The organism is Bradyrhizobium sp. 2TAF36, assembly GCF_052114925.1.
Classification (GTDB): domain Bacteria; phylum Pseudomonadota; class Alphaproteobacteria; order Rhizobiales; family Xanthobacteraceae; genus Bradyrhizobium; species Bradyrhizobium barranii.
Map to the genome: position 1 here is coordinate 1 of NZ_JBFRFR010000065.1, position 51996 is coordinate 51996.

Below are 51996 nucleotides of genomic sequence, written 5' to 3' on the forward strand. Positions count from 1 at the left end.
CCATCACCGCGACCAAGGATGCGGTGAAGATCTCGAACCTGGTCTCGGGCAAGAGCGGCACCTTCACCGTCGACAACGAGGGCACGATCTCGTCGACGGGGACCGGCAGCAATGCCGGCCAGGCGCTCGATCTCGACGACATCAATTCGAGCGGCGCCAATACCGTCATCAACAACGCGGCAACCGGAATGATCTCGGCGGCCGATGCCGACGCGATCCGGCCCGGCGCCAACGCCACCATCAACAATTACGGCCAGATCGTCAGCCATAATGCCTCGGCGGCCTCGGACGGCAACGACGCGATCGACTTCCAGTCGGTCAACACCGGCGGCGTGGTCAACAACTACGCCGGCGGAATCATCGACGGCGCCCGCCACGCCATCAYCGGCGACCAGCCGATCACCGTCAACAATGACGGCACGATCACCGGCCGCAGCGGCTCCGGCATCAACATGGACAGCGCGGCTAACACGACGACAACAGTGACCAACCGCGGCACCATCACCGGCACGGCGGTCGGCGGTGCTGACGCCGACGGCGTCGATGTCGACGGTCTGGTCTCGATCGACAATTTCGGGACGATCGCAGCGGTCGGCCTGACCAGCGGCGCCAACGGCCTCAACGAGGCGCTCGCGATCGGCGGCGGCTTCGTCCACAACGAGGTGGGCGGCCTCATCATCAGCGATCAGCGCGCGATCACCGTGGACGACAGCAATGACGGTAGCGCCTTCGGCGTCATGACCATCATCAATGACGGCACGATCCGCGGCAACAACGGCGAGGCGATCTCGATCGTCGGCACCTTCGGCGACACCGTTACCAACACGGGCGGCATTTTCGGCAGCATCGCCACCGACGGTGGCAACGATACGCTCACCAACAGCGGCTCCATCATCGGCGACGTCTCGATGGGCGCAGGCGACGACAGCATCAATCTCGCCACTGCTTCGATCGTCACCGGCACGATCGACGGCGGCGACGGCGTCGACACGCTGGTGCTGTCGGGAAGTGGCTCCGGTTCGCTCCTTGGCACCGTCGTCAATGTCGAGAAGCTCGACGTCCAGAGCGGCGTCTGGCGGATCAAGGATGCGTCCGGCTATTCCGACATCCAGGTCGAGAGCGGCGCGGCGGTCGTGCTGGAGGGCTCGGCCAATGGAATGGTGGTTGCCGCGGGCGCCGCGCAGCTGGTGTTCGGTCTGGCCTCGAACTCCGTGATCTCGGGCAATCAGTACATCCAGATTGGCGGCTCGGCCGACGGCACGACGATCGAAGCCGGCGGCGACCAGGATATCCTTGGCGGTGGTATCGCGACCAACACCACCGTGGACGGCGGTACCCAGAACGTCTTCGGCGTTGCGATCCAGACCACGGTCGCGAATGGCGGCTTCCAGCACGTTCACAACAATGCTTTCAACACCATCGTCAATGCCGGGGGTGAGCAGAACGTCTACATCGACGGCAGTGCGACCGGATCCACCATCAATGCCGGCGGCATCCAGATCGATTGGGGCTTCACGATCATCACGACGATCAGCGGCGGCGGTCAGTACGTGTTCGGCTCGGCGAGCCTCACGACGATCAATTCGGGCCTGCAGGCCGTCGAGAGCGGCGGCACGGCCTCGGACACGACGATCCATGGCGGCGGGCAGGACGTCTATTTGGGTGGAACCGCGATCAACACCACCATGGATGGCGGCGTCCAGTCGGTCTATGGCGGCACGGTGGTCCAGACCACGATCAGCAATGGTGCCCTCCAGTATCTCCACGGCAACGCGTCGATCACGACGGTCAACGCCGGCAGCCAGCAGAGCGTCTACGCCGACGGCACGGCGACCGGTACCACGATCAATGCCGGCGGAGTCCAGGTCGATTGGGGCGCCGCCAACGCCACCATCGTCAACGGCGGCGTGCAATATGTGTATGGCAGCGCGACCGGCACGACGGTCCTGTCCGGCACGCAGTACGTCCAGGCCGGCGGCAGCGCTGACGACACCACGATCGGCTCGGGCGCGCTTGCCTTTGTCCATGCGGGCGGCACGATCGACGATGTGATCTTCGCCGGTCCCAATGCCTCGCTGGTCCTGGCCCAGGCGTCGGCCTTCACGGGAACGATCTCCGGCTGGCAGGACCATGACAGTCTCGATCTCGGCGACATCCAGTTCAGCGACGGTCTGACCTCGATGGCCTATGCGCAGAATGGCGACAACACCGGCGGCACGCTGACGGTCTCCGACGGCACCCACGTCGCGACGCTGCACTTGCTCGGTCAGTACAGCGCGGCCGATTTCGCGCTGTCCTCGGACGGGCACGGCGGCACCCTGATCACCGATCCGGCGGTCGCGCAGCAGGCCCAGCTCGCGCCGGCGCTGCACGGCTGAGGTTGCGAGAGGCGGCAGCGGCGATGGCAGGGTTTCCCTGCCATCGTCCAGCGTGAGCCAGTCCGGCAGATTTCCCCTCCGGATACCGCATTTTTGCAAACCGCCCCCTGCTAAGGGGCAATGGCGCCTGTGCCCGCTTCCCTATAATCCTGCCTTCAAGTCTTGAATCTAGGGCTTGGGGGCGACGGTTCGTCGCCCCACCAAAAAACGTGCGGGAGGAAGCATGCGGAAACTCATTTGGGCTGCGGCATCGGTTGCGGTCTTGACCGGGGCGTTGGCCCTGACCGGGCCGGCATCGGCCCAATCGCCGATCATCATCAAGTTCAGTCACGTCGTCGCCACCGACACGCCGAAGGGCAAGGCGTCGGAGAAGTTCAAGGAGCTTGCCGAGAAGTACACCGGCGGCAAGGTCAAGATCGAAGTCTACCCGAACTCGACGCTCTACAAGGACAAGGAAGAGCTCGAGGCGCTCCAGCTCGGCAGTGTGCAGATGCTGGCGCCGTCCAACTCGAAGTTCGGCCCGCTCGGCATCCGCGAATTCGAGGTGTTCGATCTGCCTTACATCCTTCCGGACCTGAAGACGCTGCGGAAGGTGACGGAAGGCCCGCTCGGCCTCCGGCTGCTCAAGCTGCTGGACTCCAAGGGCATCACCGGCCTTGCCTATTGGGACAACGGCTTCAAGCAGATGAGCGCGAACAAGAAGCTGGTCACGCCCGCCGACTACCAGGGCGTCAAGTTCCGCATCCAGTCCTCGCGCGTGCTGCAGGCCCAGTTCAAGTCGCTCGGCTCGCTGCCGCAGGTGATGGCGTTCTCGGAAGTCTACCAGGCACTGCAGACCGGCGTGGTCGACGGTCAGGAGAACACCTGGTCGAACATCTATACGCAGAAGATGCACGAGGTGCAGAAGTACATCACCGAGACCAATCACGGCTACATCGGCTACGTCGTGATCGTGAACAAGAAGTTCTGGGACGATCTGCCGGCCGACATCCGCGACCAGCTGTCGAAGGCGATGAAGGAGGCGACCGACTTCAACAACGCGCAGTCGCAGAAGGAGAACGACGACGCGCTGGCCGAGATCAAGAAGAGCGGCAAGAGCGAGATCATCAAGCTCACGCCGCAGCAGGACGAGGCGATGCGCAAGGCGATGGAGCCGGTCTACAAGGACGCCGCAGGCCGCGTCGGCCAGCCGCTGATCGACGAGTTCCTCAAGGAATCGAAGAGCACGACGAACTGATCCGGATCGACCATCAATGAAGGGGCTTCCGTGCAGCCTGCGCGGAGGCCCTTTTTGTTGCAAAACATTTCAGTTTGCATCTGAATGGACATTCAGGGGAGTTACATCTTCGTAAGAACGCTCTCTCTGTCCAAGTTGTAAGTTGCGCGTCAGCCGTCCGGCGCTCATCCTCACCGGCATCCTTCCAGAGGAGGTCCGTATGAGGAAGTTCACCATCGCCGCCATCGCCGTGCTCAGCATCGCCGGCTCGGGCGCGGTCTATGCCCAATTTCATCGCCCGTGGATGGAGCACTTCCGCCACGTCCGCATGAACCCGGAGGACCGTGCCGCCTTCGTCGACGCGCGGATCGCCGCCGTCCATGCCGGGCTGAAGCTCAACGCCGACCAGGAGAAGCTGTGGCCGCCGGTCGAGGCTGCCGTGCGCGACTTCGCCAAGCTGCGCATCGACCGCGCCAACGCGCGGATGAATGCCGGCCCGGGTGATGCCGGCAAGAACGCCGACAAGCCCGAGGATCCGGTCGCCCGCCTGCGCCAGCGCGCCGAGGACATGGGCGCGACCTCCGCTGCCCTGAAGAAGATCGCCGATGCCGCCGATCCGCTCTACAAGATGCTCGACGAGGGCCAGAAGCGGCGCCTTGCCGTGCTGACCCGCCACCGTGGCCCGTTCGGCGGCGGCGGGGACGGCCGGTCCCGACACTTCATGGAACGGGGCATGGACCGCATGATGGAGCGCGGCATGGACCGCTTCCACGGCGACCGTTTCGACCGTGACGGCGGCCCGGACCGGGATCGCGAGGGCCGGCTCTGAGCCACCCCGTATTTCCCGAGGAATTAGCCCCGGGATTGGCCTTGGCGAAGCCGCTGGAATCCAGCGGCTTTTCGCATTTTCGGGCCTGTGGAAGAACCTTGGAAAACATGCGCCACATCGCTTGCCATACCCGGATCGCTTTGCTAAACGACCGGCCTCGCAAGGCATTGACCGCCTTTCGGGCGCATAGCTCAGTTGGTAGAGCAGCTGACTCTTAATCAGCGGGTCCCAGGTTCGAGCCCTGGTGCGCCCACCACCCAGTCACAGGTATCGAACCTTTGACTTGGCCCTCCTAATTTTTGCGCTGAATTGCGCGCTATTGGTGACTTGGTCGCGTCTCTGCATGCGGTCTCAGCTGCTGAATCCCAGACTTTCGGCGGTTCGTCTCTGCCTTTAAAAATCTCGTTCCCGGAATCGAACCCTGACTCGGCCCTTTCCGGGTTTTGCGCTGAATTGCGGGTCCTATTAGCGAACTGGTCGCGCCTCAGCTGGCGAATGTCCCGACTTTCGTCCGTCCGTTCGTTTCCTGTCTCGCCGTCTCCGAACCATTCGGGAGGAGTGCCAGCTGTCTGATGGACTTTTGGTGCGGATCGACTAAGCAGCGCCCGAATGCAACGCAAGCCCTCTCAATTCGGATCGAGACCGAGGGTTTGGAATTGAACGTCCCAATCTGGGTCGGGATCTCGCAAGCGCTCTATGTTGACACCTCGAGGAAGACGACCTTCGATAGCCGCCCTGACGAGCGAGGGCGCCAGAAATGCCAGCGACAGTGTTAAATTGATCTGACGCGTCGTGCACCGTTCGCGCTTCGCGAGCTCTTCGCTGCTTTTAACTGCACTTGCGGTGATCTCCTCGAGCCATCTTCGCCCGCGAGCGATGGCGGCGACTAGACGAACGCGCCGCTCGGCGCGCTCCGGGCGGATTTGTTTTCTCTCCGCCCTAGCAGGCAATAGGATCTTTCGGCTTCGTTTGGAAGCCGGCTTTTGCCAGGGGACAGATAGCGTTATCATATTAGATGATCGATCGGTTGGCTTGAGAGATAGTACCAGCTGAGTTCGGTGAACCTGAATGCGGGCGACGAGATTTTCGAGCCTGTCCCGATCAAACCCAGACAGGTGAATTCGATTGCTGCTTACTAGGTCCTCATCCGCAATGTGCTCGCGTAAAGCTTGTACGACAGTGCTTTCGATTTCTTGCGCTGGGACACGCGAGACCGAACCAACGTCGGCGGTTCGAGCTTCGCCGTGCAGGCTAGGGCGAGATACATAATATCGGTAGCGCACGCCAGCCTTGGTGGCGTGAGTAGCTGTCATAACGTGTCCCGCATCGTCATAAAGGAGGTCTCTCAACAGGTGGTTTGACTTGCGCCGCGATAACGTCGTGTGGCCTTGCTGGGCGGACAGCTTTCGTTGAACGGCTTCAAAGAGCTCCCTGTCCAAAATCGCCGGCTGCTCTCCCGGTAGGATCTCGCCTCGATAATTGACCTCGCCAATAAAAAAACGATTGCGGAGCAGGTGGGACAGTGTACCGCGTCCGAATGGAATGCCTCCGCGGCTTCGTCCCGTGCGAAGGGCCCGAGCCTTCGTGCAGATTTGTCTGTCTTTAAGGTCCCGAACTAGTTCGTTAATGCTGGCAACCTCAAGATATCTCCGGAAGATCAATCTGACGCGTTCAGCCTCTTCTTCGACAGGCTTGAGTTTGCCATCACTAAGCGCATAGCCGAGAGGCAAGGGACCTCCTACCCAGAGACCCTTGCGTTTTGAAGCGGCAATCTTGTCTCGGATGCGCTCCACGACGAGCTCGCGTATGAGGCGTCGTCCTCGACGACGAGCATCGCACTGGCGACTCCTTCAACTGACGGGTGGAGCGCTTCTGCCGACAGCAGGCGCTTTGACCGGCGCGGCAGGCCCGCTCTCGCAAGCGGGCTTGCCGGTAACCGTCAGAACCCAGAATAGTAGTCGTTCACCGCTCTTGCGCGTCCCGGGTCGTTCCAGTCCCAGGCATTGTCATTGCCGTACTTCGGCGCGCCCTGAAGCCTGTCGGCGGTAAGATTGGTCCGGTAGCCGCCAAGACCTGTGTCGTACTTCAGCGATTGCCAGGGCAGGGGGTAGTGATCGTCCCCGATGCCGAGGAAGCCACCGAAGCCGAGAACCGCGTACGACACTTGGCCGCTGACCTTGTCGATCATGACGCGCTCAATCGAACCGATCTTCTGGGCGTCGGACCCATAGACCGCTGTGCCTTCGACCTTGTCGCTACCGATCAGCGTACCTGTTTCACGCCTTTCCGTTTCCATCGTCGTCTCCTCCTAGAAACATTGACGCACGACAACTGTGATCGAGAGGCGATCGTTCCTACGTTTTAAAGGTTCGGCGGGAGAGCTATGGAAAAGCGAGCGACGCGGCAAAAACTGATCTCGTACTTCGCGCGTCGCGATGAATTCACCACCCCCGACAACCGGCGCAGCGGAAGGTCACAGGATTTCCAGCCTGTCACCCTGTGCGGAAAAATGAGGTTAAGGTAGTGGCCGGGGATCCGCGACGCGGCTTTTGTGCCATCGATTGGAATGAGCCATCCACTCGGAAATCGGCTCGCCATCGCGATGCCGGCCTCCAGCTTCTGCACCAGCCCAAGCCGCTGCGGCCCCGAACAGCAACGCTGCAGCCGCCGAGAAGGCGATGATGATACTTGCCGCACGAGCCCTCGAGATCGCGCTCTTTGCATTTGCCAGCGTCGTATCAACTCGCCTCTCGGCGTCCGTCGCTGCGAGCCCGGTCAATGCAGTGACCTGCTGAACAAGATAGGTGCGATCCTCGGGGAGGACGCCGCCGTGACTCGAAGCAGTTGCTAGAATTCGCGCGGCTTCAGCACGCTCACCCGTCAGATCAACGTTCGGCGGCCGCCGGGGCGCACGGAAGAGATGATCAAGCTCGTAACTTAGGATCGACGGTTCGGTAGCAGACGGCGGTTGAGTCGTTGCGGACGGGCGGTTTGCAGCACCCGCTATCAGCGCGGTCAGAACAGCTCCGATTAAGACCGCGAGCGCCCAGGCAGCAACGCCATGCAGTCCGTCGCGCGTCTCGATGTCATCGGTCGCGGAAGCGTAAGGCGGCCGCACGCGCCCGGCAAAATAGCCGCCGCAGCCAAAACTGATGAGGGACTGAAAGATCAGGTAGACGCCCGACAACACCCATAGCGCAACGGAAGCATCTCTCCAGGTCGGCGCAGCGGAGGCCATGCCCAGTCCAAGCGCTGTTCCAAAGGAGATCAGTATCAGGGACAAACTCGTAGCGACGAAGGCTCCAACAACGATGGGTGTCCACTGCAATCCCCAGAGCCTGGTTAAGTTGGATGCGGTGGCTGTTTCGGATGCGATCCCGGAGATTGGTTCAATGGCCATGGCGTCTACCTGAGACCGAGTAGAGACAAAATGAACATGACGATGACGATCAGGCCAACGAGATAGATGATTCCATTCATGCGAAGTCCTCCTCTTCGCCACTTCAATGCCAGGCGTGCGTAAGGGTTCCTCGATCCAGACGTTTCCCGCCAGGTGGCGCACTCGCGCGACTCCGGTCGTAAAAGAACAGCCGCGTTGCCGGGGTAAGACAACGCGGCTGGGAAGCAAATCCCCGGAGGAGCCAGGCTTACTTCCTGTTGCTTTGGGGCCGGCCTGATCGCTGCCGGGACCAGAGCCGCCCCGGCCGGACGCGTCAGGCTTCATCATTCCGCCCTTGGTCATGCCGTACTTGTAAAATCCTCACATGCCGTTTCTCAAGGTCGGGGAGACGGCCCCGGTTGGGGGGCTTGGGGGCAAGTAGACCGGGGCTGCTCCGCCAGCATCGGCGGCGATGCCTGGCAGGTCCTCAATTGGCCTTCGGCGCTAGTTGTTCCGCGCCGGTCGATGCAGACGCAGATTCGGCGTCGGTCGCCGGCAGGAATGCGAAGCTGGCAGCATATTTTCGCGTCTGGGATGCGCCAGGCATTGCCGTATCTCGGAATTGGCTTATGCGCGTCGCTGACTGCTTGGATGTCGGTAATGCTGTTCTATTGAAGTGGTTCTGCCGCAAATTCATCGATGCGGGCGACCCTTACTAGCCAGGAGGGTCGTTTCCTTTCGGCTCTTGTAAGAGTTTCGGCATGTGTCCCCGCGGTTCGCGATCACGTGGGGCAGGGCGCTCGGATGGGACGCGGCCAAGCTTCGGCTGCAGCTCGACGAGATCCGTAAAGACGTCGGCCTGGCGGCGCAGCTCGTCGGCGATCATCGGCGGCTGGCTGGCGATAGTGGAAATCACCGTGACTCGCACGCCGCGGCGCTGCACGGCTTCGACCAGAGAGCGGAAGTCGCCATCGCCCGAGAACAGCACCATCTGGTCGATGTGTTGGGCGAGCTCCATGGCGTTCACCGCGAGCTCGATATCCATGTTGCCCTTGATCTTGCGGCGGCCGGATGCATCGACAAACTCTTTAGTCGCCTTGGTGACGACCGTGAACCCGTTGTAGTCCAACCAATCGAGCAGGGGACGGATCGAGGAAAACTCCTGATCCTCGATGACTGCGGTGTAGTAGAATGCCCGAAACAGTTTCCCGCGGCTCTGAAATTCCTCCAGCAGGCGTTTGTAATCGACGTCGAAGCCCAGGGCTTTCGCCGTCGCGTAAAGATTCGCGCCATCGATGAAAAGCGCAATCTTGTTAGTCGACGCGGATGACATGACTTGCGGGCCTTCCAGAGAGCCGATTTAGGTCTTCGCCGAGAGACCAGCAATTGAACGAAGGACTACGAGACGCACGAAAAATACTTTAAGCTTCAAGCAATCGCATGGCGAGGAGGAACTCCGTAGCCACAAAGAAGTTAGCCCATTTAAAATTCTTGAGTAATGTGGCTATTTTAGGTGGTCGTTTTTGGAGTATGCGTCTCATGAGCGATGTGGATTTTCCTGTCTTTGATAGTTCGATCACACGGCGCGGTCGCGGCTGGCGCTGGTGTGTTTCTGGCGAAGCGGGTAAAATCGTCCTGCAGGGTACTGAGCGCAGCCGACCAGCGGCACAGTATATGGCTGCACGAGCGACTTTTTTGCTGCTCCTCACCGCGTCGTATTGGAGACCCGGCAATGTGCCGCTTCCGGTTGACGTATACCCGGTTGAGATAATTCCCAACGTGCGCCCGAACTCAACTGGCCTGAGATAGCCAAAGGCCGATTGCGCTTGGTTGCTCTCGGACTCTCGGAAAAGGCTCTCCATCGCGGCGTTCATGAGAGGGCTCGCGCAGTGTGGCGTGGCGCGTACGGATCTAACAAGAACCAATTCGTTGATTGGAAAAACGCTTCCGGTGCGTAAGCGCTGGGAGTGTTTGCGTCTGCGAGAACGAACGACGCCGGCAGCCCTATCACGTCGTACTCAAATGCCACCCCCTAGGGGGCATTCTCCTCGAACCGTTTCTGCGGCATCGACACTGGCGAAGACCTTGATTTGGTCGACGTCGCCGACCTGTTTGGCGGTGTTCACGTAGACGAAGACGGTCATTGATCCCACTTCAGCTTGCGCCGGCTTAGGTCTTTGGAACGGATCGGACTTCCTGCGGGTTAAGCGCGACAACCCTGGGAGTTTGCCGTGAAACTAATCCTACTATTAGCAACCGGTTTCGCTGTCTCGATTGCTGCTGCGTCGGCGCAGCCCGCCGGCTCACCAAGCGGACGTGGGGCGGTCAATGGTGACCCGGCAGCCAGCTCGACGGCGCCGAGCAGAGACCCGCGTGGCACCACTGGCATGTCGCCTGGTTCGAGTAGCGGAAGTGGTACGTCCACTTCTGGCGGCAAAGACGACAATGGAGATCAGGGTCGAGACAAAATGCCAGACAGCAACAAGACGGTCCGGCCCGAGAACCAGCAGCCGGCAAAGCCGCACTAACGCCTAAATTCCCGCGTGGATCGACTCTCGAAGTTCTGGTGTCGCAATTCGGACGGAGCAAGCGACCTCAGCTTTTGAAGGGGATAGCTGAGGCCGCTTGAGCTTCGGAACGGAGGCGAATCCAACCGACGCTCAGCGAGGGTAGGCTGCATCCATTCCCACGCATGGTCCATTTGTGAACAATGCCGCCGCGATGTTAGCGCGCGTGCTTTACGTCTCGTGAACGTCCTCCGTCTTGCGCGAAGGGCCTCACGTTGAACTTGCCGAATTTCGATAGGCTTCGGTATTTCAACGGAGGTGTGCTCGGCGTTCATCCAGAACTATGTTGCCGCGCTCTGAAGTGAGCGAGGAAATGACGGGCCGCCGCAACAAGGACAATCCGCCTATCCTCATCTGCCAAGAATGTAGGCGACCGATGGTGTATCTCGCTACACTTCCGAAGATTGCTAGCCTGCCCGCAGTACACGCTTACTTGTGTCGACCATGCCAGCGGGTCGATAGCATTACGTTGAAGTAGCCGACGCAGGCATCTTTTAAGCTAGCCGTCCTGGCACCGAATGCCGAAATTGTCGCAGATCAACGCAAAGGCTTCCTTCGCCTTTGCATCCTCAAAGCAGAAGCGAGTGCCGATGTCTGCGCGATCGGTCCACCACCCCAGTTTGCTGCCCTTCGCAATGCGAGCAGCCTCTCCGCGCAGCAAATCCAACCGTTTTCCAGCCGCGTGAACGACTAAGCAATTTTCCCTTGTCATGAATGCGGTCCTCAAAAATGAAACAACGACACCATTTTGATTCCGACAAAAAATGAAATGGTGTGGCGGCTGGGGTGCTAGAACGAAGGCCGCACCAGGGGGACTGCTGCGACCTCATTCTCGAAAAAATTCGGGTGAAATGATCTAAGYGAAATATGCAGCCATCCCCGGTGATCAACAAGCTACCGCAGCTCGGTCGCAGCGCAATGTCAGCTAGGTCACACCTGGAAACCTATTTAATGCGCAGGCACGACTTGCTCAGAAGCCCTTCGCTTAGGCAGTCTGGACTGCTTCGTCGCGCGCTCCTCGTCATGACAATCCCTAATAATTCTTGACGGCCGGGCTAAACACCAGCCACAGCGCGATTGACACCAGCCCAAAGCAGCCGAGCAGCAGGAAGGTCCGGCCGTAGCCGATCCATTGCGCGATCCAGCCGCCGAGTGCGGGACTGAGGCTTGCGCCGATCCCCTGCACGGTGATCACGGCTCCCTGGCCGAGATTGATGCGGCCGCTGCCGTTGAGCGAGCGCGCGACCATGCCCGGGACAGCGACAGTCTGCAGTCCGGTCCCGATGCCGTCGAGCACCTGCATTGGTACAACACCCCACCATCCCATGACGAAGAAAGCGAGCACGCCGCGAACAGGCAGCATCGTGAAAGAGACCAGCAGCACTGGCCAGTAGTTGCGCTTGCCCGCGACTTGCATGCCGACTAGCGATGTCGCGATCATCACGCCCTGCGCGATCACCACCGTGATTGCTACGAAGCTCGGACCGTCGGCCTGTGCTTCTGCGACGGCCGCAAGGCCATAGAGCGAGACGACGGCGGCGTTGCCGAGATGGAAGATCGCGAGCGCCAGCGCCAGCACGAGCAGCGGCTTGTGCTTGAACAGGATGGACAGACCACTCGGCGGGCTATCCGGATCGTCCTCCTTGCCGCCGCGCGCGGCGCGATCGTCGATCRCCTTGGCCGGGATCATCAATACGCAAGCCACCGCGATGGCGCCAAAAATCGCGGCGAGTACGAACACGGTCACGTAGCCGAATTTGTAACCGAGATAGCCCGACAGCGCCGCGCCGACCATGTTGCCGGCATGGTTGAATGCCTGGTTGCGTCCGTTCAGCGCATTAAAGCCTTTTTGATTAGCGATGCCGAGCGTGATGCCGGTTACTGCCGGCACAATCGCGGCACTCGCCAGCGATTGCGCAACCTGCGAGAACGTCACCGCCCAGAAATTCTGTGAGATCAGGATGATTGCGGATGCCAGAACGACACAGATGCCGGGGATGACGACCCACAGCCGCTTGTTGCGGCTAGAATCGATGAAGCCGCCGATCGGTGTCGTTACCAGCATGCCCGCGACATTGCCGATCGTCATCGCGGAGCCGATCAATCCGGTGGCCCAACCACGCTCCTGCAGGAATACGCCCACGAACGGCCCGATGCCCGACTGCATGTCGGCCATGAAAAAGTTGACGGCGTAGAGGGGCCAGATGCGGGAAGGGGAGCGCGATATCATAGAGAGGCCGAGCGTGAAGCTGCCGATCGAATAGAGTCTCGCGCAAGCGGACATGGCCGCCGATTGGCCGGAGCGGACTAGAAAATAACCTGTGCCCATCATGTTAGTTCCGCCGACCTTGGCGATTAGAGTGCAACGACGTCACCTCGCTAATGCCTCGCGCTCATTTCTGGATCTCTGCCATGCCTCTCTGGACCTGGCGGACCCTCCCATGCGCGGTCCGTTTCCCGGCGAGAGGTTAGCTTATGGCGGCGAGCTCGAGGAGCTTCCGCGCGGCGGCCTTGGGTTCGGCGTTGGGACGTTCCCCGACGAGTTTTATATTGCGGCCAAATCTTCTTTCACGCCACGTGCCACGATTCGCAACGCGCCGTCTGCAAGCGGACGCTGAAGTTCTTTGGCGGGTGGATGGCGTTTACCTCAAAGTTTGGTTTAGTGGTTAACCGCTTACGTCACGAAGGGCGAAGTTCGCTCTACGGTCGGCGGTGGTGCGTCAGGCGTCGGCGATCAGTGAGGCGATGTCCTCGAGCGGACGCCGGCTGAAGTCCTTCGCGAGCTCCCCTAAGATCTTGTCTCTGAGGTCGCGATTGAAGTGCTTGCGCATCTCGCCCAGGATTCTAGGGTCGGAGACAAGGACCAAGTGTTCTATGGTCCCGTCCAGGCTGAGCTTGTTCAGGAAAGCCGCCGTCGCTGCCGCGAAGTCGTCCTCGACGAGCCGCCTCCCGTCGGGGTTGGCTGAGCCGGTACGATGCCGCGCACCCGAGCCCGAGTGGGCGGACTGAGGCGGAGCCGCCGTGATCTCGACCAAGTGCACCCCAGGTTTCACGCCTGTATTGTGGAACAGGCGGATCGTCTCGCCGTCAGCGACAGCTACTGTCGCACCGGTAGGCAGAATCATCGAAAGACCTCCCGTTCACGATCCCGCACTGACACGGCGGGCTATGTACTTGTCAGCCGGCGTGTTGCTGCGTCTCTTAAGCTCCCGGCACGGAACTCCTCAGAGCAGGGCAGTACAACGACCGCCGTAAGGAAGCGGCGCGGCGCGCACGGCGATCTTAGCGGCCGAGAAGTCGGTGCGCTGGAGTACGCCTCCCGGCCGGTCGACGATCGGTCGAAGATTGAGTCCATGGCGGTCGAAAGGAAAATCACCTCTCGCTATGGAGTCGATAGCCGACCGTTATCGGAATGACTGAAAGACGCTTGGCGCCGCGGCGGGAGCACGGCGCTTCCCTCTGCGAGCACTCGCGCAAGCCGTCGCCGGAAACCCCGCCTTTGCCGAAGCTTGTTCGAAGGCAGATGGAAGCTTCGGCCAGGATGCCTCGGCACTCCTCGCGACATTGGAAGCGAGTGCACCTATGCGATGTCGGGACGGCCGGCGCAATTTTCCGCGGCGTTTGCCCGGCGTCGTCTCGACGCGGGTCGGCTACGTCGAGAACGCCACCCACCGCAACCGCGCCACGCACGCGGCAGCGATGGAGATCGCGTCCGTTTCGACCAGGACGAGCTTCAGCGATCGGCAAGAGTTCTTCTTCCAGATGTCCCGCGCGCCGCCGTCCCCGCCCCTAGGGGAACGTCAGGCCGAAAGCAGCCGGATCGGGCTGCTCGCCTTTCCGGGGGACCAAGAAGCGCTCCAACCCACCCGGCACGAAGCTGAGCAGCAGGGTCGCCTGGTCGCCGACCACCTCGATCGTATGCGGCACACCGCGGGGAAGAGCCGCGTAGGCGCCTGGCCCCACCTCGATACGGGCATCGCCGACCCGTGCGATTAGCTTCCCTTGCACCACGTATAGCAGCTCGTCCTCGCGCGTGTGGGTGTGCAGCGGCGGTTCTTCCCCGGCCCGCACCGTCCACAGGACAGTGCCATATTCACCTCCGGACTGGCTGCTCTCCACCTTCATTTCGACGCTCGAGCCTCCGCTCGAGGTCACTGTCTCGCCGCCGTGCGGCGCCGTGAGAACCGGCTTGTGAACTGACATTGTAACCTCCTGATTGCGCGTCGGATGAGCCCGGCACCGTGCAAGCATGGAATTCCGTGCGGCGAATTGGAAATGACGTCACGCCATGAAATCAATAGCTGCGCGTCATGATGGCGGTTCGCTTTCCGCACCGGATTCGCGTGCATCCGACGTTGACTGCTCGAGCAGATCGGTCAGCATCCTGATGGCCTCCGTTGGCTTCAGGACTTCGCTCTCACGTAGCTGTTCGATCTTCTCATGCAGCAATCTGAGCTTCGCCCTACATTGATCCGGTAGTCTCTCCCTACGGCTTTGCGATCGATATCTTGCTGCTTTTTGTGGCTTAGCATGATGATCAGCGCTGCGTTGCCGCCTGGGCGCCGCGGCGTGCCGATAACGGTCGGCTATCGACTCCATGGCAAGAGGTGATTTTCCATTTTTCGGTGCTGGACCCAATCTTCGTGCCGTCGTCGCCCGCCCGCGTGTACGGGCCGAAGTTGGCGTACCGTTGGACGATCGCAGGCCAGGAGTTTCCCAGATGCTGATCAAATATTCATCCGACATTTCCTTTCCCGGCGAGGTCGAGAGCCCTCTGCCGGAGGATGTCGTCGTGCTTGCGGGCCGCGCCGGCGTCGCGCTTGGGGTGCAGCGCCCACTCGGCGTGAGAGTGCGGAGCGTCAGCGGTCACGGCAGCGGTGTGATCGCGTCCAGGCGCGTGGAGATTCCGGTCGTCGGGGGCGACGGCGAGATCTCCGGGGTCCTGTTCGGAGCCGCCCCACGGACCGGCACGCGCGGCGCGGCCTTCGCCCGCGGTTCGGAGGGCGAGAGGTCGATCGGGGACGTGGCGCCGTTCGTCGTCCACGACATCAACAACCTTCTCGCCGTGATCGGCGGCGGCCTGCGGCTGCTCGAGTGCCAGAGCGATGCCGCGTATCGAGCGGCGATCGTTGGCAAAATGCAGGAAGCGATTACGCGAGGCGTGTTGCTCCGCCGTCAGTTCCTCGATACTGCGCGACCATGCCGCAAGTCGATCGACGGCTTTGTCGCAGGCAGTCGTCTCGCAGCGATCGCGGGTACGCTTGACTGGGCGTTGCGCCCGGACATCACTGTCCGCACCGAGATCGCGCCCGACTTATGGACCTTCAATGCCGACCCGGAAGAGCTGTACTTTGCGCTCCTGAATCTCTGCCGAAACGCAGACGATGCTATGCCGGCCGGCGGCACGATCACCGTCGCGGCGCGGAATGTCGAGCCGTTTAGCGCGGACCGCGGGTTCGTTGAGATTGTCGTCGCCGACGAGGGGGAGGGCATGTCTGAGGAGGTCCTGTCGCAGGCGTTCCTTCCATACTTCACGACAAAGGCGGCTGGCGGCGGCAGCGGACTCGCGCAGGTTCGGCACTTCGCCGAAGGACGGAGCGGTGCGATCAGTATCGAGCGCGAGCGAGGTGGCGGCACGCTGGTCCGCCTCTTTCTCCCGTGTGTCGACGATGCGGGGGGCCGGAGCAGCTTTGTCGGTACGCGGATCACGCGCACGCCGTCATCCAAAACTCACCGCGGTCAGTGACTACCGCGGTGCGGCAGGAAGGCCGGATATGCGGAAAAGCGGGAACGCGCCCGCGGGCGCTTCCCATCCGGCGAGTCACCGTGAATGCGACGCATGGTCGGGGCATTTCGACATCGAATCGACTACATCGCAGCACTCCAGGAATGAGATACGACTATGTTTTCCGTGATTTTCGAAGCCCTCCCCCATAAAGGGAAGTGGGATAATTACCTCGACAACGCCAACATGCTGCGCCCGGAGCTGGAGCAGGTCGAAGGCTTCGTCGACAACATCCGCTACAAGAGCCTGACACGCGAGGACTGGATCCTTTCGCTTTCGAACTGGCGAGACGAGAAGTCACTCGTCCGCTGGCGCATCCGCACGCGCCATCACGAGGTCCAGCAGAAGGGCCGCGACGAAATACTCGCAGATTACCACCTCCGCGTCGGTCAGATCACTGCCGACAACAAAGTGCCCGTGGGTTACGCCCTGAGGGAACAGCGGCTCGATGAGACCGAAGTCGGGGAGGGGATGACAGTCCCGCTGATCAACGCGACGCGCCCCGCGGAGTGGAAACAGACCGACAACCCGTACGACTGCGCGGAGTGGCTCGGACTGAACCCTTGGGCCGCCGACTTCACGTCCTGGGACATCTTCGAAGCAGTGCTTACGCCTGGCGACCTGATTCTGCTCATGTCCTGGAAGGACGCCGCCGCAGCGCAGGCTTACGAGAACGCGTCCGCGCCGAATGACAAGGCAAGGGTTCGTACAGTGCGGATCGTGCGCGACTATGGGAAATACGACCGTCGCGAGGCACCTCAATACTACGAAGATGCCAAGGGCGGCGAGACCCTCCATGCCTGACGTCGCTCCGTCGGGAAGGGCCATGCTGCCGCGAGTTCGACTCTGGTCTCGCTATGCCGCCCGGTCCCGCGTTTAGCCAGGCTTGGCGAGAAACAGACGGTTGGCCGTGGCGAAATATCGTTGAGGCTTGCTCCGCTAGTTGTCGCACGATTGATTTCTGCACTGACGAAGGCGACGAACATGGGTACACGGCGGCGCCGCCGCCCGTCCGGTTCTCGCCCATCTCGCATGCACTAACCTGGCTCTCAGAAACTCCTGAAAGCGTGTCCGTGCGTCCTAATCAATAGGCCGAGCCGTTCCAACCTGCGCACGCAAGTCGCATCTACTCCCCATGATCGCGACGTGCCTGTCACGCCGTCGATTGCAAAGGCTCGTCTCTATCGACAGCCGCACCTTGACGGAGAACATAACAACCCATGGAGCTTCATCAGGTTCGCTACTTCCTCGCCGTCGCGTCCACCCTCAACTTCACCCGCGCGGCCGAGCAGTGCAATGTCACGCAGCCCGCGTTGACCAAGGGGGTGCAGAAGCTCGAGCAGGAACTCGGCGGCCAGTTGATCTATCGCGAACGCCAGCTCACCCAACTCACCGATCTTGGAAAGGAAGTCCTTCCGATGCTGGAGCGCACACTGGCCTCGGCAGAGGCGGTGCGTCGCCGAGCCCAAGAGTTCCAACGCAAGGACGTTGCGCCACTGAAGATTGGCCTTGCCCCATCCATCTCGGCGTCGCTCGTCCTCGATCCGATCGCAGAGATCGCAAAGTTCGTCCCTGGACTTCACGTCGAGCTGCGCGAGGGCGCGGCGAAGAAGCTCGTCGACCTCTTGCTTGAGGGCGAGATCAACGTCGCAATGGTCGGCGACGTGCAAGATGTGCCCGCCCGCATCGACGACTGGTCGCTGTTCGAGGAGCGCTACGTTGTGGTTCTTGCGCCGACACACCGGCTCGCAAATCGTCCCTCGATCGGCATCGACGACCTCCGTGAGACCATCTTGCTGGAACGCGCCGACTGCGACGTGGCCCCGAAGATCCAGAAATCGTATTTCCCCGAGAGCCCGCCCCAGCTTGGCCACTGCAGCGGTCACGACCTGCACCTGCAGCACATGGCCGCGGCCGGCCTTGGCGTGATGCTCGCGCCCGAGCACATGCCGCGCCTTCCGACGCTCAAGACCATCCCGCTCGAAGGCAACCTGGTTTCACGGGAGGTACGCCTACTGGCTGTGCAAGGGCGCCGCTACTCCCCGGCGCTGGACGCATTCGTCAAGGTCGCGCGGCTTCGCGACTGGTCGGTCGAAGCCCCCGACCGGGGCGTGCCGCACGCAGCGGTCCCGGTGGTGTCGAGGGCGCCCGCATGACCACGACACGCACGCCGACGGCCAGCCGCTTCCAGCCAATCGATCCTCAGCCCGATGACTCCCAACCGATGTTAAATCAAACCAACAAGACACTCGCCCGGATCCGCACCGAGTTGTTGACGACGTTCAGCGCTGCGGATTGGGAGTCATACAACCACCTCGTGCGCTGGCTCCGAGATACAGACGTGGCATCGCACGCTCTGAAGGTTGGAGATGACGCGCCGAGCTTCCTCCTGCCGGACGCTGATGGCCGTCTCCACTCCTCCGAACGCCTGCGCCGCAAAGGACCGCTCGTCCTGAGTTTCTTCCGAGGCGGTTGGTGTCCTTTCTGCACCGCTGAGCTTTGCGCCCTGCAGGCTGCAAAGGATGAGTTCGAGAGCATCGGTGCGACCCTCGCAGTGGTGACACCCGAGACGAGGGACTTCCCGCGGCAGCTCAAGCGGAGCCTAGGCTTGGACCTGAAGGTGCTGTCCGACGTCGACTATGGCGTTGCCATATCGTATGGCGTGCTATTCCGGGTGCCCGACGAGACCAAAGCGCACTATTCCAGGCTAGGATTCGACTTCGGCGCCCGGCACGGGTCACCGGAGTGGATGTTACCTATTCCCGCGACCTATGTGATTGACGCGGAAGGCCGGATCCGCAGCGCATTCGTCGAGCCGGACTTCACGATACGAGAGGAGCCGGCGCAAATCCTGGCCTCGCTGCGCCAGGCCGCTTCCACGTCCGAGTGAGGGCAGTAGAAGGTGGAGAGCAACATCCTGTCAATCCGGCGATGAGGCGGTCTGAAATGCCCCTCGACGACGGCGCACTCGCAGCTGCCTACTACGACGTAAGACGGTCGGGTCGGCGCTCACAGCGCTCACGTACGACGATATCTTCTGCCTATCGAATACATGTCCAAAGAGAATTTCTAATTTTGTCGGCCGAGTCCGATCTTTAGGGCTGGCTAGGCCGAGCGCGCGGTTGGCCACACAGCGATTGAAGTAATGATTGAAGCCGTTTCACTGGATCAGAGTGCACAGCGCGCGAGCGGTAAAGGAGATCCCCATGAAATTATCGAGGACTATCGGCCTCGCTGTTGCCGTCTCGCTAGTCACCGGCGCCGTGGCAGCGCTCGCGCAGATCAACGGAGCTGCTCCGGCCGGCCCGACCGCGAACGTGGTAGACGGTGCTGGGCACCTGCGCGTGCCGGCGGACTACCGAACCCTCTACCAAGCGCTCGGCACCTGGGCGATTGCGGCTGAGAGCGGCCAGGGCTCGAATGAAATCCACGCCGTCTACGCATCCCCCGGGGCGATCGACGCCTACCGGAAGACGGGGCATTTTCCGGACGGCGCCGTTCTGGTGAAAGAAGTCTTCGCGACTTCGACCAACGAGATGACCACCGGCACGGTAAGCCACGCCGACAAGCTCAAGGGCTGGTTCGTCATGGTGAGAGACAGTAAGGGAACGCACCCCGGCAACCCGTTGTGGGGCGACGGGTGGGGATGGTCGTGGTTCGACGCGGACAAGCCGCTCAAAACCACCTCGACGGACTACCGTTCCGATTGCCACTGGTGCCACCTGCCTGCCACGGCCACGGACTGGATTTATGTGAATGGATATCCCGTCCTGCGTCACTGACCGACGTTCAGAGTAAAAAGCGAGCGAATGGAGTTCGACGTGTCCCTCTCGGTCTATGACATCACGGTCCCTGTCATGGTGCACGGACTGAACGTGATGGACGACTATCTCGACCACGCTCAAGCACTCGAGCGGACCAGGGGATATGAGCCTGGAAGGATCCTTGGCGAGCGGCTCGCGTCCGACATGCTGAGCTTCGGAGAACAGTTTTCTGTAAGCTGCAATAAGGTTGACGCCCACATGGCGAAGCTGATGCAGCGCGATGCGCCGGCTCCCCACAGCACCCTCATGATGTACCCGGCACTGAAGGGGCGGCTCCTCGAGACGCGCGGCTTCCTGCAAAACGTGCAGCCGGGCGAGATTGCCGGCGCGCAGTCCCGCACATACGAACTGACACCGCCTATCGTGCGCGGGTGGTTCGGCGGCGACAACTACATCCGGCACCTGGTGCTACCCGACTTCTTCTTCCACATCGCGATTGCGCACGCGATCCTTCGGCACCTCGGAGCGAAGATCGGGAAGCGCGACTACCTCGGCAACCTCAGTCAGCAGAGCGGAGGTGACTACTCGTGAGCGGCGGGCGCGGTGCGCGACACGAGCCGAAGCTTTCAAGGTTCACGCCGGAAATTGCATACTGATGGGTGGCGTCGACGGTCTGACGGCGGCTCAGCGCCGCTGGGTAATGCTCTGCATCTTGCTTGGACTTAGTCTAAGTTCCCTCGGAAGCGCGATCGTGAATATCGCCTTGCCAAACATCTCGCGTTCATTCGCAAGTAGTGACGCCGCGACCGTTTGGGTCGTGAATGCCTATCAGCTTTCGGCAACGGTCTGCTTGTTGCCCGTTGCAAGTCTGGTCGAATCACTCGGTCTGAAGCGCGTTTATACCGCCGGCCTGGCAATTTTTGTTTTCGCGTCGTTGGGTTGCGCGTTCGCTCCAACATTGCCGATGCTGGTGAGTGCGCGCCTAATTCAGGGTGCCGGGGCAGCTGGAGTTTCTGTGGCCGGCATGGCATTTGTACGCGTGATTTATCCGCATCACATGGTCAGCAAGGGCTTCGCGTTAGTCGCATTAGCAGTGGCGATACCTGGAGCATTGGGCCCCACCATCGCGGCGGCAGTACTTGCCGTGGCAAAATGGCCCTGGTTGTTTTTGGTGAATGTGCCATTCGGCCTCACTGTTCCGCTATTTATTGCTGCTGCACCACCAGACGTTCGGGTTGCGCGCTCTCTCGATCTGATCGGGACCGCTCTCAATGCGCTGGCGTTCGGGCTTTTCGTCGTCGGTGTCGGCACGCTGGGTACTGGCGATGGGCGCATTGCGACGGGAGAGATCGTAGCAGGACTTTTCTGTCTTGGTCTCTTCGTTCGACAACAGCGCCGGCACCCTGTGCCAATGTTGCCATTCGATCTTTTCCATATACCCCTGTTTACCCTATCGGTGTGGACATCCGTCTGCTCCTATGCCGCACAAATTCTGGCTTACGTCTCCTTGCCGTTTTTATTTGAGACGAGGATGCATCTTTCGGCCGTGGAAACAGGTTTTCTTCTGACAACCTGGCCGTTCATGACTGCCGTCACGGCCCCAATTGCCGGCCGCTTGACGATCCGCCATCCCGCTTCGGTGATCTGCAGCATTGGTTTGGCGCTGTTGGCGGTCGGTTTGCTCCTGATGGTCTTCTTGCCAACATCTCCGGCGAGATTGGATGTCGTATGGCGACTGGCTCTTTGCGGTATCGGCTTTGGTCTTTTTCAGACCCCGAACAACACGGCGATGATGACGGCTGGACCCGTAGGGCGCAGCGGGGCCGCAAGTGGGATGAATGCCTCGGCTCGCTACGTCGGATGGTCACTTGGTTCCGCGTCGGTCTCGCTGATCTTCGGCTTGGGCGGAGACCAAGGCGCCGTCTTTTGTCTGGTCGCCGGAATGGCCTTCGCTCTGACGGGAGTCGCTACCAGCAGCGCTCGTCGGTTCAGATAGCGTCCAAATGCGGGACGCAGCACCTCGTCGGAGGTCGTTCGGCGATATCTGCGCCATGTGCTCGCCGCTGCAGACAAACGTGGCTTGTGACAAGCCGCTGCTGAGCTCGTGGTTCGAGAATCAACAATCAGCCATGGCGTTCCGCTGAACACGGCTTCCGTTAAGTTCAGGGTGTCTGTCAGTTCTAATGAAATATCGGATTCGGTTGAATTCCGTACTTTCTAAGTTGCGTCCGCTTTCGCCATCACCGGTGTCGGGGTCTTCGAGGCCGCAAAGGCGCCGCCGATCGAGGTCGCGGCGGCTATGGCGAGGCCGACTTCGTAGCCGGACGAGAAAGACGCGACGCCGGCGGCAAGTGCCACCCCGGCGAGCTGCGCAATCCGGCTCGCCGCATTGTTGATGCCGGAGGCGAGTCCTTCGTCGGCCTGATCCACACTCGACATGACCGACGCGGTGAGCGGCGCCACGAGCACAGCGAAGGACAGGCCCAGCAGGGTCATAGGTCCGATCACGCCGAGCATCAGGGATTCCTTCTCGCCAAGCGCCATCAGGATATAGGCGAGTGCCGCACCGAGCGGTCCCGCGATGAGCATGGCCCGCGCGCCAATCTTGTCTGCCAGCCGGCCGAAGAGATTCGACAAGAGCCCCACGCCAAGCGTGAAAGGTAGGAATGCGAGCCCGGCATCGATCGACGACAGGGCGCGGCGATCGATGAGCTCGAAGGGTAGCAGAAAGAACATGATCGAAACCCCCGCATAGACCATCAGGGTGACAACGTTCAGCCCGAGGAAGGCGCGGTTCTCCGCCAAGCGAGGTGGCGTCATCGGGTGTTCGCTTCTGCGCTCCCAGAACGCGTAGACGGCGAGCCCGACAATGCCAAGCCCGGTGACAATCACGAGCACTGTGCCCGACGGGGCTGAAGCGCCCGCGGCGGCCTGAACTTCACCGGGGCCGATTTGGCTAAGCGCCCAGGCAAGCGCCCCGATCGCCAAAGCGAGGATCGCGGCGCCAATCACGTCGAATCTGCGCTGGATGCGACCATCCTTCGGCGCAAAGACCAGCAGAACTCCCACTGCCACGAGCGCGAGCGGCGGGTTGATCCAGAACACGGATGGCCAGCCAAAGGTCTCGGTGAGCCAGCCGCCCAGGACAGGACCTCCGGCGGTGGTGAGAGCCGACGCTGCGGCCCATACGCCGATCGCGCGGTTTCGCTCTTCGCGCGGATAGGTGGCCCCGATCAGGGCGAGGCTCGCGGGAGTAACGATCGCTGCGGCCGCTCCCTGCGCGACGCGGGCAGCGATCAGCCAGGCGGGCGAAGGCGCCAGCGCGCAAGCGGCGGACGTCAGACCGAACAGCACGCAACCGAACCCGAGCATGCGCGCTTTGCCGTAAACGTCCGCGAGCGCGCCGCCGATCAATGTCAGCGAGGCGAGCGCCAGCATGTAGCCGTTGAGGACCCATTGAACCGAGGCGAGGTCCGCCGCCAAATCTGAGCGCAATCTCGGTAACGCAACGGGCAACGCTGTCGCATCGATGAACGCCATCGAGGACGCGAGCACGCAGGCCGCGAGTACCATCCGCCGGCAGCGAGGTGGCGCCTCCCGACCGAGCTCTCGCGGGCAAGGTTCTGCGTCGATAACGCCGCGGCTGCATCCCTCTACAAACGGCTGCGCCGCGTTGCGACTCGCTCGCCGTCTCTGGTTTGCAGGATTGGTCATTCGCAGTCTTATTTCGGGTTGAAAGTGGTTCCGACAGCCGTCTCATACGGTGGCGGTCGGACCCCGGTGAAGGAAATTATCTCTCGCCATAGAATCGATAGATAATCGTTATTGCCTTGCCGCGCAGCGGCATGCCGTCGCGGCGTGCGCAACTTGCCTTGATTTACCAATGGCAGAGAAGACCGTCGCACCACTATTCCCCGCTGCAATGGAAACCATACATGCCGGCTATTGGAGAATGTTACTCCGCGCTGCCATCAATGGGTACCGCTCGTGGATTTTGTCGAGGGCTGGACAACTGAGATCGTGGAGGCGCCGTCCCATCTTCGCTTTCGGAACTACCCCATGGTCGCTGGCAAGCGATGCCGAACCGGCTTTTGTCGCTGGAACGTATCCAGCAAAGGAGCAAATAACTGAGGAGACAACTCACATGAAGGCAATCGCCGTAACGGACCAGGCCGCGGGAACGGCCGGGATGAAGCTGGTGGAGCGGCCCGAACCGCGGCCAGCGATAAACGACGTCGTCGTTCAAGTTCATGCATCGGGCTTCACTTGGGATGAGCTGACGTGGCCCCCGATGTGGACCGATCGCCTCGATCGTGACCGAACACCGTCGATCCCTGGGCACGAGCTGGCCGGAGTCGTCACCGCTCTCGGTTATGGCACGACGGGATTGTCAGTGGGACAGCGGGTGTTCGGCCTGACGGACTGGTATCGCGACGGCACCTTGGCGGAGTATGTGGCCGTCGAGGCACGCAACCTTGCGCCGCTGCCGGGCGACGTCGACTTCACGGTGGGCGCGAGCCTGCCGATGCCGGGTCTGACTGCGTGGCAAGGACTGTTCGTGCACGGCCACCTTCAGTCGGGGCAGACCGTCCTTGCGCACGGTGCGGCTGGCGTCGTCGGTTCGATGGTGACGCAACTCGCACGTGAGGCCGGCGCCTACGTCATCGGCACCGGACGCGTTGCCGACCGTCAGGCGGTGCTCGACTTCGGCGCGAATGAGTTCGTCGACCTCGAGAACGACGCTCTGAAAGACGTCGGTGGCGTCGATCTGGTTTTCGATATCTTCGGCGGCGACATCGCGAAGCGGTCCGCAGGCCTGATTCGAGCGGGAGGAGCGCTGGTGACCATCGCCGGGCCGACCGAGGCGCGGCCCGCCGACGGCTTGGCGATCGACTTCGTTGTCGAGTCCGATCGCGCCCAACTGGGTGAGATCGTCCAGCGTCTGCGGGACGGACGACTGCGGACGAACATCGGCACCGTCTCGACCCTCGATGACGCCATCGCCGCCTTCAATCGGACCGAGCGCCGCAAGGGGAAGACAATCGTTCGCGTTCGCCCGTGAGAACTTGGGGCGGAGAGCGGTTCCGCGCTCCTCGTCAGCTCGGCACGGATCCACGTTTAGGCGTCGCTCGGCCGTGGCCTCCGGCGGCGCGGCGCGGGCAGGAGGCGACGGCGGTTCATGGCAAGCCTGCTTGAGGTTGAATTGATGTTGCGAAAAGTGATCCGCGAACGGACACGGCAGTTCGGCTTCGGGCTGCCGGCCGATGAGCCCGCGCGCCGCGAAGCGCGCCACCTGACATGACGGCCAGGTCGTGAGCAGCGCGTCCCTGACCCTGACCGATCGCGGCCTGGCGCTCTCCGAGCCTAAGGCCGTCGGAGCGCAGGGCAGCACCAAGGTGCTCGCCGCGTCGAGCCTGGGCAGCTGCCTCGTGTTCGTCAGCGGCGCCGTCGTCACGGTCGCGCTCGCGGCGATTGGCCGAGACATGCGCCTGTCGCCGCTTGACCTGCAGTGGGTTATGAACGCCGAGCTCCTTCCGCTCGCGGCCCTGACCTTGGTAGGCGGCGCTCTGGGTGATCGGTTCGGACAGAAGCGGATATTCCTCGCGGGGATCGCTCTCTATGGCCTGGGCGCGGCCGCAATTGCTTTCGCGCCGAGCTTCGCGCTGCTCATCGGCGGCCGCTTCCTGCAAGGTTTGGGCGAAGCTGTGATCCTGCCCAACGGCCTTTCCGTGCTCGGGCGGGCCTTTCCCGCCGACAAGAAAGCCCGTGCGATCGGCATCTGGTCCGCCGCCGCAGCAGTCGCCAGTGGCGTCGCGCCCGCGATCGCGGGCGCGATCATTGATCACGGCTCCTGGCGGACGGCCTTTCTGATGCTCCTGCCCATCGTCGCCAGCGCGTTGGCCTTCGGCACGGGGTGGATACCCAAGGACTCCTCGACCAGCTACGTCCGGATCGACGTCTATGGCGCGGTCCTTTCGACAGTCGGGCTCGGCTCGTTGGGCGCGGGGCTGACGAGCCTGACCAACGGTGCCGGTCCAACCCTTTGGCTGCTCATCACTCTGATCGTCGGTCTGGGCGGCTTAGCCGGCCTTATCGTCACACAGCGGCGGCTAGGCGAGAATGCCATGCTGCCCCCGTCGCTCTTCGCCTCGCGGTCGATCGTCGGCGCGAACCTGTTCACCGCACTCCTCTACGGTCCGTTCACGGTCATGCTAACCTTGATCCCGTTCGTGATGATCCGAGGCGCGCACCTGCCGACGCTGGTGGCGGGCCTAGCCTTCCTTCCTCTGCAAGCGCTGATTACGGTCGTTTCGCCGCTCGCCGGTATGCTCTGCCGCGTGTCCGGCAGGCGCCTGCCATTGTTCGCCGGCAGCGCCGTCGTCGCCTTGGGTTGCATCATGGCGCTCCGTATCGGTCCGAACGCAACCTATTGGGCGGACATCTTCCCCAGCATCCTGTTGCTGGCGCTTGGCATGAGCCTCGCGATCGCGCCGTTGACGACCCTCGTCCTCACGTCCGTCGAGTCCGATCGAGTCGGGACAGTGTCTGGCGTCAACAGCGCAGTCTCACGCGCCGGGTCGCTCTTCGCCATCGCATTGCTCGGCGGCGTGCTGCAGCAAGGCGGTCCTCAGCTGTTCTGGGGATTCCACATGGCGATGGTTGTCGCCGCCGTCGCCTGCGTTCTCGCCACGCTCACGGTGTTCATCATCGAGCCAGGGCCTCATGTCGACTTCATCCCGCGAGACTGACCGTTCGGTGTCGGCAATCAGCGGGCCGGCAAGGTCGAGAGGGAACAATGAAGAACGAATACCAACCTCTAGGCAGAAGGAGAAACTCATGAAGATCCGGACCATTGTCGCTGTCACCTGCGCCGCCTTCTCGATAGCCGGCCCGATCCGCGCCCATGATCGCGAAGCGGAAACCGTCGCGAAGAAACTCGAGGCGGCCATTCCCAATGTCCCTGGCAAGTCGCTGCTCGCCCTGGAGGTCGATTACGCGCCGGGCGCGGCATCCCCGCCCCATACCCACGCGAAGTCGGCTTTCATCTACGCCTATGTGATCTCGGGCGCGATCGAGTCGAAGGTGAACGACGGCGAGAAGCGCATCTATCGGGCAGGCGAAGGCTGGTCGGAGCCGCCGGGTGCAACCCATTCGATCAGCCGCAACGCGAGCAAGACAAGGCCGGCGAAGCTGCTCGCTGTCTTCGTCCTCGACACCAATGACAACCCGCTGACGACACCCCTCAAGTAACGTACTCACTGAGCCTGGCACGAATTCACGGTGAAAATATCGGCCACGAGTTTACCTCGGCCGTTATCCGCCGTGTCACCGAAAGCGGAAAATATACTTCACGTGWATGACAGCATCGACGCTGTTGAAAATGCATTTGCCCGAGACGTCGTCGGCGGCTTATCCGCTGATGTGAAGACGCTGCCGAGCCGTTGGTTATACAACGAGCGTGGATCTGAACTTTTCGAAGAGATAACGAGGCAGGATGAGTATTATCTGACCAGAGCCGAAACGTCGATCTTGCGAGAGCGGCAGCGTGACATCGCCGATTTTGTAGCGCCTGGCGCGGTTCTCATCGAGTATGGTGCGGGAGCCGGCGTTAAGACGGAGCTTCTGCTGGCAGGCCTGCGTGACCCGCGAGGCTACGTGCCGATCGATGTCGCCGATGCTTTCCTTGCAGAAACGTCTAGGAGGATCGCTTCGCGCTTCCCGTCGCTCTGGGTCCGTCCCATCGAGCGCAATTTCCTGGATGAATTTGAGGTTCCGTTCGATAGCTCCAGCGGCGGCAGGACAGGATTTTTTCCTGGCTCGACGATGGGGAATTTGAACGCGAGCGAGGCGAAGACCTTGCTGATGCAGATGGGGCGACACTTAGGCAAAAACGGACGTGCCATCATCGGTGTCGATCTCCAGAAAAACGTAGATACGCTTCTGCGTGCTTACGACGACAGCGCCGGTGTGACAGCCGCTTTCAACCTCAACCTCCTTGAGCGGATCAACGCCGAACTGGGCGGCGATTTCTGTTTAGAGCGGTTCAAGCACGTCGCGCGCTGGAACGAGATCGAGAAAGCAGTAGAGATGCATCTGGTCAGCGTGTGCGATCAGCGCGTTACCCTCTGCGAGCGCGCGTTTAGTTTCAGAACGTCGGAAAGCATTCATACTGAGAGCTCCCGAAAACATACTGCGGAGAGCTTCGAGCGGCTTGCCCGGTCCGGCGGATGGAAGGTTGTCGAGCTTTGGCAGGACGCGGGCGGATTATTCGGCCTGTTCGGGCTCATTCGCTATTGATCGGCCGATGATGCGGCACACCAGGTCTTCCGAAACCAACGTGAGAGTTGCGGTGTAAAGGAAAGCGCCATGGAACAGTCCCCCCAGATCGGCGACAGGATCACCGATAAATCAGCATCGCCCGACGACAGCACTGTCCGAGACTGGATCGGGCCGAAGGCGTTCGGGCATTGGGCCGAGCTGCGAAAATGGATCGAGGCATACTACCCCGATGTTTTCGTGCCGGATTGGCTCTATCGTGGCAAGAAGCGTGGTTGGTCCCTGCGTTACAAGAAATCCAAGGCATTCTGCACCTTCCTGCCGGAATACAGGCAGTTTTCGGTCGAGGTGGTTTTGGGGGCAGCAGAGCGAGAGAAGTTTGAGGCGCGGCGTTACGGGTGGCGCTCGCAGCTGGTGAAGCTTTACGATGAAGTCCGAACATACCCAGACGGAAAATGGCTGAAAATTGCTATCTCATCCGCAGCCGATCGGCATGACGTGACGGAGCTTCTAAGTCTGAAGCGCCCGCCTCCGCGGTCGCGCGATTGAGACACTCGCGCCGCTCCGGCGCGATGGTGGTCCTCCAGATGAAATAGACACGCGCCTTGAACACCTTCTTGTGCGGCGGGGCGACGACATCGTTCTCGCTGGTGATCTGGCGCCCTGGAGCGATCCCTTGAGTGCTTTGTCGAGGAGCTTTGGCGCCGTGGCGACAAACGGCGACAGTCTTCGCGCCAACAAAAAGCCCGGACGCGTTCCCAAGAATCCTTCCCGGGTGCGTCCGAGCCTTGCGTGATGCTCGCATCATCGACGCTCCTCAGAGATCGTAGATGCGAATGGATTGAGTTCAGATCGATCCAGCCGGCGCAACGGCAGGAAAGTCCTTCTCGGGATCGAACACGTTGTTGAAAAAGTTCGTCAGAGAGTACATGGCCACCAGCGCGACTATCTCGATGACGTTCGCATCCGTGTAGCCTGCGTCGCGGACGACTTTCAGATCGGCGTCACTAACCTTGCCGCGGGTCTCGATGACTTTACGCGCAAACTGGATGGCAGCGTCCCGCTTCGGGTCGCTGGCATGGCCCTTCCGAGCGAGAGTGATTTCATTGGCGGGCAGCTTGGCCATATGATTGGCCGTAAAGCTGTGAACCGTCAGGCAATAGTCGCAGCCATTCACTTCGGAGACAGCGAGGCCGATGCTATCGCGCGTCTTCACGTCTAGCGCCTTGCTCAAGGAGCCAAGCAGGGCGGCCCATGAGTTGAACGCGATCGGGCTTGCCGCGAAGGTCGCCATCATATTTGGGGTGAACCCGATGTTCTTGGTGAACATATCGAGGGTCGGTTTCGAATCCGCCGGCACTTGTTCCGGCTTCAGAGCTGTCATTCTTGGCATCATAATCTTCGCAGGTTCTCGGTTTCACTAATCACTAAATGAGGTCCAACACATCGGCCACCGGGCGACGCGGCTTCTGCGGCCAGTTTCCCGGACGCTCCGCTCCTACGGACAGCAGCATGACCGGGACTTCGTCCTCGGCCAATCCAAAATCTCGGTGCACCGCTTCGGCATCGAAACCGATCATCGGCGTCGAACCCAGGCCCAGCGATCGGGCCGCATAGATCATCGCCGCCGCACCGAAGGCGCCGGTGCGCACTGCTTCGTCGCGCTGGCGCTGCGGGTAGTCCTTATAGAGATCGCGTGCGGGGATTTCCCAATCCGGTATCAACTTTGCCGGCATGATACCCGCCTCCACCACCGGCGCCAGGCGGTCCGGAATTACACTGGAATCAGCCAACTGGCCGCAGATGATAAAGGTAACGGCGGCTTCAGTGATCGCCGGCTGCTTCCAGGCGATCGGGCTCAACCGAGCCTTGGCTTCAGGCGTGCGTACCGCGATGAAGCGCCAGTTCTGCAAATGGAAGGATGTCGGCGCAGTAGTGCCGATCCGCACCAGCTCGCTGATTTGGTCATCGCTCAAAGTGGCGGCAGGGTCGTAGTATTTGGCGGAGCTGCGGCTCAGGATACATTCGATGACGGCATTGGTCATGGCGATTCTGTTGGTCATGGTGATTCCTGTGCGTTAGGGGATGACTTGAGATAACGAGTGCTTTCGCTCTCTTTGCTCGAAATGCCGCAGGGATGGAGCCCGTCTGGCATCTCATGCCCGGGGGCCGTGGTAGTTTCCTGGGTTGCGGCGCGTCTGATAGGACGTGACGGCCGCGTGCATCGAATGTGGGTCGTTCACGGACGAACGCGGATGATCGTCTTCCCGCCGATCCGCTTTGTTGGATTGAAGGCGGCGACGGCATCTTCGAGTGTCGTTACGTGGCCGACGTTCGTGCGCAGTCGCCCGTCCCGAACCCGCCGGACGATCTCACTCAGTTGGGCACGATCGGACTCGACGACGAAGTCGACCGCCAGGCCATCGGCGGGCCGCGCCTCGGCCGGCCCGACGATGGACACCAGCGTTCCTCCGGATCGAACCAGGCGCGCGGAGCGTTTCCTGATGTCGCCGCCAATGAGATCGAACACCAGGTCGACCGGGCCGATGTCGTCTAGAGCGTCGTTCTCCAGGTTGACGAACTCATTCGCGCCGAAGTCGAGCGCCTTCTGACGGTCGGCGGCGCGTCCGGTGCCGATGACATAGGCGCCGGCCTCACGCGCGAGTTGCGTCACCATCGACCCGACTGCGCCGGCTGCGCCGGTGCGCGAGGACGCGCTGCCCCGCCTGAAGGCGGCCGTGCACRAACAATCCCTGCCACGCGGTCAGACCCGAGACCGGCAGGCTCGCGCCCACCGTGAAGTCAACGTCGCCCGGCAGCGGCGCCAGGTTGCGTGCCTCGATCGCCACATACTCGGCCAGTGTGCCATCGCGATACCAGTCCGCGAGGCCGAACACCCGCTGTCCTACCGACAGGCCCGTCGTGCCATATCCGAGAGCGGTGACCACTCCGGCCAACTCGTGCCCGGGAATCGACGGTGTCCGGTCGCGATCGAGGCGATCGGTCCACGTCGAAGGCCACGACAGCTCGGTTCCAACGAATCCTGACGCATAGACTTGAACGACGACGTCGTTTATTGCTGGCCGCGGTTCGGGTCGCTCCACCAGCTTCATCCCGGCCGTTCCCGCAGCTTGGTCTGCCACGACGATTGCCCTCATCGCCAATCTCCTCGTGTGTGGTATGTCTTCATCTTCCGAATTCCCTTGCGGGCGACCAAAAATACGATCGCCAAATTCGACGGTCCAATGACCTGTGGCTATGGAATCGATGCCATCGACGCGAAAGATCAAAGCGCGTCAGCGGTGAACGTCGGGACGAATGCCCCGCGAGGGAAGATTTCCGGGCACTGAGGACGCAAGAAAGAGCTGCAATGCGGGTTTGATCGGCTGCGATGCGCCGGTACGGTGATCGACCGCACGAGAGACGCTCAATCCGGAGTGATATTCGGGATCGGGAGTTGAGCCAGATCATCCTCGTAGCTGGCCTGAGTGCTTGGGCTGTGGCCGGAAGCAGTAGCGTCGAGGCGCGTGTTGATAGCGGCGCCGATGCCGAGAATCTTGCCAACGGGGCAGAGGTTTGCGGCTTCCAGCAGGAGCGCGCGCTGATGAGCATCGAGTTCTCCCTCCAGCACGAGGGTGCGTGCGAACGAATCTCGTTCGCCCTGAGCGCCATGGCGGAAGCTGACGCTCACTTCCAGCCGCTCCAGCGGAAGTCTCTGGCGTCGAGCCTGAAAACGAATGCTCATAGCGGTGCATGCGGCGAGAGATGCGCTAAGGAGGTCGTAAGGATTGGGACCAGAAGAAATGCGGCCGACGCCATCCGGGCCGCCGACAGTAAAATGAGAGCCGCCGACACGGCATTCCAGTGCACTATGATTGGTGGGGTCGCTTGCGACAACAACTTCGCGGATCTTGGTCATGACTAGGTCCCGATTGTTCGAATGATCGACCACCGGCTCTCGACGAGCGTGAACGCAAGCAGGCAGCGCAGAACAAGTCTTGTAGATAGCGCGAGGTCTCAGCGCGGCGTCCGCTCCGGCCGGCGCGTTCAGCAACTAAATCCGGCGACCATTCGAGTAAAGCTATCATGTCCATAACCGCCAGGAATGCTTCGGGAGTCGGTGCCGAAGCTCCGCGGCGAGGAAATCCGTGAACCCGCGCGCCGGGCTTGACGGTCTTCCGCTCGCGACAACGCATTGAATTCCATCGAGGCGAAGTCTCGGTCGGAGAAACAACGCGCGGGAATGGAAATCATAACGGTCGGACATTTCTCAATTGAAGGTCGGCGACGTAGTTTCACCCTGCAGGGCGGGGCGGAGTGATGGCTCGTGCGCGATCAGCGAGTGCCGGAATTCCCGACGTACTTAGGAAAACACTGCGGAGAAGAGAATGCTGCTGCCTCGTCGACCGGTTCCCGAACTGCGCGTTCCGACCCTTGCTCATGGCGAATTTGATCTTGCTGCCGACGCGCCGAAGCTGTTTACGCTGATATGCTTTTATCGCGGACTCCATTGCCCGGTCTGCCTCAAGTATCTGCGCGAGCTGGAATCGCTGATACCCGAATATGAGCGTCGCGGTACAAAGGTCATCGCTATCAGCTCTGACGTTCGCGAGCGCGCTCAGGAAATGGCAAACAAGGTCGGCGCCAGCTTGCGATTCGGATATTCACTGCCGCTGGCGGTTGCTCGCAAGTGGGGTCTCTATATTTCGTCGTCGCGTGGAAAGACATCGATCAACATCGAAGAGCCGTCACTGTTTTCGGAGCCCGGCGTATTCCTCGTCCGACCGGATGGTACTTTGTACTACGGCGCGGTTCAAACAATGCCGTTCGCACGTCCGTTGTTCTCGGAATTGCTTCAAGCGATCGATTTCGCTATCGCCAGGGATTATCCGGCGCGTGGCGAGTATGACGGCCCTCTCTGAGCGGCCGTCGGCTTAGCTACCGGCACACCCGTGAACATGAAAGCCGCTGCGCGGTAGCTACTGCTTGATTCTCTGTTCGGTCCGGCTGTTTCGGGTATGTTTGATCTTGTCGGCTCTGACCGAGCGCGACTCGGAATTCTCCGCAGAATAAGACGTCGCGGTTTCGAGTGCCACGCAGCCTGCGGCAATCCTCGCGACGGCATCGCGCTCGCGCGGCGAGCGGCAATAACGACCGTTTATCGAGTCCATGGCGAGAGGTGATTTCCGTCGCCGGCATTGCAAGGCCATTCTCCAAAGCATCGTCGAGCCTAAACCTGCGGTTCTGCGATCAAAGCGCGGATCACGATGAAAGCTCGAGAGCGCAGTGGGTCGATATGCGAAGCAACGACGTAATCTAGATCATCGCGCTGGGTTCTTGGAGAGACGGAAGTGAGTATGACTGATAGAATGGTGCAACCGGCTCCGGCACCTCAGCTCGATCGCGGTTCGTTTTATCGCTTTCCACGATGCTTCGTCGCACCGATCGGTCTGCTGTTCGCGCTGGCGCTCGCGGGCTGCGACAAGAAGGCACAATCGCAGGAGGCTGCGCCTGCACCGCCGCTGGTTACAGTCGCGCAACCAGTCAAGCGCACGGTCACTGACTGGGACGAGTTCACCGGCCGCTTTGAGGCGATACAGGAGGTTCAGGTCCGTGCCCGCGTCGGTGGCTTCGTCAACAGCGTCGAGTTCACAGACGGTGCGATCGTTCATGCCAGCGATCTGCTCTACATCATCGATCCGCGCCCGTTCGAGGCGGTCGCCTCACAAGCGCAGGGCCAACTCGACGACGCGCGGGCCAAGGCAGAGCTTGCCAAGCGTGAACTCGACCGTGGGTTGAACCTGGTCCAGACCAGCGCAGTTTCGGTGCAGGTCGTCGATCAGCGCCGTCAGGCCTTGCAGGCGGCTTATGCGGCCGAGACGCAGGCCGAGGGTGCGCTGAAGGCCGCGCAGCTCAATGTCGAATTCACCCACGTGCTGGCGCCGATCACCGGCCGCGTCAGTCGCCATCTGGTGACCCCCGGCAACCTCGTGCAGGGCGCCGATAGCGGCGCGACGTTGCTCACCTCGATCGTGTCGCTCGATCCGATTTACATCTACTTCGACGTCGACGAGGCGACCTATCAGCGCAACAGCAGGCTGTGGTTCGAAGGCAAGCGGCCAAGTTCGCGCGATACGTCAAATCCCGTGCAGGTGACGCTGACCGGCGAGACAAAGCCCTCGCATGTGGGGAAGATGGACTTCCTCGACAATCGACTGGACATCTCGACTGCGACGCTGCGCAGCCGCGCGATTGTCCCGAACAAGGATCTCTCGATCCTCCCGGGGCAGTTTGGCCGCGTCAGGATCATCGGCTCGTCGCCCTACGAGGCGCTGCTGATTCCGGACGCCGCTATAGCCACCGACCAGTCGCGCAAGATCGTGTTCGTGGTCAAGGCAGACAACACGGTAGATGTAAGGCCGGTGATACTCGGGCCGCTCGATGGGGGGCTGCGCGTGATTCGCGAGGGCCTCATGCCGGGGGATCAGGTCATCGTCGACGGGCTGCAGCGTGCCCGCGTCGGCGCCAAGGTGACACCGAAAATGGCGCAGGCGCCGGCAGACGACAAGACTCCGGCAGGTGCGAAGCCATGAATCTTGGAAGGCTTTCCATCAACCAGCCAATCTTGGCGATGGTACTGTCGATCGTGCTTGTGATCGTCGGCACGATCGCCTACCAGACGCTGCCGGTCTCGGAATATCCGCAGGCGGTGCCGCCGACCGTCACCGTCACCACGCAATATCCCGGCGCCTCAGCGCAGACCGTATCCGACACGGTGGCAGCCCCGATCGAGCAGGAGATCAACGGCGTCGAGGACATGCTGTATCTCTACAGCCAGGCGACCTCGAACGGCCAGCTCACCATCACCGTCACCTTCAAGCTCGGTACCGACCTCGACAAGGCGCAGGTACTTGTGCAGAACCGCGTCGCGATTGCGCAGCCGCGGCTGCCGGACGAGGTGCAGCGCAACGGCGTCGTAACCCGCAAGAACTCGCCCGACATCCTGATGGCCGTATTCGTGCTGTCGCCCGACGACTCGTTCGATCAACTCTACATCTCCAACTACACGCTGCTGCAGGTGCGCGATCAGCTTTTGCGGCTCGACGGCGTCGGTGACATCCAGATGTTCGGCGCGCGCGACTACTCGATGCGAGTGTGGCTCGATCCCGACCGGATCGCTGATGTCGGCCTGACATCGGGCGAGGTGCTGGCGGCGATCCGCGCCCAGAATCTGCAGATCACCGGCGGACAGATCGCTGAGCCGCCGATTGCCGATCGCGCGCTCCAGCCGAACCTCGTCTTCACTGGCCGCTTCAAAGATATCGGGCAGTTTGAGGACATCGTGGTGAAGGCCGGTTCCGACGGCCGCACCGCACGTCTGCGCGACGTCGCGCGCGTCGAGCTCGGTGCGCTCTCCTACGCCACCAGCAGCCGCATACTGCGCAAATCGGCCGTCGCAATGGTGGTGACGCAACGGCCCGGATCGAACGCGCTCGCCACGGCGAAGGCAATCTCCACCACCATGGCGAAGCTGAAGGAGAGTTTTCCGAAGGGGCTCGACTACAATATCGGCTACAACCCCACCGAATTCATCGCCCAATCGGTCCATGAGCTGATTAAGACGGTCTACGAGGCGATGGCGCTCGTCGTCATTGTGGTGCTGGTGTTCTTGCAGGGATGGCGGCCTGCGATCATCCCGATCATCGCGATCCCGGTGTCGCTGGTCGGCACCTTCGCGGTGATGGCCGCGCTTGGATTCTCGATCAATAATTTGACGCTCTTCGGTCTGGTTCTCGCGGTCGGCATCGTGGTCGACGACGCCATCGTGGTTGTCGAGAATGTCGAGAGACATCTCCAGCACGGTATGAGCCGACGCGAGGCGGCGCTCAAGACCATGGAGGAAGTCGGCGGCGCGCTGGTCTCGATCGCACTCGTGCTCTGCGCGGTGTTCGTGCCAACAGCTTTCCTGGGCGGCATCTCCGGGCAGTTCTTCCAGCAATTCGCCGTCACCATCGCAGTCGCGACCGCGATCTCCTGCTTCTGCTCGCTGACACTGTCGCCGGCACTGGCCTCCCAGATTCTTACGCCACACGAGGAGAAACGTCCGCCGGCGCGCTGGAACGTCATTGCGCGCGGCTGGCACGGCTTCACCGCGCTGTTCAACCGCATCTTCGATCGCCTGGCGCGCGGCTACGCGGCCACCGCCGACTTCGTGATCCGGCATACGGTGGTGATGCTTGTGATCTATCTCGGGCTGATCGGCAGCGCCGGCTGGCTACTCGCCACCACCTCGCAGGGCTTCATTCCCGCGCAGGATCGGGGTTACCTCATCATCTCGGCGCAATTGCCAGGCGCCGCGTCGCTGGCGCGGACCGCTGCGGTGGTGCGCGAAATCGAGCGGATCGCGCTGGATACGCCAGGTATCGTCCGTGTCGGGGCGTTCAGCGGGTTCTCCGGCGCGACGCGCACGCAGGCCGGCAATGCCGCAGCGCTGTTCCCGGTGTTCGACGAGCCGGAGGCGCGGCAGAAGAAGGGATTGACGGCCAACGCGATCACGGCCGATCTACGCAAGCGGCTGTCGGCGATCCAGGGCGCTTTCATCATCGTCATTCCACCGCCCGCGGTGCCAGGCATCGGCACCGGTGGCGGCTTCGCCATCCGCATCCAGGATCGACAAGGGCGCGGTCCCGAGCTGCTCGCAGCGGCGACGGACGAGCTCGTCGCCGCCGCGCGTAAGTCGCCAAATCTGACCTCGGTGTTCTCGCCTTTCACGGCGAATACGCCGCAGCTGTTTGTCGATATCGATCGTGTCAAGGCGCAGAAGCTCGCGGTCCCCATCGCCAACATCACCGACACGATCGAGACCTACTTCGGTTCGGCCTATGTCAACGACTTTAATTTGTTCGGGCGCACCTATCACGTCACCGCGCAGGCCGATCTCCCCTTCCGCAAGGAGACTTCCGATCTCGCGCGGCTGCGTACCCGGAACGCGGCCGGCGACATGGTTATGCTCGGCAGCGTTGTTGACTTCAAGGACATCTCGGGACCCGATCGTGTGGCGCGATACAATCTCTACTCGGCATCCGAGATGCAAGGTGAGCCGGCCACGGGCATAAGCTCGGCCACGGCGCTCAGCACAATCAAGCGATTGGCCGACGAAACGTTGCCGAGCGGCTTTTCTCTCGAATGGACCGACCTGTCCTATCAACAGGTGATGGGTGGCAATGCCGGCCTCTATGTGTTCCCGATCTGTGTGCTGTTCGTCTATTTGGTGCTGGCAGCGCAATATGGCAGCTGGACGTTGCCATTCGCGGTGATCCTGATCGTGCCGATGTGCCTGTTCGCGGCCACCATCGGGGTGCGCATCATGGGTCAGGACGTCAACATCCTAACCCAGATCGGCTTCGTGGTGCTGGTCGGACTTGCGGCCAAGAACGCGATCCTGATCGTCGAGTTCGCGCGCGATATCGAGCTTGAGGGCAGGTCGCGGCTGGAGGCTGTCATTGAGGCCTGCCGGCTCCGCCTGCGGCCGATTCTGATGACCTCGTTTGCTTTCATCCTCGGCGTGCTACCCCTGGTGGTTTCTACCGGTTCGGGCTCGGAGATGCGCCAGGCGGTCGGCGTCGCCGTGTTCTTCGGCATGCTCGGCGTCACGCTGTTCGGCCTGATCTTCACGCCGATTTTCTATGTCGTGGTGCGCAACCTCGCGGAAGGCACGAACGAGGGCAGGCCAATTCAGCCGAACGCGGCCGCGGCGGAATGAGCTGCGTTGGCCGCGGTGCGCTATGACGTTGGCAGCCCCAGCTTAGCAGCCGCTGGGCCGCTGCCGCGACGCCTATTCGACGGCTCACGCATTTCACGTGTGGTCTAGCGGCGGATCGAGCAATCCCTTGCACCGTCGAGCGAAGCCTTCTTGGCTCGCCGCTCGTGGTCGTCGGCAAGAGCCTTCAGCTGAGCCGCAATCACGTGGTCCGTCATGGCTTTGGCAGAGCGAAGCAAGGTCTTCGCTGTCCTCAAATATTCTTTGCCTCGCTGTGAGATATGAAGCGTCATGACGCCCTCGCGTGGTTTTCGGGCGACTGGTCGAAGCGTGTTGGAACCAGCCCATCCAATTGTGCTCACCTTGGTGGCGTGCCCTGAAGCGATCGACGCATCTCGGACCTCCTGGCCTGCGATCGTTCAACAGAACGCCGACTTCGGCCGGTATCGAGGATGGGGGCGATCGGTTGCAGATTGTGTTCAAGCCAGTTGAAAGGAAAGTCACCTCTCGCCATGGAGTTGATAGCCGATCGTTATCGGAACGGCTGGGGCGCGCCTGGGATTCTGCGGCGAGAGAGCGGCGCTCGTTCCACGGGGATTTCGATCGAGCGGAACTCTCGATCCATTGCTTTACCGGCGAATTTCGCGGCAATAAGGCCGGCTTCTGCGAGGGGGATCCCTATAGCCGTATCCGGTCGGACCGGGGATCGGCTGGCATTTCTCGGGCGACGGAGTACGATTTCTCCCGGCGGGGGAGAAACCGCGCGTGTGGCGCGCGAAGCGCTTGATTGGCCGACTTCAGGCCGAAGCCCGACGCCGGAGTCTGACAGATGGTGCGGCAGTCGCTGAACGTCGCATACTCGGATGGTAGTTCCCAGGTGTTGTGGGAGGATGGCGAGCGCGTGTTTAGCCGCGGCTGGCGAGTGGACGACAATGGCAACCGGCTCGCCGTCCTGCTCGTTGCTCCCGCCGCCGATCACCCGTCCCGGTCAAGACTCGATCGTCTCACGCACGAATACGAGCTGAAGGATGAACTCGACGGGCCATGGGCGGTGCGGCCGCTGGCCCTCATGCGCGACGCCGGTCGGACCGTGCTAGTGCTCGATGATCCAGGCGGCCAGCCGCTCGAACATTTGCTCGGTGAGCCCATGGAGGTAGCGCGCTTCCTGTGCCTGGCTATCGCCGTTACCTCAGCCTTGGGCAAGCTTCATCAGCGCGGGCTCATCCACAAAGACATCAAGCCAGCTAATATCGTGGTGGACTGCGCGGATGGACACGTGCGTCTCACCGGGTTTGGCATCGCATCGCGCCTGTCCCGCGAGCGGCAGGCGCCCGAGCCGCCCGAGACCATCGCCGGTACGCTCGCTTACATGGCACCCGAACAAACCGGGCGGATGAACCGCTCGATCGACGCCCGCAGCGACCTCTACGCCCTCGGCGTCACGCTGTACCAGATGCTCACGGGCGTGCTGCCCTTCACGGCGGCCGATCCGATGGAATGGGTGCACTGCCATATCGCAAGACGACCGGCGCCGCCCAGCGAGCGGTTAAAGAGCCTCCCAGGCTCCGTCTCTGCGATCATTATGAAGCTGCTCGCCAAGACTGCCGAGGAGCGTTACCAGACGGCTGCAGGCGCCGAGAGCGATTTACGGCGCTGCCTCGCCGAATGGGAAACCCGAGGCGATATCGACGAATTTCCGCCCGGGGAACATGACACTCCGGATCGGCTGCTGATCCCCGAGAAATTGTATGGTCGGACAGCCGAGATCGATACCCTGCTTGCCTCCTTCGACCGTATCGTTGCCGGCGGCAGGCCGGAGTTGGTCCTCGTTTCCGGATACTCCGGCATCGGCAAATCCGCGGTCGTTAACGAGCTTCATAAGCGGCTTGTTCCGCCCCGCGGTCTTTTTGCGTCGGGCAAGCTTGATCAGTACAAACGCGACATCCCCTACGTCACCCTTGCGCAGGCCTTTCAGAGCCTGATCCGCCCTCTCTTGAGCAAGACCGAAGCGGAGTTGCGGAAATGGCGGGAGGCGCTGCTCGAGGCGCTCGAGCCGAACGCTCGGCTCATTGTCGATCTCGTTCCGGAATTGAAGCACATCATCGGCGAACAGCCACCGGTCCCCGAACTGCCGCCACAGGACGTGCAGGGTCGCTTTCAGCTGGCGTTCCGGCGATTCATCAGTGTATTCGGGCGACCGGAACATCCGCTCGCCCTGTTCCTTGATGATCTCCAATGGCTCGATGCAGCAACGCTCGATTTGCTTCAGGATCTGTTGACCCGGCCGGATGTACAGAACCTGTTGTTGATTGGCGCTTACCGCAACAACGAAGTCGATCCCGTCCATCCGCTGATACGCAAGCTTGAAGCGATCCGCCAAGCCGGAGCGATACTACACGACATCGTATTGGCGCCCTTATCCTGTGAAGATCTGGGACAATTAATCGCGGATTCCGTTCACAGCGAACCGGAGAAAATCGCGCCGCTGGCACAGCTGATTCACGAAAAGACAACCGGCAATCCGCTTTTCGCTATTCAGTTCATTTCTGCGCTCGCCGACGAAGCATTGCTCACTTTCGATTATGACGAGGCGCGATGGTGCTGGGACCTGAATCGCATTCACGCCAAAGGTTACACCGACAATGTGGTGGACCTTATGGTGGGGAAGCTGAACCGTCTGTCCGCGGAAACCCGGAACGCACTGCAAAAGCTCGCCTGCCTGGGCAACGACGCAGGGGCCGCCATGTTGCGGATCGCTTACCAGGACTCCGGGGAGGAGATGCACGGGCAGCTTTGGGAAGCGGTGCGAGCAGGGCTGATCTTTCGTTCAGAGGATTCCTACAAGTTTCTCCACGACCGTGTCCAGGAAGCGGCCTACTCCTTGATTCCGGAGGAATCGCGTGCCGAAGCCCATCTCCGAATAGGGATGCTGCTCGCAGCGCAGACCCCCCCAGAGAGGTTGGAGGAGACGATCTTCGAAATCGTCAATCAGCTCAACCGCGGCTCGCATTTCATCACGTCAACTGAGGAGCTTGAGCGGGTCGCTGAGTTGAATTTCATTGCAGGTAAACGCGCAAAGACCTCGACGGCATATGCCTCGGCGCTGAACTACCTAGTCTCCGGCGTAGCACTGCTGCCAGGGGACTCCTGGGAGCGCCAGCACGACCTGATCTTTGAGCTGGAGTTGCACCGGGCCGAATGTGAATTCCTCACTGGTGCACTGGCGGAAGCCGAGCAGCGCCTGGCGATGCTGTCGGCCCGTGCCGCAACGACGATCGAACGAGCCCGCGTGACGTGCCTGCAGGTGGATCTTTACACGACCCTGGATCAGGGCAGTCGCGCGATCGCAGTCGGTCTCGACTATCTCCGCCACCTGGGTGTTGACTGGTCGGCGCACCCGTCGGAAGACGAGGCAAGGTGCGAGTATGACCGGATCTGGTCCCAACTCGGCTCCCGCGCGATAGAAACCCTGATTGATCTGCCTTTGATGAGCGATCCCGTATCGCTCGCGACCCTTGATGTGCTGACGAAGCTCGGGCCGCCGGCCCACTATACAGATGCGAAACTACGTTCGATGGTCATCTGTCGAGCAGTCAATCTCAGCCTCGAGGGCGGCAATTGTGACGGGTCGTGCTACGCCTATGCAGTGCTTGCCAGGCTTGCTGGACCGGAATTCGGCGACTACCAGGCGGGGCTTCGATTCGGCCGTCTCGGCTATGAACTGGTCGAACAGCGCGGGCTAAAGCGCTTCCAGGCCAGGACCTATTTGAACTTTGGATACTTACTCATGTTCTGGACGAGACATGTCCGGGAAGGTCGTGATCTGCTGCGACGTGCGTTTGAGACAGCAAACCAGATAGGTGACCTCACTTTTGCGGCGTACTACTACACCCACCTGAACACGTATCTTCTCGCGGCGGGCGATCCGCTCGATATCGTGCAGGTCGAGGTCGAGCATGGTCTTGCGTTCGCGCGGAACATGCGGTTCGGCTTTGCGATTGACTCCATTGCCGGCCAGCTAGGGCTGATCCGGACGCTCCGCGGCTTGACGCCGATTTTCGGTTGCTTTGACGATGGGCAGTTCAACGAACTCCTACTGGAGTCTCGTTTCCGCAAGAACCCGGATCTGGCGTTGGCCGAGGGCTCGTATTGGACCCGCAAGCTGCAGGCACGTTTCTTTGCCGGCGACTATGTGGGTGCCCTCGAGGCCTCATTGAGGGCGCAACAGCTGCAGCCGACATCGGCGTCTTTTTTCGAATGCGCGGAATATCACTTTTACAGTGCGCTCTCCAGAGCGACATCCTGCGAGTCCGCGGCGGCCGGCCAACGGCAGGAGCATGTCGAGGCACTGGCTGCGCACCACCGACAGCTCGAGGTCTGGGCGATGGCTTGCCCGGACAACTTCGAGAACCGCGCCGCACTCGTCGGGGCGGAGATCGCCCGGATCGAAGGCCGCGCGCTCGATGCCGAACATCTTTACGAGCACGCTATCCGCTCGGCACACACGCATGGCTTGGTCCACAACGAGGCGCTCGCCAACGAAGTCGCCGCACGCTTTTATGCCGCACGCGGGTTCGAGAAGATCGCACATGCCTATCTGCAGGACGCGCGGTACGGATACATCCGCTGGGGAGCCGACGGCAAGGTGCGCCAACTCGACGAGTTGTATCCGCACCTCAGGAAGGAAAAGCCAGTTGCAGGCCCCACAAGCACGATCGGGGCACCCGTCGAACAACTGGATCTATCTACGGTTATCAAAGTCTCGCAAACCGTGTCGGGCGAGATCGTCCTGGAAAAGCTGATCGACACGCTGATGCGCACGGCGATTGAGTACGCGGGTGCCGGGCGAGGTCTGTTGATCCTTGCGGTCGGCGATGGGTACCGGATTGAGGCGGAAGTCACGATCAGCAATGATATGGTGACCGTCGGTCAGCGACAAGCAGGTGTAACCGCTGCAAATCTACCGGAGTCCATTCTACACTACGTGATCCGGACAAAAGAGAGCGTTCTTATCCACGATGCCGCCGCCGCGAACCCGTTTTCCGCCGATGAGTACATCCATAAGCATCACGCCCATTCAATTCTCTGCCTGCCGTTGCTCAAACAAGGCAGACTGGCCGGCGTACTCTACCTAGAAAACAACTTGGCGGCCCACGTTTTCACACCCGACCGCGTCACAGTCTTGAAGGTGCTTGCGTCGCAGGCGGCCATCTCGCTCGAAAATTCGCGGCTTTATGACGACCTCGCGGATCGGGAAGGGAAGATCAGGCGTTTGGTCGACGCCAACATCATTGGGATCCTCATTGCCGATCGCGAAGGACGGATCCTCGAAGCGAATGACGCGTTTCTACGCATCGTAGGATATGACCGTGCGGACTTGGTTTCGGGCCGCGTGCGCTGGACCGAGCTGTCCCCGCCCGAATGGCGCGAGCGGGACATACTGACTCAGGCAGAACTGAACTCAGCCGGAATAGTTCGACCCTTCGAGAAGGAGTATGTTCGGAAGGACGGCAGCCGCGTTCCCGTGCTTATTGGCGCTGCTCTGTTCAAGGAAGGAGGCGACGAGGGCCTTGCATTCGTGCTCGATTTGACGGAGCGAAAGCGCGTCGAGGAAGCGCTTAGCCAGGCACAAAGACTCAGCCGCACCGGCTATTGGATCTACAACGCCACAACGATGCGTTACCTCTATTGGTCGGACGAGAGTTACAGGATCTGGGGGGTTGATCCGTCGCAGGGCCTTCCTAGTCGGCAAGGTATTTGGGAACGTATTCACCCAGAGGACCGCGACAGAGTGTGGGGCGCGGTTCAGGAGGCCGTGCAACAAAAGAGAGACTTCGTGGCCGAGTTCAGACTTCTCCTACCCGATGGAACAATCAAATGGGTCGAAGGAACCAGCTATCATGTGTTTTCGCCCAGGGGCGCGCTGGCTGAGGTTATCACCACAACCGTCGATGTGACGGAGCGAAGGCGGGCGCAGGACGAACGTGAAAAGCTGCGTCAGTTCGAACTGGATTTCGCCCACATGAACCGCGTGAACATGATGGGAGAATTGGCGGCCTCGCTGTCTCACGAAATTCTGCATCCGATCGCTACCGCTCGTAACAACGCCCGCGCAGGGATGCGCTTTCTGGAGATGAAACCGCCAAATCTGGATGAGACCAGGGAAGCGCTTGCTTGCGTCGTGAGGGACACTGACCGCGCCAAGGATATCGTCGGACGGATGCGTGATCACATCAAGAAAGCGCCTCTGCGAAAGGAGCGTTTTGATCTCAATTCGGCTATCAACGAAGTGATTGTACTGGCGCAAAGCGCAATTCACAGGAACAGCGTTTCGGTCCAAACCCGGCTCGCGGATGGACTGCTTCCGGTTATGGGGGATTGCGTTCAGCTGCAACAGGTATTGCTGAACTTGATCCTGAACGCGGCCGAAGCGATGGGCTTGGTTGAGGAAGGGGCGAGAGAGCTATTGATCAGCACCAGGGAGGATCAGACCGGCGCCCTCGTAGCCGTACGGGATTCGGGGCGGGGCATTGATCCGGGGCATTTCGATCGAGTCTTCGACGCCTTTTACACCACGAAGTCCGGTGGAACAGGGATGGGGTTGTCGATATGCCGTTCCATCATCCAAGCACATGGAGGCAAGTTGTGGGCGGAAGCGAACGAACCTCGCGGCGCTGTATTTCAGTTTACCCTGCCGGCGGACAACGACTCATGAATTATCTTCAATCGGCGTACCCGACCGCAGAGCCGAGCGCACGCATCGCTCGAGAATGTCATCGTCCACTGGCTTGCTGAGATAGCAAATAACCCCGTCCTTCAGAGCCTGATCCCTGACAACCTCATCGGGGTAGGCGGTAACGAGGATCGTTGGGATTGCATACCCTGTATCGACCAAACGCCTGTGCAGCTCGACTCCGGTCATTCCGGGCATGTTAACGTCAGTGACCAAGCAGGCGGTTTCAGGCAGAGCCCGCGATGCCAGGAAATCGGCCGCCGACGAAAACGCTTCGACAGTATAGCCCAGCAGCATTATTAGCTTTCGCATTGACTCACGATGGGGCTGATCGTCGTCGACGACGGATATCAGTGTACGATGCAACATAGCGGCTTCCAGGCACTTCCGCCAGCCGGCGAGGCAGCGCCTCGCGCTGCATGCAACGTAGTGTCTCGGACATCCCTCAATAACGCAATGTCGACGTTCCTAAGCGATGGTTTAGGCGTCCGGCTATCCGCTCAGGCAAAATATTCTGTTCATCTCGATAGATTGTGCGTAGGGTGTGCCGGACTAGGCAAGAATGCGCTTCCCCAACGCAGGATACCGGGAATGGGTGAGGCAAATCCCAGTGTCTTGGTTATCGATGATGATCCCGAATTTCGCGATTCGGTCGCGCGACTGTTGCGGACAGTCGGCTTGGATGCCCGACAATTTTCGTCTGTTCCCGATTTTCTCGAGGCCGATCCGCCGGATGGTCCTACTTGCCTGGTGCTCGACGTAAGAATGCCGGGGCGAAGCGGTCTCGATCTTCAGAGCGAACTTGTCGCCGCAAACAGGCAAGTGCCTATCATCTTTATCACAGCCTACGCCGACGTGCCGATGACTGTGCAAGCAATGAAGAGCGGTGCGATAGAGTTCCTTACAAAGCCATTCCGAGATCAGGATCTGCTTGACGCCATCGATGCCGGACTCACTCGCGATCGTGCCCGACGTGAGAGTGACAGGGTGGTGGCTGCAATAAGGCGGCGCCTCGACACGCTCAGCCCCCGCGAGACTGAGGTCATGCTCCATGTCGTGGCTGGTCGCCTGAACAAGCAGATTGCCAACGATATCGGCATCGCCGAGTCCACGGTGAAAGTGCATCGCACTAACCTGATGCGGAAGATGAAAGCGCGTTCGGTCCCGGAACTCACCCGGATGGCGGACTGCCTCAATATAAAACTACAGCAGCTGCAGAACTTCTGAGCCTGAAAGGCGTGCCATCAGCACTTCCGTGCGAGGGTGCCGTCTACTCGCAAATCGCGTCCACCTCATTTCGCCGCGCCGCTGATCCTCTCCTTTAGGGGCCGATCCGGCCAACGGATTCGGGGCGCGAGGTTTACGCTCTCACTTCTAAGCGATCGCTTAGCACAAGCAGCGACAAGCGAACCTCATCATACCTCCGCGTAGTCGACCGAGGCGCCCCTATCCGTCAAAATGCGGCCGTTGACGGTCACCGAGTTCGCCTTCCCCCTCTTGGTGAACGACCACGAGCGCCCGAATCCGGGCAGGGCGACGCAAGGCCTGTCGGTAGAGACAGCCGCACCTTGACGGAGAACATAGCAGCCCATGGAGCTTCATCAGGTTCGCTACTTCCTCGCCGTCGCGTCCACGCTCAACTTCACCCGCGCGGCCGAGCAGTGCAACGTTACGCAGCCCGCTCTGACCAAGGCGGTGCAGAAACTCGAGCAGGAGCTCGGCGGCCAATTGATCTACCGCGAACGCCAGTTGACGCAGCTCACCGACCTTGGAAAAGAGGTCCTTCCGATGCTGGAGCGCACACTGGCCTCGGCAGAGGCGGTGCGTCGCCGAGCCCAGGAGTTCCAACGCAAGGAAGTCGCGCCACTGAGGATCGGCCTCGCCCCATCCATCTCGGCCTCGCTCGTCCTCGATCCGATCGCCGAGATCGCAAAGTTCGTTCCCGGACTTCACGTAGAGTTGCGTGAGGATGTGACGGAGAAGCTCGTCGACCTCTTGCTCGAGGGGGAGATCAATGCCGCAATGGTCGGCGACGTGCAGGACGTGCCCGCCCGCATCGACGACTGGTCGCTGTTCGAGGAGCGCTACGTCGCGGTTCTCGCGCCGACACACCGGCTCGCAAACCGTCCCTCGATCGGCATCGACGACCTCCGTGAGACCATCTTGCTGGAACGCGCCGGATGCGACATCACTCCGAAGATCCAACGGTCGTATTTCCCCGAGGAACCGCTCCACCTCGGCCACTGCAGCGGTCATGACTTGCACTTGCAGCACATGGCCGCCGCTGGCTTCGGCGTGATACTCGCGCCCGAGCACATGCCGCACCTTCCGACGCTCAAGACCATCCCGCTCGAAGGCGACCTGGTTTCGCGGGAGGTGCGGCTACTGGCAGTGCAGGGGCGCTGCTACTCGCCGGCGCTGGATGCGTTCGTCAAGTTCGCTCGCCTTCGCGATTGGTCGGTCGTCGCTCGGACGGCGTGAAATCGTCGAATGCGTCCAGCGCCCGGAAGAACATGCGGCGCATGCGTTCACTGCGGTTGGTTCAAAAGCCACCCAAATGCGCTACGCGAACAATGCTGACTTCCCAAGCTGTCCCTGACCTCGACAGCCGGACACTGAGCCACCACCGTCGGACTCGCGGTCGACGCGCCACGCTTACCCGCTTCCGTGGCGCCCGACGACTGGAATGGAAACGATAACGACCGGGCATTTCCAATGGTTGACGTGCCGGCCTACGCCTATTGCTTGTCTAACCGGATTGGCCCGTGCCGGAGTGCTTGCTGGCACAGGATTGCGTAATCTCTCTCTTGGGTGGATGCACTTTCCGCGTCGCAAGGACCCGCTCAAGTAATCGACCAGAGGAGTCTCCGATGTCGTTTCGCTTCATCACCAAGTCTATCCACGCCTACCTGATTGACTATCCTGTCGCGGTCGTCTTGATCGCCGCGCCGTTCGTGCTGGGGCTCGGTCAAAGCGGACCGGTTGCAGTCGAGCTCTCGGTCGTCGCCGGTGTGGCCGCGCTGCTCTTGGCCTCCCTGACCGACCATCCCACCGGGATCGTCCACATCATTCCCTACTGGCTGCACCTTTGGGTCGATCGCGCCGTCGGGGTGGTCTTTGTCATCGCACCGTTTGCCTTCAAATTCACAGGGCTCGACGCCTGGTACTACTGGGTCCTCGCTGCGGCTGTCCTGTTCACGACGTCAGTCCTGAACCCGCCTGAGAAGCCAGTTGCGATCCGTCCGGAATTGGGCAGGCGCGCAGCCGGCTGAAAGCTGCGATGGCGTCGTCGAGACGTCGCCAATGTTCGTCTGCAGCCGTCCATAGGACCTCGGGGGAGCGACAATAACGATCGCCTATCGACTCTATGGCGATAGGTGATTTCCCCCGCCGGCGTTGCAGGATCACTCTCCAAAGGCATGGTCCGATCAATCTCAGGATCAGGAGCTGCGATAGCGCCACATCAGCGATGGACGCTGATTGAACGATGCAAATTCTGTGAAAGAAAAACGACACTGATGTCCCACGAAGCCTACGATATTGTCATTGTTGGTGCAGGCGCAGCCGGTTGCGTCGTTGCGAGTTATCTTGCCGAACACACCGATGCGTCGATCGCGTTAATCGAGGCGGGCGACATGGATCGCGATCCGTTCATCCACATCCCAGCGGGCTTCGCCAAACTTCTGGCCCACGACCGGCATGTCTGGAAATACGAGACGGTTCCCCAGCACGGGACGAAGCGAGCATATCGCTCAGGCAAGGTACTCGGCGGCGGCTCCTCGATCAATGCGATGTGCTACGTGCGTGGTCAGATGCGCGATTTCGCCGCGTGGCAGGACGCGGTCGGCGACACCGGAAAATGGTCGTATGAAGACCTGCTTCCCGTCTTCATGGCGCAGGAGGACAACGACACCTTCCACGACGAGTATCACGGCATAGATGGTGGCCTGGCTGTCCAGTTGCCCAAGGGCATCAATAAGCTGAACCAATATTGCCTCAAGGCATTCCAGGAATATGGGATTCCCTATAATCCCGACTATAACGGCAAGAGCCAGATCGGCGTCTCGCCGGTGCAGTCGACGGTCGGAGACCAGCGCCGATGCAGCGCGGTCGACGCTTATCTTCGCCCGCACCTCACTTCGGGCCGCGTGGTCCTGCTCACCGGCAAGACCGTCGCTCGCGTCCTCGTCGAAAACAAGCGGGCTGTGGGCGTTGAGTTCATGGACACGAGCCTGAAGAGGATCATGGCCAGCGAAGTTGTGCTGTCGGCTGGCGCCGTCCATAGCCCGACGATCCTCATGCACTCAGGCATCGGGCCAGCCGAGCAGCTGCGTCAACACGGTATCGCGGTGATCGTCGATTCTCCGGCGGTAGGCGAAAATCTCCAGGATCACCCGATGGTACCGGTCCGTGTCTATGTGAAGGGTGATCTCGGCTATCAGGCTGCCGCGCAGGGTCTCGGCAGCGTGAAGGCCGGCCTGCGCTATCTCGTCACGAAGGACGGCCCGGCGTCGGGTAATGGCATCGAGACGGTGACACACTGGAATCCATCTGATTTCACCGCCGAGCCTACGATCCAATGCTATCACGCTCCTATCGTCTTGAACGAGCAGCTCGGCCCGGCGGGCGACCGCTCGGGCATCACTTTCGAACTCGTGGTGCTTCAGCCTAAGAGCCGCGGCTGGGTGCGGTTGGCCGACAGTGACCCGACGTCGATGCCCCTCATCAACCCGAATTTCGTTGGCGAAGAGGAAGACCTGAGGGCCGCGGTGGAATCAGTGCGCGCGATCCGCAAGGTCATGGCCCAGGAGTCGTTGGCGCCGGTGATCGAGGAAGAGATGGACCCCGGCCTGCACGTCCAGTCGGATGCGGAGATCCGCGAATGGGTGAAGCGCGTCGTGACGACAATGTGGCATCCGGTCGGCACCTGCCGGATGGGCCAGGATGCACGAGCGGTGGTTGACGCGAGGCTCAGGGTCCGCGGCGTCGACGGCCTGCGGGTAATCGATGCCTCGATCATGCCGAACATAACCAGCGGCAATACCAACGCTCCGACCCAGGCGCTTGCGCGCCACGCTGCGACGATGCTGGTCGAGGATCTGAAACGCACCTGAGGAGTTCTGGCGCGAGCAGGCGAGGCCGGCCTCCGGCCCACGCCGGCCGGGAAGCCGCGCGGGAGCTGACACCGGCCATGAGCGTCCAATGCGTATAGAAAGGTTCAGGTACCTGGCTCCTGCAGCCGTACTCGCGATCGGCATCTTTCTGGTCGATACCTTGTCATCACTGCAGTTCGCGGTCGCCTCGCTGTATGTTGTCGTCGTGTTGGTAGCTGCCCAGGATCTCGATCGCGGAGGCGCTGTCGTCGTCGGCTTAGTCTGCGCACTGCTTACCATCCTCAGCTATATTCTTACGCACGGCTTCGTCCCCAATGGGATCGCAGCGTTGCGATCCAGTGTTAGCCTGATCGCGCTCTTGGTCACGACAATGCTTGTGCTCCATAGACTTTCCGCCAACCAGCTCGTCAAGAAAGCAGAGCGCGAACGTATGAACCTGGCGCGCTTCTTCCCGCCAAGCATCGCTGAACAGCTCATCAAGGCGCGGACCCCTCTTTCGTTTACGCGTTGTCAGCGTGCAGCAGTCCTGTTTGTCGACATCGTCGGGTTCACTGACTTCTCATCCAACAGGCCTCCGGATGTCGTCGTCCAGGCGCTGCGACACCACTTGCGTATGTTCAGTGACGTGGTGTTCTCCCATCAGGGTTCGATCGACAAGTTCCTGGGTGATGGGTTGATGGCCTTTTTCGGCCCGCAGTTGACCAGCCTGCGCGACGCCACCAACGCTGCGGAGTGTGCGATCGAGCTCATCAAATCCGTCGATTCTTGGAACCGACGCATTGAGGCAAGAGACCAGTCGCTCCGTATTGCCGTCGGTATCCATTACGGCGAAGTCATCCATGGAGACGTTGGCAATGAGAAGAAATTGGAACTCACCCTGATCGGTGACACCGTGAATGTCGCTAGTCGGGTTGAAGCCCATTGCCGGGTATTGGAGGCTTCGGTGCTCGTCACCGGCGAGTTCATGGATGCATTGTCTGCGGAAGGGAGCGCGGAACTCGCCACTGCGTTTCGCGACGAAGGCGCACACATGTTGCGTGGCCGAAGAGATCCGGTCCGTCTTTTCAGTATTCGCAGGCTGTCGTGCGAGCAAGCCAACTGCGCTTGGCGGTCGCCTCGCCAGCGAAACTCATTGAATCACAGTGGGAATCGGCAAAACCAGGCCGACCTGTCCGGCTGCAGAGCCTTTAGATGTCGTGGGGGGACCGGTGGACCTTGCTTATCGTACAGGAAGCGCGATGCTTAGGGTGTCCATCGTAGAGCGCATAAGCCTACGAGCGGATCGCACCCCGTTCTCAAATATCCTTCCGTGCTTCGCCCTCCTTGGCGATCCGCCGATGGTCGCTCGGATCTCGATTGTACGCCTTTCGAAAAGCCCGTACAAAACTCGAACGGCTCTCGTACCCCGCATTAAGAGCCACTGCGTCGATCGACATCGTCGTTGTCGTCAAATCGATCGCGGCCTGGCGCATTCTTAAGTGTCGCAAGACAGCCATCGGGGATTGTCCAAAAATGTCCGAGAAGCGCGCCATGAACGCCGAACGACTCAATCCTGCACTGTGTGCCAAGCTTTGAACCGAATGAGCGGCTCCCGGCCGCGCCACCATATCTGCAAAAGCACGGGTGACCTGCCTGTCGGCAAGTATCGAGAACCGATCAGTCCACCGTCGGGATGACTTGAGCGACCGTCGTACCAACGAGACAACGATCTGCCTGAGCAGAGAAGCTGTCATGGCTCCAACGCCGACCTCTTGCTGTAACAACTCGTTCATTGCTTCGCGAAGCTTGAGATCAATCCTGTCCGCCGGCTCGAATTGCTCGATGACCGGTTCGCGGAGTTCTCCGAACAGCCTCACAGACTGACCAAAGGATGCGTTAAAAAAGCCGCATATCTGGACGATCTCTGGTTGCTCTTTCGGCACTGCGACGCGAAGGATGCCTTCTTGACGAGTCCAGCAGTCTCTCGAAATGAGCTTCGGAGGGCGATTTCCACCGTCAACCTCGATCATGAGCGGAGTGTTTGGCGGCACGATGATGAGTAAATGAGGGCTCAACGGTATCGTCGGCCCGCCATCAATTGATAGACGTCCCATGCCGCTTAAGTTGTAGTGGATCCCGGGTACGTCAATCGTCCCAAATTCGACTCGATGGCCTCGCGGCACCAAAATCTCGGTCATGGCGATGACATCTATGT

At 61.1% G+C, this 51996-nt stretch carries 41 protein-coding genes, 1 tRNA gene and 3 pseudogenes; 26 read left to right on the plus strand and 19 right to left on the minus strand.

From position 1 onward, the window contains the following. From AB4Z51_RS31715 to AB4Z51_RS31730, 4 genes and pseudogenes are all read left to right on the plus strand, one after another. Nucleotides 1–2378 (plus strand): annotated as a pseudogene (locus tag AB4Z51_RS31715) (hypothetical protein); the annotation flags it as partial. A gap of 223 nt (nucleotides 2379–2601) precedes the next feature. Next, nucleotides 2602–3615 carry a TRAP transporter substrate-binding protein gene (locus tag AB4Z51_RS31720; RefSeq protein ID WP_063981683.1) on the plus strand — a complete coding sequence of 338 codons (1014 nt, stop codon included), beginning with the start codon at nucleotides 2602–2604 and terminating at the stop codon, nucleotides 3613–3615. A 199-nt stretch (nucleotides 3616–3814) separates the two neighbouring features. Then, complete coding sequence (locus AB4Z51_RS31725) at nucleotides 3815–4423, plus strand: Spy/CpxP family protein refolding chaperone (protein WP_441498715.1); 609 nt, start codon at nucleotides 3815–3817, stop codon at nucleotides 4421–4423. A gap of 180 nt (nucleotides 4424–4603) precedes the next feature. Beyond that, nucleotides 4604–4679 (plus strand) — tRNA-Lys (locus AB4Z51_RS31730). 370 nt (nucleotides 4680–5049) lie between these two features. On the opposite strand, the gene AB4Z51_RS31735 is transcribed toward AB4Z51_RS31730, so the two are convergent. From AB4Z51_RS31735 to AB4Z51_RS31785, 11 genes and pseudogenes are all read right to left on the minus strand, one after another. Then, a complete protein-coding gene (locus AB4Z51_RS31735) occupies nucleotides 5050–6216 on the minus strand; it encodes a recombinase family protein (RefSeq protein ID WP_441498716.1) in 1167 nt (388 codons plus the stop codon). A gap of 146 nt (nucleotides 6217–6362) precedes the next feature. After that, nucleotides 6363–6719: a PRC-barrel domain-containing protein gene (locus AB4Z51_RS31740; RefSeq protein ID WP_028160059.1), complete on the minus strand. Its 357-nt coding sequence runs from the start codon at nucleotides 6717–6719 to the stop codon at nucleotides 6363–6365. A gap of 219 nt (nucleotides 6720–6938) precedes the next feature. Next, a complete protein-coding gene (locus AB4Z51_RS31745) occupies nucleotides 6939–7823 on the minus strand; it encodes a hypothetical protein (RefSeq protein WP_441498717.1) in 885 nt (294 codons plus the stop codon). A gap of 694 nt (nucleotides 7824–8517) precedes the next feature. Further along, nucleotides 8518–9135 (minus strand): LabA-like NYN domain-containing protein, encoded by a 618-nt coding sequence (locus AB4Z51_RS31750; protein ID WP_135214168.1) that lies wholly within the window; start codon nucleotides 9133–9135, stop codon nucleotides 8518–8520. Between the two features lie 685 nt (nucleotides 9136–9820). After that, nucleotides 9821–9946 carry a hypothetical protein gene (locus AB4Z51_RS31755; protein ID WP_275552102.1) on the minus strand — a complete coding sequence of 42 codons (126 nt, stop codon included), beginning with the start codon at nucleotides 9944–9946 and terminating at the stop codon, nucleotides 9821–9823. A gap of 922 nt (nucleotides 9947–10868) precedes the next feature. After that, nucleotides 10869–11081 carry a hypothetical protein gene (locus tag AB4Z51_RS31760; protein ID WP_135214170.1) on the minus strand — a complete coding sequence of 71 codons (213 nt, stop codon included), beginning with the start codon at nucleotides 11079–11081 and terminating at the stop codon, nucleotides 10869–10871. Between the two features lie 321 nt (nucleotides 11082–11402). After that, a complete protein-coding gene (locus AB4Z51_RS31765) occupies nucleotides 11403–12599 on the minus strand; it encodes an MFS transporter (RefSeq protein WP_441498727.1) in 1197 nt (398 codons plus the stop codon). 315 nt (nucleotides 12600–12914) lie between these two features. After that, nucleotides 12915–13039 (minus strand): annotated as a pseudogene (locus tag AB4Z51_RS31770) (SOS response-associated peptidase); the annotation flags it as partial. A 50-nt stretch (nucleotides 13040–13089) separates the two neighbouring features. Then, on the minus strand, nucleotides 13090–13494 hold the full coding sequence (locus tag AB4Z51_RS31775) for a baeRF12 domain-containing protein (protein WP_135214171.1): 405 nt from the start codon (nucleotides 13492–13494) through the stop codon (nucleotides 13090–13092). A 664-nt stretch (nucleotides 13495–14158) separates the two neighbouring features. After that, on the minus strand, nucleotides 14159–14572 hold the full coding sequence (locus tag AB4Z51_RS31780; RefSeq protein ID WP_283017355.1) for a cupin domain-containing protein: 414 nt from the start codon (nucleotides 14570–14572) through the stop codon (nucleotides 14159–14161). 105 nt (nucleotides 14573–14677) lie between these two features. Next, complete coding sequence (locus AB4Z51_RS31785) at nucleotides 14678–14818, minus strand: hypothetical protein (protein WP_167767968.1); 141 nt, start codon at nucleotides 14816–14818, stop codon at nucleotides 14678–14680. A 271-nt stretch (nucleotides 14819–15089) separates the two neighbouring features. Between AB4Z51_RS31785 and AB4Z51_RS31790 the strand changes: the two genes are divergently transcribed. The 7 genes from AB4Z51_RS31790 (at nucleotide 15090) to AB4Z51_RS31820 (ending at nucleotide 21914) form a co-directional block, all read left to right on the plus strand. Further along, nucleotides 15090–16115 (plus strand): ATP-binding protein, encoded by a 1026-nt coding sequence (locus AB4Z51_RS31790; RefSeq protein WP_441498718.1) that lies wholly within the window; start codon nucleotides 15090–15092, stop codon nucleotides 16113–16115. Between the two features lie 156 nt (nucleotides 16116–16271). Further along, nucleotides 16272–16958, plus strand: coding sequence for an antibiotic biosynthesis monooxygenase family protein (locus AB4Z51_RS31795; RefSeq protein ID WP_441498719.1), 687 nt, complete (start codon nucleotides 16272–16274; stop codon nucleotides 16956–16958). Nucleotides 16959–17374: 416 nt separating this feature from the next. Next, nucleotides 17375–18310, plus strand: a complete 936-nt coding sequence (locus AB4Z51_RS31800; RefSeq protein WP_063981741.1) for a LysR family transcriptional regulator — start codon at nucleotides 17375–17377, stop codon at nucleotides 18308–18310. After that, nucleotides 18307–19044, plus strand: coding sequence for a peroxiredoxin-like family protein (locus tag AB4Z51_RS31805; protein ID WP_135214175.1), 738 nt, complete (start codon nucleotides 18307–18309; stop codon nucleotides 19042–19044). Before AB4Z51_RS31800 ends, AB4Z51_RS31805 begins: the two co-directional genes overlap by 4 nt. 316 nt (nucleotides 19045–19360) lie before the next feature. Next, complete coding sequence (locus AB4Z51_RS31810) at nucleotides 19361–19936, plus strand: cytochrome P460 family protein (RefSeq protein WP_441498720.1); 576 nt, start codon at nucleotides 19361–19363, stop codon at nucleotides 19934–19936. Between the two features lie 27 nt (nucleotides 19937–19963). Next, nucleotides 19964–20509, plus strand: coding sequence for a DUF1993 domain-containing protein (locus AB4Z51_RS31815; protein ID WP_135214177.1), 546 nt, complete (start codon nucleotides 19964–19966; stop codon nucleotides 20507–20509). A gap of 64 nt (nucleotides 20510–20573) precedes the next feature. Continuing rightward, complete coding sequence (locus AB4Z51_RS31820) at nucleotides 20574–21914, plus strand: MFS transporter (RefSeq protein WP_441498721.1); 1341 nt, start codon at nucleotides 20574–20576, stop codon at nucleotides 21912–21914. 221 nt (nucleotides 21915–22135) lie between these two features. On the opposite strand, the gene AB4Z51_RS31825 is transcribed toward AB4Z51_RS31820, so the two are convergent. Continuing rightward, complete coding sequence (locus AB4Z51_RS31825) at nucleotides 22136–23632, minus strand: MFS transporter (RefSeq protein WP_244623083.1); 1497 nt, start codon at nucleotides 23630–23632, stop codon at nucleotides 22136–22138. A gap of 430 nt (nucleotides 23633–24062) precedes the next feature. Between AB4Z51_RS31825 and AB4Z51_RS31830 the strand changes: the two genes are divergently transcribed. The 6 genes from AB4Z51_RS31830 (at nucleotide 24063) to AB4Z51_RS31855 (ending at nucleotide 28744) form a co-directional block, all read left to right on the plus strand. Continuing rightward, the gene (locus AB4Z51_RS31830; RefSeq protein WP_135214180.1) at nucleotides 24063–24980 is read left to right on the plus strand and encodes an NADP-dependent oxidoreductase; all 918 of its coding nucleotides are present in this window, start codon (nucleotides 24063–24065) and stop codon (nucleotides 24978–24980) included. Between the two features lie 117 nt (nucleotides 24981–25097). Beyond that, nucleotides 25098–25220 carry a hypothetical protein gene (locus tag AB4Z51_RS31835; protein ID WP_275552103.1) on the plus strand — a complete coding sequence of 41 codons (123 nt, stop codon included), beginning with the start codon at nucleotides 25098–25100 and terminating at the stop codon, nucleotides 25218–25220. A 10-nt stretch (nucleotides 25221–25230) separates the two neighbouring features. Continuing rightward, nucleotides 25231–26667, plus strand: a complete 1437-nt coding sequence (locus AB4Z51_RS31840) for an MFS transporter (RefSeq protein WP_441498722.1) — start codon at nucleotides 25231–25233, stop codon at nucleotides 26665–26667. Between the two features lie 88 nt (nucleotides 26668–26755). Beyond that, complete coding sequence (locus AB4Z51_RS31845; RefSeq protein ID WP_135214182.1) at nucleotides 26756–27169, plus strand: cupin domain-containing protein; 414 nt, start codon at nucleotides 26756–26758, stop codon at nucleotides 27167–27169. 102 nt (nucleotides 27170–27271) lie between these two features. Continuing rightward, nucleotides 27272–28216, plus strand: a complete 945-nt coding sequence (egtD, locus tag AB4Z51_RS31850; protein ID WP_441498723.1) for an L-histidine N(alpha)-methyltransferase — start codon at nucleotides 27272–27274, stop codon at nucleotides 28214–28216. Between the two features lie 69 nt (nucleotides 28217–28285). Next, nucleotides 28286–28744: a DUF3788 domain-containing protein gene (locus tag AB4Z51_RS31855; protein ID WP_135214184.1), complete on the plus strand. Its 459-nt coding sequence runs from the start codon at nucleotides 28286–28288 to the stop codon at nucleotides 28742–28744. A 298-nt stretch (nucleotides 28745–29042) separates the two neighbouring features. On the opposite strand, the gene AB4Z51_RS31860 is transcribed toward AB4Z51_RS31855, so the two are convergent. The 4 genes and pseudogenes from AB4Z51_RS31860 to AB4Z51_RS31875 form a co-directional block, all read right to left on the minus strand. Then, the gene (locus tag AB4Z51_RS31860; RefSeq protein WP_354096382.1) at nucleotides 29043–29588 is read right to left on the minus strand and encodes a carboxymuconolactone decarboxylase family protein; all 546 of its coding nucleotides are present in this window, start codon (nucleotides 29586–29588) and stop codon (nucleotides 29043–29045) included. A 34-nt stretch (nucleotides 29589–29622) separates the two neighbouring features. After that, a complete protein-coding gene (locus tag AB4Z51_RS31865) occupies nucleotides 29623–30258 on the minus strand; it encodes a nitroreductase family protein (RefSeq protein ID WP_063981749.1) in 636 nt (211 codons plus the stop codon). Between the two features lie 176 nt (nucleotides 30259–30434). Then, nucleotides 30435–31353, minus strand: a pseudogene (locus tag AB4Z51_RS31870) (NADP-dependent oxidoreductase). Nucleotides 31354–31622: 269 nt separating this feature from the next. After that, on the minus strand, nucleotides 31623–32114 hold the full coding sequence (locus tag AB4Z51_RS31875; RefSeq protein ID WP_135214186.1) for an OsmC family protein: 492 nt from the start codon (nucleotides 32112–32114) through the stop codon (nucleotides 31623–31625). 469 nt (nucleotides 32115–32583) lie between these two features. On the opposite strand from AB4Z51_RS31875, the gene AB4Z51_RS31880 reads away from it, so the two are divergent. The 3 genes from AB4Z51_RS31880 to AB4Z51_RS31890 all read left to right on the plus strand — a co-directional run bounded on the left by AB4Z51_RS31880 (nucleotide 32584) and on the right by AB4Z51_RS31890 (nucleotide 37958). Then, entirely contained in the window at nucleotides 32584–33117 is a 534-nt protein-coding gene (locus AB4Z51_RS31880; protein ID WP_135214187.1) for a peroxiredoxin-like family protein, read from the plus strand. A gap of 447 nt (nucleotides 33118–33564) precedes the next feature. Continuing rightward, nucleotides 33565–34788: an efflux RND transporter periplasmic adaptor subunit gene (locus AB4Z51_RS31885; protein ID WP_063981752.1), complete on the plus strand. Its 1224-nt coding sequence runs from the start codon at nucleotides 33565–33567 to the stop codon at nucleotides 34786–34788. Then, nucleotides 34785–37958 (plus strand): efflux RND transporter permease subunit, encoded by a 3174-nt coding sequence (locus tag AB4Z51_RS31890; RefSeq protein ID WP_441498724.1) that lies wholly within the window; start codon nucleotides 34785–34787, stop codon nucleotides 37956–37958. Before AB4Z51_RS31885 ends, AB4Z51_RS31890 begins: the two co-directional genes overlap by 4 nt. Before the next feature lie 104 nt (nucleotides 37959–38062). On the opposite strand, the gene AB4Z51_RS31895 is transcribed toward AB4Z51_RS31890, so the two are convergent. Beyond that, entirely contained in the window at nucleotides 38063–38248 is a 186-nt protein-coding gene (locus AB4Z51_RS31895; protein WP_063981754.1) for a hypothetical protein, read from the minus strand. A 536-nt stretch (nucleotides 38249–38784) separates the two neighbouring features. Between AB4Z51_RS31895 and AB4Z51_RS31900 the strand changes: the two genes are divergently transcribed. Continuing rightward, nucleotides 38785–44670: an AAA family ATPase gene (locus AB4Z51_RS31900; RefSeq protein WP_441498725.1), complete on the plus strand. Its 5886-nt coding sequence runs from the start codon at nucleotides 38785–38787 to the stop codon at nucleotides 44668–44670. Here the strand turns inward: AB4Z51_RS31900 and AB4Z51_RS31905 are convergent. Continuing rightward, nucleotides 44665–45057 carry a response regulator transcription factor gene (locus tag AB4Z51_RS31905; protein WP_063981756.1) on the minus strand — a complete coding sequence of 131 codons (393 nt, stop codon included), beginning with the start codon at nucleotides 45055–45057 and terminating at the stop codon, nucleotides 44665–44667. The genes AB4Z51_RS31900 and AB4Z51_RS31905 overlap by 6 nt on opposite strands. Nucleotides 45058–45279: 222 nt before the next feature. Between AB4Z51_RS31905 and AB4Z51_RS31910 the strand changes: the two genes are divergently transcribed. The 5 genes from AB4Z51_RS31910 to AB4Z51_RS31930 all read left to right on the plus strand — a co-directional run bounded on the left by AB4Z51_RS31910 (nucleotide 45280) and on the right by AB4Z51_RS31930 (nucleotide 51048). Then, entirely contained in the window at nucleotides 45280–45915 is a 636-nt protein-coding gene (locus AB4Z51_RS31910; RefSeq protein WP_135214190.1) for a response regulator transcription factor, read from the plus strand. A 363-nt stretch (nucleotides 45916–46278) separates the two neighbouring features. Then, nucleotides 46279–47169 carry a LysR family transcriptional regulator gene (locus tag AB4Z51_RS31915; protein WP_135214191.1) on the plus strand — a complete coding sequence of 297 codons (891 nt, stop codon included), beginning with the start codon at nucleotides 46279–46281 and terminating at the stop codon, nucleotides 47167–47169. A 389-nt stretch (nucleotides 47170–47558) separates the two neighbouring features. Continuing rightward, nucleotides 47559–47960: an SPW repeat domain-containing protein gene (locus AB4Z51_RS31920; RefSeq protein ID WP_135214192.1), complete on the plus strand. Its 402-nt coding sequence runs from the start codon at nucleotides 47559–47561 to the stop codon at nucleotides 47958–47960. Between the two features lie 246 nt (nucleotides 47961–48206). Further along, nucleotides 48207–49802, plus strand: a complete 1596-nt coding sequence (locus AB4Z51_RS31925; protein WP_135214193.1) for a GMC family oxidoreductase — start codon at nucleotides 48207–48209, stop codon at nucleotides 49800–49802. 88 nt (nucleotides 49803–49890) lie between these two features. Next, complete coding sequence (locus AB4Z51_RS31930; RefSeq protein WP_135214194.1) at nucleotides 49891–51048, plus strand: adenylate/guanylate cyclase domain-containing protein; 1158 nt, start codon at nucleotides 49891–49893, stop codon at nucleotides 51046–51048. Nucleotides 51049–51097: 49 nt separating this feature from the next. On the opposite strand, the gene AB4Z51_RS31935 is transcribed toward AB4Z51_RS31930, so the two are convergent. Further along, the coding region (locus AB4Z51_RS31935) for a helix-turn-helix transcriptional regulator (protein WP_441498726.1) at nucleotides 51098–51996 on the minus strand (899 nt) is incomplete at its 5' end.

Coding starts and splice junctions, on each gene's coding strand:
- AB4Z51_RS31890 (WP_441498724.1), top strand. CDS start 34,785: ATGAATCTTGGAAGGCTTTCCATCAACCAGCCAATCTTGGCGATGGTA.
- AB4Z51_RS31915 (WP_135214191.1), top strand. CDS start 46,279: ATGGAGCTTCATCAGGTTCGCTACTTCCTCGCCGTCGCGTCCACGCTC.
- AB4Z51_RS31815 (WP_135214177.1), top strand. CDS start 19,964: ATGGAGTTCGACGTGTCCCTCTCGGTCTATGACATCACGGTCCCTGTC.
- AB4Z51_RS31880 (WP_135214187.1), top strand. CDS start 32,584: ATGCTGCTGCCTCGTCGACCGGTTCCCGAACTGCGCGTTCCGACCCTT.
- AB4Z51_RS31800 (WP_063981741.1), top strand. CDS start 17,375: ATGGAGCTTCATCAGGTTCGCTACTTCCTCGCCGTCGCGTCCACCCTC.
- AB4Z51_RS31725 (WP_441498715.1), top strand. CDS start 3,815: ATGAGGAAGTTCACCATCGCCGCCATCGCCGTGCTCAGCATCGCCGGC.
- AB4Z51_RS31900 (WP_441498725.1), top strand. CDS start 38,785: ATGGTGCGGCAGTCGCTGAACGTCGCATACTCGGATGGTAGTTCCCAG.
- AB4Z51_RS31895 (WP_063981754.1), bottom strand. CDS start 38,248: ATGACGCTTCATATCTCACAGCGAGGCAAAGAATATTTGAGGACAGCG.
- AB4Z51_RS31720 (WP_063981683.1), top strand. CDS start 2,602: ATGCGGAAACTCATTTGGGCTGCGGCATCGGTTGCGGTCTTGACCGGG.
- AB4Z51_RS31830 (WP_135214180.1), top strand. CDS start 24,063: ATGAAGGCAATCGCCGTAACGGACCAGGCCGCGGGAACGGCCGGGATG.
- AB4Z51_RS31795 (WP_441498719.1), top strand. CDS start 16,272: ATGTTTTCCGTGATTTTCGAAGCCCTCCCCCATAAAGGGAAGTGGGAT.
- AB4Z51_RS31860 (WP_354096382.1), bottom strand. CDS start 29,588: ATGCCAAGAATGACAGCTCTGAAGCCGGAACAAGTGCCGGCGGATTCG.
- AB4Z51_RS31805 (WP_135214175.1), top strand. CDS start 18,307: ATGACCACGACACGCACGCCGACGGCCAGCCGCTTCCAGCCAATCGAT.
- AB4Z51_RS31825 (WP_244623083.1), bottom strand. CDS start 23,632: ATGACCAATCCTGCAAACCAGAGACGGCGAGCGAGTCGCAACGCGGCG.
- AB4Z51_RS31810 (WP_441498720.1), top strand. CDS start 19,361: ATGAAATTATCGAGGACTATCGGCCTCGCTGTTGCCGTCTCGCTAGTC.
- AB4Z51_RS31930 (WP_135214194.1), top strand. CDS start 49,891: ATGCGTATAGAAAGGTTCAGGTACCTGGCTCCTGCAGCCGTACTCGCG.
- AB4Z51_RS31750 (WP_135214168.1), bottom strand. CDS start 9,135: ATGTCATCCGCGTCGACTAACAAGATTGCGCTTTTCATCGATGGCGCG.
- AB4Z51_RS31835 (WP_275552103.1), top strand. CDS start 25,098: ATGGCAAGCCTGCTTGAGGTTGAATTGATGTTGCGAAAAGTGATCCGC.
- AB4Z51_RS31790 (WP_441498718.1), top strand. CDS start 15,090: ATGCTGATCAAATATTCATCCGACATTTCCTTTCCCGGCGAGGTCGAG.
- AB4Z51_RS31865 (WP_063981749.1), bottom strand. CDS start 30,258: ATGACCAACAGAATCGCCATGACCAATGCCGTCATCGAATGTATCCTG.
- AB4Z51_RS31910 (WP_135214190.1), top strand. CDS start 45,280: ATGGGTGAGGCAAATCCCAGTGTCTTGGTTATCGATGATGATCCCGAA.
- AB4Z51_RS31845 (WP_135214182.1), top strand. CDS start 26,756: ATGAAGATCCGGACCATTGTCGCTGTCACCTGCGCCGCCTTCTCGATA.
- AB4Z51_RS31920 (WP_135214192.1), top strand. CDS start 47,559: ATGTCGTTTCGCTTCATCACCAAGTCTATCCACGCCTACCTGATTGAC.
- AB4Z51_RS31745 (WP_441498717.1), bottom strand. CDS start 7,823: ATGGCCATTGAACCAATCTCCGGGATCGCATCCGAAACAGCCACCGCA.
- AB4Z51_RS31755 (WP_275552102.1), bottom strand. CDS start 9,946: ATGACCGTCTTCGTCTACGTGAACACCGCCAAACAGGTCGGCGACGTC.
- AB4Z51_RS31760 (WP_135214170.1), bottom strand. CDS start 11,081: ATGACAAGGGAAAATTGCTTAGTCGTTCACGCGGCTGGAAAACGGTTG.
- AB4Z51_RS31875 (WP_135214186.1), bottom strand. CDS start 32,114: ATGACCAAGATCCGCGAAGTTGTTGTCGCAAGCGACCCCACCAATCAT.
- AB4Z51_RS31820 (WP_441498721.1), top strand. CDS start 20,574: ATGGGTGGCGTCGACGGTCTGACGGCGGCTCAGCGCCGCTGGGTAATG.
- AB4Z51_RS31740 (WP_028160059.1), bottom strand. CDS start 6,719: ATGGAAACGGAAAGGCGTGAAACAGGTACGCTGATCGGTAGCGACAAG.
- AB4Z51_RS31780 (WP_283017355.1), bottom strand. CDS start 14,572: ATGTCAGTTCACAAGCCGGTTCTCACGGCGCCGCACGGCGGCGAGACA.
- AB4Z51_RS31885 (WP_063981752.1), top strand. CDS start 33,565: ATGGTGCAACCGGCTCCGGCACCTCAGCTCGATCGCGGTTCGTTTTAT.
- AB4Z51_RS31905 (WP_063981756.1), bottom strand. CDS start 45,057: ATGTTGCATCGTACACTGATATCCGTCGTCGACGACGATCAGCCCCAT.
- AB4Z51_RS31925 (WP_135214193.1), top strand. CDS start 48,207: ATGTCCCACGAAGCCTACGATATTGTCATTGTTGGTGCAGGCGCAGCC.
- AB4Z51_RS31855 (WP_135214184.1), top strand. CDS start 28,286: ATGGAACAGTCCCCCCAGATCGGCGACAGGATCACCGATAAATCAGCA.
- AB4Z51_RS31775 (WP_135214171.1), bottom strand. CDS start 13,494: ATGATTCTGCCTACCGGTGCGACAGTAGCTGTCGCTGACGGCGAGACG.